This window comes from Dokdonella sp. (assembly GCF_051958935.1).
Classification (GTDB): domain Bacteria; phylum Pseudomonadota; class Gammaproteobacteria; order Xanthomonadales; family Rhodanobacteraceae; genus Dokdonella_A.
In genome coordinates this window covers 1-56,382 of the sequence record NZ_JBQCFP010000163.1, presented here as the reverse complement: position 1 = coordinate 56,382, position 56,382 = coordinate 1, and the positions used below count along the sequence as shown (strand labels likewise).

Sequence of the window (56,382 nt, the reverse complement as noted above, 5' to 3'; positions counted from 1 at the left end):
GGACACGCATGCGACGCTGGCGGCGCTCGCGCGCCTGCGCGAAGCCACCCTGGCGCTGCCCACGCGCCGCGCGGCGACGCGCGAAGACGCGCCTGGTGCGCCGTCGCGCTGGGCCGGCTTCATCGAGCAGTTCGTGAAGATCAGCCACGACGACGGCCACGTGGCGCCGACGCGCGACCCCGGCCTCGCGCGCGCGCTCGTCGTGCTCGACCTGCGGAACGCCGAGGCGGCCCTGCTCGCGCGCGATGGCGATGGTTACAAGGCCGCGCTGGCAAGCGCGCGCGCGGGCATCGCGGCGACGTTCGACGAGGCCGCCACGCCGACGCGCAGCGCGCTCGCGGAGATCGATCGCCTCGCGGCGGTGCCGCTCGCGCCGGCACTGCCCGAACTCGGCAGCGCGCTCGAGGAGCTGCGCAACCTGCGCGCGACGCGCGCGCTTGCGCATCCGCCGCTGGTGCCGATCGCGCCGGCGCCGAAGCCGGATGGAGCGGGCACATGAGGCTCTGGCGTACCGTACTGGTCTTCCTCGTCGTCGCGTTCGTCGCCGCTCTTGCCTGGCACTGGCTCGCGGCCGATCCGGGTTACGTGCAGGTGCGCCTGCGCGGCACGACGGTGGAGTCGAGCCTCGTCGTCGCGATCGCTCTGCTGCTCCTCGCCTGGGTCGGAATCATGTTGGCCTGGAGCCTCCTGCGCTGGCCGTTCCGCGCCTGGGGCCGTTCGGTCAAGCGACGCGGGCGTGAACGCCTTGCCGCCGGCCTCACCGCGTTCGCCGAAGGCGACTACGCGCAAGCCGAGCGCGACCTTGCGCGCGCGGCGCAGAACGCCGCGTTCCGCACGCCGGCGCTGCTCGTCTCGGCGCGCGCCGCCTACGAGCGCGGCGCGCCCGAGCGCGCATCGCAGGCACTCGACGAAGTCGGCCCCGGCGGCGCGCGCGCGGCCGATGCGACGCGTGCGCGCTTCCTCGTCGAGAGCGGTCGCCATGCCGATGCGCTTGCATTGCTGAAGCCGAAAGCCGCGACCGGCGAGCTCTCGTTGCGCGGCTGGCGCCTGCTCGCCGAAGCCGCGCTGGCGCAGGGCGAGGTGCAGACCGCGCTCGACGCCCTGCCCGCACTCGCGCGCAGCCAGTCGTTGACCGCCGATACGCAGGCCGCGCTCGAGACGCGCGTGCTCGCCGCTGCTTTGGCCGCCGCGCCCGACGCGGCGCGACTCAATGCGACATGGAGCGGTGCGACCCGCGCACAGCGCAAGCGCGCCGAACTCGTCGCGGCCTTCGCACGCCGCGCGGCCGCGTTGGGCCAGGTGCTCGCGGCGATGGACGAGATCGAATCGGCGCAGCGGCGCGAGTGGAGCGACCTGCTCGCGACCGTCTACGGCGAACTCGGCGCGGCCGAGGCCGGCGCACGCCTGCGCCAGGCCGAGGCATGGCTCTCGCTCGCGCCGAACAGCGCACCGTTGCTGACCGCGCTCGGCCGCCTGTACGTGCTGCAGGGCCATTACGGCAAGGCCGAAGAATCGCTCGAGCGTGCACTCGCGCTGGTGCCCTCGGCGGCCGCATGGGAAGCGCTCGGCGACTGCCGCAAGGCCGAGAACGACCTCGCCGGCGCGAACACCGCCTACGCGAACGCACTGCGCTGCGCGCGCGGCGAAGCGACCGTCGCGCTCACGCCGCTGCTCGCGCGCGGGCCGCTCGACACGCGGCCGATCGCGTTCGAGGAACGCAGCGAACACGGGGTGCCGCGGCTGCCTGCGGCGTAGGGCGGACCTGCCGACCTGCCCCATCAGCCAAGGCCCAAGGGCAGGAGCGGAGGCTCCCGTCGTTGCCACGGCGAACGCCGGACCCAGCGCCTCACGGCCGACACGAAGAGCTGGATTGCGGCTGCGCCCGAATGGCGCCGTCGTGGACTGCGTGCCGCGCTTCCCGTGCGTTCGGCGAGGTGCGCGAACCCGGCAGGAGCGCCCAGGCGTCAGCGCGCGAGCGATTCGACCGTGTCGACACGGCCGTCGACGAGATGGACCATGCGCACGTAGTGGCGGTCGCCGAAGTCGTAGATCCAGTCCTCGCGTCGCTGGTCGCGCCAGCGCTCCACGCCCGGTAGCGGGCGTCGCACGATCGTGTCGCGTTGGCTGCGCCGTGACGCGGGTTCGCCGCAGCGCGCGACGAGTTCGCCCGCGCTGAGGCCGCCTAATAGCCTGTCCGGGTCGCAGTCCTCGCCGATGCGCTCGACGCCGTAGCCGAGCGTGGCCTCCTGCGCCAGCAGGCCATCGCGGAAAACGAGCCGGCGCATGAGCTGGCGCGGGCCGAAGTTGTAGTACCACACGTCGTACTGCACTTCGCGCTGGCTCTCGAGCGGGCCGTCGCGGCCGATCACGACGACGTCGCTGTAGCGGTCGGTCCAGAACGGATCGCCGCAGCGCTCGCGCACCTGGAAATCCTGTGCGCCGTCGGTGACGAGGCGGTTGCCGCAGCGCATCGCCGCGGCGGGCACGCTGGCGAGCAGGGCGAGCAACGCGAGCGGGAGCAGGATGGAGCGAGGCATGGCGGTCTCACGTGCAGGGTCGCGGCATCGACCGCGAAGAGCCGGGCGAGTTCTCAGAACCCGTCGATGCCGGCGCGCCCGCGCAGGATCTGCGCGATCACGTCGGGTGCGTAGTCGAACGAATCGTAGTACAGGCGGTCCTCCGGCAGGCCCGCGTCGGCGAACGCGCGCCGGCCCGCATCGATCATCGCGGGCGGGCCGCTCATGTAGACGTCGAATGCGGACAGATCCGGCACGTCCTCGAGCAGGACCTCGTGCACGAGACCGCTGCGCGCGATGTCGCCCGCTCCGGCGTCGCCCAGCACCGGGACGAAGCGGAACGCCGCGACGTCGCGCGCCCAGCGCTCGGGAAGTTCGCGCAGGTACAGGTCGGCCGCGTCGCGCGCGCCCCAGTACAGCGCGATCGGCCGGCGCGTACCCAGCGCGAGGAAATGTTCGATCAGCGCCTTGATCGGTGCGAAGCCGGTGCCACCGGCCATGAAGATCATCGGGCGCTCGCTGTCCTCGCGCGGCACGAAGGTGCCGAGCGGCCCCTCGACGTCGAGTCGCGCACCGGGCTGCAGCACGTCGAACACCGTGTTGGTGAAGTCGCCGCCGGCGACGCGGCGCACGTGCAGTTCGATCACGTCGCCATCGCCCGGTGCGGCGGCGACCGGCGCGTTGGCGATCGAGAACGCGCGTCGGCGGCCACCGTCGAGCAGCACGTCGAGGTACTGGCCGGCGAGCCGGCGCAGGCGTTCGCCGGGCGCGGTTGCCAGATGCAGGCGCGCGACGTCATGGCCGAGCAGGTGCTTGCCGGTGACGCATACCTCGAGGCGCTTGCGCGGTATGTCGGCGACCGAGGCGACCTCGCGCGCCGCGATCGTCACGTCGCCCGAGGGCACGGCCTGGCACAGCAGTACCTGGTGGCGCAGTTGCTCGGCCGCGTTGAGCGCGCTCGGAGGGTTGCGCGGATAGGTGCAGGTACCGTCGATGAGGGTCGCCTTGCAGCTGCCGCAGACACCGGCGAGGCATGAGTACGGCAGTGCGAGGCCGGCACGGCGCGCGCCCTCGAGCACGGTCTCGCCGGGCAGGACCTCGAAGCGCTTGCCGCTGGCTTGCAGGGTGACGGTGTGGGACACGCGATCCGGGATCGTGGGATGGTGGCGATTGTCGCCCAATTCGGCGCGCGCCGCGAAAGGCCGTCCGAGCCTGCCTGCGGCACTCGGCCGTCGGCTATAGTCACCGCCCGACTGCGGAGCCTCGCCGTGCCCATCTGGAAGCAGACCACCGACCTCGAGCGCATCAACGCGTGGAATCGCGGTTGCATGGTCGAGCATCTCGGCATGCGCGTGACCGCGATCGGCGACGACTGGGTGCAGGGCACGATGCCGGTCGACGCGCGCACGAAGCAGCCGTTCGGCCTGCTCCATGGCGGCGCCTCGGTCGCGCTCGCCGAATCCCTCGGCAGCCTCGCCGGCAACCTGTGCATCGAATCGAGCGAGATGGCGGTCGGCCTCGACATCAACGCGAACCACGTGCGCGCCGCGACCGACGGCGAGGTGACGGGCACCGCGCGCGCGGTGCACATCGGCCGCACGACGCAGGTGTGGGAGATCCGCATCGTCGACGCGCACATGCGGCTCGTCTGCATCTCGCGCCTCACGCTCGCGGTGGTGCCGCGGCCGACGCCGAAGGCGGTCTGACGATGACGGCGTCCGCGCCGTACGACGCACTCACGCCCGATACAGTGCTCGATGCGATCGAGGCTGCCGGCTACACCACCGACGGCCGCCTGCTCGCGCTGCCGAGTTACGAGAATCGCGTCTACCAGGTCGGCATCGAGGACGGCGTGCCGCTCGTCGCGAAGTTCTACCGGCCCTTGCGCTGGAGCGATGCGGCGATCGCCGAGGAACACGCGTTCGCGCTCGAACTCGCCGCGGGGGAACTGCCGGTGGTCGCGCCGCTGGTCATCGACGGCGTGACCCTGCTCGTCCACGCGGGCTTCCGCTACGCGCTGTATCCGCGCCGAGGCGGTCGCGCGCCCGAACTCGAATCGGCCGACCACCTCGCCTGGATGGGACGCCTGCTCGCGCGCCTGCATGCGGTCGGCGCGCGTTCGCGCTTCCGCGCGCGCGGCGCGATGGACGCCGATACCTTCGTGCGCGAAGCCGCGCGCGCGGTGCTCGCTTCGGACCTGTTACCCGGGCACCTCGAGGAACGCTATCGCGCGCGTACCGCAGCGATCGCCGACCTCGTCGACGCGCGCTTCGCCGGTGTCCAGCCCGCCACGCTGCGCCTGCACGGCGACTGTCACGGCGGCAACGTGCTGTGGACCGACGGCGGCCCGCACTTCGTCGATCTCGACGACGCACGCACGGGGCCGGCCGTGCAGGACCTGTGGATGCTCGCACCGTCGCCGCGCGCGCTCGACACCCTGCTCGAAGGCTACGCGGAGTTCCGCGACTTCGATCCGCGCGAACTCGACCTCGTCGAGCCGCTGCGCCTGATGCGGCAGATCCACTGGGCCGGCTGGGTCGCCGCGCGCTGGCACGACCCGGCGTTTCCGCGCGGGTTTCCGCAGGTCGGCGAACCGCGCTGGTGGGAGCAGCACCTGAACGATCTCGCCGAGGCGATCGAACGCCTGCAGGCCGCCTGAACGACGCGCCTGCCTCGTGCGGCGGCGCACCAGACTCCGCTACTATCGCGCCGACACCCGCACGCCTGCCGATGAACCGACTCGTCGAATCCCCCGTCGCCGCCGTACCGCCGAGCGATCGCCTGCGACCGTGGCGCTATGCCTGGCGCGTTCCGCAGCTGCTGCTGCACGCGATCGTCGCGGTGCCGCTCGCGCTGCTCGCGCTCAACCCGCTCGCCGCGCGCATCCGCGTCGGACGCACGACGTTCGAAAAGACGATGATCCGCTGGTGGTCGCGCCGCCTCCTGCGCATCTTCGGCCTGCGCATCCGGAGCTTCGGTGAGCCGCTGCCGGGCGCGGTGCTGTACGTCGCCAATCACATTTCATGGCTCGACATCGAGCTCATGCACAGCCGGCGGCCGGTCAGCTTCGTCGCCAAGAGCGAAATCGCCGGCTGGCCGTTCGTCGGCTGGCTCGCCTCGCGTGCCGGCACGATCTTCCACCGCCGCGGCAACACCGATTCGCTCAACGCGGTCATGGCGCGCGTGATCGAACGCCTGCGCGCGGGCGAGCCGGTCGGCGTGTTCCCGGAAGGCGGCAGCGGCCACGGCGATCGCGTCGGCACGTTCCACGCACGCATCTTCCAGACCGCCCTCGACGCCGACGTCGCGGTGCAGCCGGTCGCGTTGCGCTACGGCCGCGACGGGCACCAGGACCCGCGCGTGCCGTTCGCCCGCAAGGAGAGTTTCTTCACGAACTTCCTGCGCGTGCTCGGCAACCCGGCGATGGATGCGGAGATCCACTTCCTCGAACCGGTGCCGGCGGCGCCCGAGGCGCGCCGGCGCATGGCCGAACTCAGCCGCGCGCGCATCGTGCAGACGCTCGGCTATGGCAACGACTGAAGCCGCGCTCGCGCCAGAGGCGTCGCCCGGCCGCACATTGCCGCGCGGAGCCGACTTCGCGCCGCCGCGCTGGCTCGCCAATCCGCACCTGCAATCGATCCTCGCCTCGAGCGCGCTGCGCCGCATCGCGCTGCGCCGCGCGCAGCAGGAGATCGAGCGCCGCAGCGAGGAACACGTGCTCGATTGCGGCGATGGCGTGCGCCTGCAGGGCTTCCTCGCGCGCCAGCGCGTGCGCGAGCGCGCGCACGGGCTCGTCGTGCTGCTGCACGGCTGGGAAGGCAGCGCGCGCTCGTCCTACGTGGTGGGCACCGGCGTGCGCCTGCTCGGTGACGGCTTCGACGTGTTCCGCCTCAATTTCCGCGACCACGGCGACACGCATCACCTCAACCGCGAGCTGTTCCACTCCAATCGCATCGACGAGGTCGTCGCCGCCGTGCGCGCCGTGCGCAGCGCGTTCGCGGCCGCGCCGGTCGCCGTCGCGGGGTTCTCGCTCGGCGGCAACTTCGCATTGCGCGTCGCATTGCGCGCGGCGGATGCGGTGCGCTACGCGCTCGCGGTGTGCCCGGTCGTCAGCCCCGCGGCGGGCCTGTTCGGCCTCGAGGAAGGGCCGTGGATCTACCAGCGCTACTTCCTGCACAAATGGCGCGAGTCGCTGCGGCGCAAGCGCGCGTTGTTCCCCGACGTCGACTGGTTCAGCGCGGAGGACTTCGCCTCCGACCTGCGTGGCCTCACGCGCGCACTCGTGCTGCGGCATACCGATTTCGAATCGCTCGAGGCCTATCTGGACGGCTACTCGATCGCCGGTGATCGCCTGCGCAGGCTCGACGTGCCGGCGACGATCCTCACCGCGGCCGACGATCCGGTCATCCCGGTCGCCGATTTCCGCGCCTTGCAGCTGCCGCCCAACGTCGAACTCGACATCGCCGCGCACGGCGGCCACTGCGGTTTCATCCTCGACGCGAGCCTGCGCAGCTTCACCGGCGACTACATCGCGCAGCGCATGCTGCGCCACCTCGCGCACGACGGCAGCGCGCAATAGCCGTCGTCGTCGGCGGCATCGCGACTGAAGTTGCTCCCACGCATCCTCGGTCCTCAATCGCGCAACCACTGCAGCATGTGCGGATACGGCTCGATGCCGCGACGGCGCGCGTCCTCGCCGATCGCGCACAGGCCGAGCGCGGCGAGGCCGGCGACGCCGACGTAGACGCCGAGCGAGAACGACTGCGCGAGGCCGGGCGCGTGGCCGCGATAGCCTCCTTCGTGGAACAACGCCTCCACCGGCATGCTGAGCCGCACGCTCGCCGCATACGACCACGCGATCGATTCGACTTCGCCGCCGTGTTCGAAATGCTGCTCGGCGGTGAGTGCATCGTCGAGCGCGCCCCGATGCGCGGCTGGCGTGAGCGCGATGTGGCCGGCCTCGTGCAGCAGGTCGGACGGCCAGGCGAGGCGCGCAGGATCGTAGACGAGTTCGCCGCGCGTGATGCGGATGCCGGGCAGGAACGTGCCGTCGTCGAGCGTCGCCGCGCGCGGCGGCAGGCCGATGCCGGCCAGGAAGGCGACGATGCGCTCGAGCGGCGCGTGCATCGTGGCGCTCAGTCCGCCGCCACCGTGCGGCCACGTGCCCAGGCCCGCAACGCGGCGACCTTTTCCGCCATCAGCACCGACAGCGGCCGCGTCGCCGCGCACTCGGCGAGCAGTTGTGCCTGGGCCGGCGCGTCCTGCCGAGCGGCCGCGGCGGCATACAGCGCGGCGACGACGATCTGCTCGATCTCCGCGCCGGAATAGCCGTCGCACGCGCCCGCGAGCGCTTCGAGGTCGAACGTCGCCGGATCGAGGCCGCGCTGCGCGAGGTGCAGGGTAAAGATTTCCATGCGCGTCGCCGCGTCGGGCAGGTCGACGAAGAACGTTTCGTCGAAGCGGCCCTTGCGCAACAGCTCGGCCGGCAGCTGCTGCACCTCGTTCGCGGTCGCGACGAGGAACACCGGCGCCTTGCGTTCGGCCATCCAGGTGAGCAGGTAGCCGAGCACGCGGCGCGACACGCCGTCGTCGTCGCCCGAGGTCGACAGCGCCTTCTCGATCTCGTCGATCCACAGCACGCACGGCGCGAGCAGCTCGGCACTCTTCAGTGCCTCGCGCAGGTTGCGCTCGGTCTCGCCGTGGTACTTGTTGTAGAGCGAACCGAAATCCAGGCGCACGAGCGGCACGCCGAAGCCGCCCGCGGTCGCCTTCGCCGCGAGGCTCTTGCCGCAACCCTGCACGCCGAGCAGCAAGACGCCCTTGGGCGGATCGAGCTTGACGCTCTGTTTTTCACCGAGGAACGCGGCGCGCCGCTGCGCGATCCATTGCTTGAGGCGCGTGAGGCCGCCGATGCGGGCGAACTGCGCGGTCTCGTATTCGAAATGCAGCAGGCCGTCGCGATCGAGCAAAGCATGCTTGGCGCGCGCGAGTTCGGGCAGGTCGGCCGGGCTGATCGCGCCATCGTCGTAGATGAGCTTGCGCGCGATGCGGCGCGCGTCCTCGAGCGCGAGGCCGACGAGGTTGCGCACGATCGCGCGTGCCGCCTCGGCATCGACCGTGACGCGACGCCCGTCGTGGTCGCGCGAGTAGCGGAACGCTTCCTCGCGCAGCATCGCCGCGAGGGTCTCCTTGTCGGGCAGGGCGAATTCGAAGCGCGTCGCGACCGCCGCGAGTTCCTCCGGCAACTCGATGCCGGCGCCGACGAGCACGAGCGTGTGCTCGACCGAATCCTGCCGCTGCACGATCTCGCGCAGCAGGCGCAGGGTCATCGGGTAGCGCAGGTAGGGCTGGAAATCCAGCAGCAGGTAGACGCCCGCGACCGGCGTGCGCTTGATCGCCTGCAGGCTGAGGCTCGCGTCGGGCGCCTCGCGCATCGCGGGGTCTTCTTCGTCGTCGAGATCGAGGTCGAGCCGCTCGAGGCCGCCGGTGATGCTCCAGCGCCAGAACGGTCGCAGCGACTGCGCAATCGCGTGGCGGAACCCGGAGATCACGCCGTTTTCGTCGGCGGAATCGACCAGCAGCAGCGGGGTGCGGGCCCTGAGCAGGGTGGTGAGGTCCTGGTTGCGGCTCACGGTCATCGCGCTACGGGGATCGAAAGCGCGAAAGCCTAGCATGGCCGGATGCGGCATAATCGGCGGTCCGGCGCGCGCCCACGCGCGCCTTCCGCATCCGCAAGACGACGCTCGCATGCTCAAAGACGCCATCGACCATCATCGCCAGGGCCGCTTCGCCGAAGCCGAACAGGGCTATCGGGCGAGGCTTGCCGAGCAACCCGACGACGTCGAGGCGCTGCACTTGCTCGGCATGCTGCGTTACCAGCTCGGCGACACGCCCGAAGGCAGCACCCTGCTCGAGCGCGCGCATGCGCTCGCGCCCGCAGATGCCGGCGTCGAGCTGACGCTAGCCTCGCTCAACTTCCGCGAAGGCGACCACGAGGCGGCGCGGCGCGGCTTCCACGCGGCACTCGCGCTCGATCCGAACCTGGCCGGCGCGCACGCGGGCCTCGGCCAGCTCGCCCTCATGCGTGGCGAGCAGGCCGTCGCCGAACAGCATTTCCGCACCCCGCTGCGCACCGGCGAGGAGCCGCATGCGCTCGCCGGCCTCGGCGGCTTGTTGCTCGAACGTGGCGACATCGAGGCGGCGCTGCGCCATCTCGGTCGTGCCGCCGACCTCGCGCCGAACGACGCGATGATCCAGTTCATGCTCGGCCAGGCTTTCGCGCGCCGTGACACCCCCGCGTTCGCCGAGCAGGCATTGCGCAACGCGCTGCGCATCAAGCCGGACCTGCACCAGGCGCGGCCGTGGCTCGGCTCGCTGCTGCTCAAGGCGGGCCGCCGCGAGGAAGCCGACGCGCAGTACCGTGAGCTGCTCGGCGTGCCCGGCTTCGAGATCGCCGCGCAGGTCGGCATGGCCGATGTCGCGCGCGCGGACGGTCGCTACGACGATGCCGTCGCTTCGTACCGCGCCGCCCTCGCCGCCGATCCGGCGCAGCCGATGCCTGCGCGTGCGCTCGCCTGGTCGCTCGCGCGGCTCGGCCGCGTCGACGAGGCGATCGAGGCATACGACGCGTGCCTCGCGATCTCGCCCGACGACGACGTGCGCGCGGCGCGCGCCGACCTGCTCAACCTCGCCGGCCGCCTGCCGGAGGCCGCGGCAGTGTGGAAGGAGATGCTCGGGCGCAATCCGGCCGACCTGCTCGCGCGCAACCGGCTCGCGCTGCTCGCCGAGTACCTCGGCGAACTCGAGGCGGCCGAAGCGCACGCGGGCATCGTGCTCGCCGCGCGCGAAGACGCCGAGATGCGCCTCGTGCGCGCCCGTGCGCGCCTGCGCGAAGGCGATCTCGACGGCGCACGCGCGATGCTCGACGCGCTCGGGCGCGACGACCTCAACATGGGCCAGACGCGCCTGCGCTGGAACTATCTCGGCCGCCTGCACGATCGTGCCGGCGACGTGGCCAAAGCGGTGCGTTGCTTCGCCGAAGCGCAGCGCGGCGCGCCGCTCGCGGTGCCTGCGCTGGCCGAGCCCAATCCGCAGCTCGACGTCGCGCTCGCCGAGGCGCAAGACGCGCCATGGGCGCATGCGCCCGTACTGCTGCTCGGCGCTCCCGGCAGCGGCGTCGAACGTATCGCCGCGCTGCTCGCCGACCAGTCCGGATTGACCGTGCTGCGCGACCGCATCGGCCCATCGGCGCGTGCGGACGACTTCAGCCAGCCGCGCTTCCAGCATTATTGCGGTGACCTCGACGCGGCCGCGCGCGAAGCACTGCGCGAGCGCTGGCTCGCGCCGCTGCGCGCCGCCGGCATCGCGCTCGACCGGCCGATCGTCGACTGGCTTCCGCGCTGGGATGCGCACCTGCTCGCGCTCGTGCACCGGGCGATGCCCGGGGCGCGCATCGTCGTCGTCGAACGCGATCCGCGCGACACCTTGCTCAACTGGCTCGCGTTCGGTTGGGCGCGCGGATTCCCGTGCAGCGACGTCGACGGTGCCGCCGACTGGCTCGTGCGTGCACGCCGCCACCTGCGGCACGGCGCCGACGTCGCCGCGCCCCGCCGCCTCGTCGTCGCGGCGGATGCCCTGCTCGACGATCCGGCCGGCGCCGGTGACGCGCTCGCGCGCTTCCTCGGCCTCGATGCGCTCGAGCCGGGGCCGCAGTTCGCCGCCATGACACGCAGCCTCGGCGGCCTGCCCGTGCGTTTCCCGGCGGGGCACTGGCAGCGTTATCGCGACGCGCTGGCGGGGCCGTTCGCCAAGCTCGTCGGCTAAACGCGTCGCGCGTCGCGCCTGTCGCGCGGCGCCGGTGTGCGCGATACTGCCGGCGGAGGTGCCGACCGTGCGTATCCGCAGCGACGATTTCCGCGACATGCAACCGATTCCGGACGAGTGCGCGTTCGGGCGCCCCGGTCCGGACGACGAGCCCTGCATCCTGTCGGCGAACCGCAGTCCGCACCTCGCCTGGGACCAGGTGCCCGAAGGCACGCGCTCGTTCGTCATCACCTGCATCGACAGCGACGTGCCGACGCGCGGCGACGACGTCAACCAGGCTGGCCGGCGCGTGCCGGCGTCGCTGCCGCGGACCGACTTCGTGCACTGGCTCATCGCCGACATCGGTGCCGACTGCCGCGAACTCGCGCATGCGAGCTGCGGCGACGGCGTCGTCGCACGCGGCAAGCGCACGCCGCCCGGCCCCGCCGGCTCGTGCCAGGGCATCAACGATTACACCGGCTGGTTCGCCGGCGATGCCGCGATGGCGGGTGACTATCTCGGTTACGACGGGCCGTGCCCGCCGTGGAACGACGAGCGCGTGCATCACTATCATTTCCGCATCCATGCGCTCGATGTCGCCCGTCTCGGCCTGCGGGCCGGGTATTCGCTCGCGCAACTGCGCGAAGCCATGGCGGGCCACGTGCTCGCCGAGGCGGAGCTGACCGGCACCTACACACTCGCGATCGCGCTGCGCCGCTGAGTCCGCGCGCGTCGCGAGGCAGGCGAAGCCCGCCGTCATCGGTCGCCGCGCATGCGCCCTCTCCACGGCACTCGGTGGGACTCGCGGCCCAACCATCTTGCAGTGGCCTGCGTGGCACGCGGTGGGACTCGCGACCCGACCATCTCGCAGTGACCTGCGTGGTCGCGTCGCTGCGTCCCACGCTCCGGCGCCGATCGCAGCACGCCCCTGCGCGCTGCTAGCATGTGCGGTTTCCGCGCAGGGCACGACGACATCAACACGACTCCGGCATCCACGGGCGCCGACGAACGCCGCGCCGCCGCGCTCGCGCTGGTGGGGCAGGGGCGCATCGCCGAAGCCGAGCGTTCGTTCGGCGAGCTGCTGCGCGACCAGCCCGATGACGCCGATGCGCTCAACTTCCTCGCGATCTGCGCGCACGGGCGTGGCCAGGCCGATGCCGCGCTCGAGCTGCTCGGCCGCGCGCACGCCGCGCATCCCGAGGACACGACCACCCTCACCAACCTCGGCGTGCTGCAGCGCGAACGCGGTCGCCTCGAGGAAGCGCAGGCCGCGCTCGCGGAGGCCGTGCGCATCGCGCCGCGTTCGTACATCGCACGATTGCGACTGGGCGAAGTGCTCGAGGCGCGCGGCCGCCTCGGCCAGGCGCTGCCGGCCTACTTCGGCGCGATCAACCATGCGCAGGAGGTCGGCCTCTGGCTCAGCGACGCGACCACCGATGCACCGCTGCGACCGCTCGTGAAGCATGCGATGCGCGCGCTCGCGGGAGGGCGGCGCATGCTGTTCGCGGCGCTGCTCGCCCCGCTGCGCGAACGCCACGGCGACGCTGCGCTCGCGCGCGTCGGTCGTGGCCTCGCGATGTACCTCGGCGAGCTCGAGCCGGACTATCCCGATCCGCGCCAGCGCCCGAAATTCTTCTACGTGCCCGGGTTGCCGCCGACGCCGGTGTTCGCGCGCGAACTGTTCCCTTGGTACGACGCGCTCGAGGCGCAGACCGAGGTGATCCGCGAGGAGATGCGTGCGGTGTCCAGCGGCGACGCCGGCTTCGAGCCGTTCCTCGGCCATTTCGACGACGAGTCGCCGCTCGCCGTGCATCTGCGCAACGAGCAGGGCAAGCCCGTCTGGGACGCCTTCTTCTTCTTCCGCCACGGCGTGCGCAACGACGCCAACGCCGCGCGCTGTCCGCGCACCGCCGCGATACTCGAAACGCTGCCGTTGTGCCGCATCCGCGAGCACTCGCCGGAGGTCTGCTTCTCCGTACTCACCGCCGGCTCGCACATCCTGCCGCACCGCGGCGTCACCAACACGCGCGTCGTCACGCACCTGCCACTGGTCGTGCCCGACGGCGATCTCGCGCTCGCCGTGGCCGGGCAGTTGCTGCGGTGGGAGGAGGGTCGCTGCTTCAGCTTCGACGACTCGTTCGAGCACGAGGCGTGGAATCGCAGCGACGCGACGCGGGTCGTGATGCTGCTCGACGCATGGAACCCGCATCTGGACGAGATCGAACGCGAGGCGATCACCGCGCTGATCAGCGGCATCGGCGACTTCAACCGCGCGGCCGGACTCTAGCGGCCGGGCGCCCGCCGCCCGCGCATCGACGCGTGGCGCCGATGCGTACGCGAGCAGCGCCGCTCAGGTCGCGAACACGAGCAGTGCGAGCCCGAGCGCGATGCGGTAGATCGCGAACGGCGTGAAGCGGTGCATGCGGATGTAGCCGAGCAGCCAGCGAACGGCGATGAACGCGGTGATCGCGGAAACGACGAAGGCCAGCGCGAGCGCGCCCCAGTCCTCGTGCACTTCGGCGCCCTTGAGCGTCTTCAGGAGCTCGTAGCCGGTCGCGGCGAACATCGTCGGGATGCCGACGAGGAACGCGAACTCGGTCGCCGCGGCCCGGTTGCTCGTGCCGGCGAGCATCGCCACGAAGATCGTCGCGGCCGAGCGCGACGTGCCCGGAAACACGCCCGCGACGACCTGGGCGAGGCCGACGAGGATCGCCACCGTCCAGGTGAGCGTGCTGCGCTCCGGCCGACGCGCCGCCAGCCATTCCGCAGCGAGCATCCAGACGCCGCCGAGCACGAGTGCCCAGGCGACCGGCGCGATGGTCTCGGGCAGCCTGAAGCCGAACCGTGTCGCGGCGAAGCCGAGCACCGCGGTGATGAGGAACGCCGCGGCGAGCTTGAGCGCGTAGTCGCGTTGCACGGGGTCGCCGATGCCGCAGGCAAGGCGCCAGAGGCGCTCGCGGTAGATGAGCACGACCGCGAGGATGGCGCCGGCCTGGATCGCCACGTTGAACAGGTCCGAGCGCGCGCCCAGCCAGTGTTCGGCGACGAGCAGATGGCCGGTGCTCGAGACCGGCAGGAATTCGGTGATGCCTTCGATGAGGCCGAGCAGGAAGGTACTCGCGAGATCGCTCACGGGGCGGCGGACCGGAAGGAGGGATTCGTCGATTGTACGTGGCGGACAGCCGCACCACGTCGGTGCTAGCTAGTCGGAACCAAGCACCATGTTGGTGCGAACGAGCTCCCTGAAAGCGGTGAGCTATGGGGAAAAGCACGACACGACGCGGTTTTCATGCTTTGGCATGCGGGTTGCTGTAACAGGCCGTCCTTCCCTTAGCCGAGGCTCCGCATGCCCGCCCAGAACGTACTCAAGATGATCAAGGATCACGAGGTCGAATTCGTCGACCTGCGCTTCGCCGACATGCTCGGCAAGCAGCACCACGTGACCTTCCCAGCGCATTCGGTCGACGAGTCGCTGTTCGAGGACGGCAAGATGTTCGATGGCTCCTCGATCGCCGGCTGGAAGGGCATCAACGAGTCGGACATGGTGTTGCTGCCCGACGCCGATGCCGCGTTCATCGACCCGTTCATGGCCGACAAGACACTGGTGCTGCAGTGCGACGTGCTCGAGCCGAGCACGATGCAGGCGTATTCGCGCGACCCGCGCTCGGTCGCCAAGCGCGCCGAGGCGTTCCTCAAGTCGACCGGCATCGCCGATACCGCGTTCTTCGGCCCCGAACCCGAGTTCTTCATCTTCGATGGCGTGCGCTGGCAGAACGACATGCACAAGACCTTCTTCGAGATCGAGTCGGAGGAAGGCCACTGGTCGTCGTCGGCGAAGCTCGAAGGCGCCAATAGCGGCTACCGCCCGGGCATCAAGGGCGGCTACTTCCCGGTGCCGCCGGCCGACTCGTTCCAGGACCTGCGCAGCGAGATGTGCAAGGTGCTCGAGCAGGTCGGCATGACCGTCGAGGTGCACCACCACGAGGTGGCCACTGCCGGCCAGTGCGAGATCGGCACGCGCTTCAATACGCTCGTGCGCAAGGCCGACGAACTCATGGCGATGAAGTACGTCATCAAGAACGTCGCGCACCAGAACGGCAAGACCGTCACGTTCATGCCCAAGCCGATCGTCGGCGACAACGGTTCGGGCATGCACGTGCACCAGTCGCTGGCGAAGGGCGGCCAGAACCTGTTCGCGGGCGACCTCTACGGCGGCCTGTCGCAGACCGCGCTGTACTACATCGGTGGCATCTTCAAGCACGCGCGCGCGATCAACGCGTTCGCCAATGCGACCACCAACAGCTACAAGCGCCTCGTGCCCCATTTCGAGGCACCCGTGATGCTCGCGTACTCGGCGCGCAACCGCTCGGCGAGCTGTCGCATCCCGTTCGTGCACAGCCCGAAGGCGCGTCGCATCGAGGTACGCTTCCCCGACCCGATGCAGTCGGGATATCTCACGTTCACCGCGCTGATGATGGCCGGCCTCGACGGCATCCTCAACAAGATCGACCCGGGCGCGCCGGCCGACAAGGACCTGTACGACCTGCCGCCGGAAGAGGAAAAGAACATCCCGACCGTGTGCCATTCGCTCGACATGGCACTCGAGGCGCTCGACAAGGATCGCGGCTTCCTCAAGGCGGGCGGCGTGTTCAGCGACGACCTCATCGACGCGTACATCGAGCTCAAGATGCAGGAGGTCACGCGGTTCCGCGCGGCGACGCATCCGCTCGAGTACCAGATGTACTACGCGATCTGAACTCCGCGCCACCGGGCGCACGGTACGCGGTCTCTCGCGCGCCACTTCGGGCCCTTTCGGGCGCAGGCGCCGAGGGGGATCGGTGGGCAGGGAGCAGAGGAGCAGCAGCGGCAGGCACCTCACTGTCGGCCCGGCGAACGCCGGGCCGAGCGTCCACGCACCGCAACAGGAGCTGCATACCGGCTTTCGGCGGAATGCCGGCACTGTGCACTTTCACGTGATCCTCGAGTCGAGGATCAGCCGCTCCGCACGCAAAAAAAGAGGGCGGCGCAAGCGCCGCCCTCCATCGATGCTTCCCTGCTGCGTCGATTCCTTACAGCGTGCGATCGAACTCGCTGATCTGGCGCTGCGCCTCGTCCTTGGCGATGCCGTAGCGCTCCTGGATGCGGCCGGCGAGGTACTCGCTGTTGCCTTCGGCGACCTGCAGGTCGTCGTCGGTCAGCTTGCCCCACTTCGCCTTGAGCTTGCCGGCGAGCTGCTTCCACTGGCCCTTGATCTTGTCCTCGTTCATTGCGTTCTCCTCGTGGATCGCGTCGATCAGTTGTGCGACTTCAGGCCGCTCGAGTCGACGTTCTTGACGCCCTTCACGCTCTTCGCCGCGGCGACCGCCTTCTGCACGGCGACGTCATTGGCGAGCACACCGGTCAGGGTGACGGTGCCGTCGACCGTCTTGACGTCGATGTCCATGCTCTTCACGCCGTCGGTCGTCGCCAGTTCCGACTTCACCTTGGTGGTGATCCAGGTGTCGGTGATCGGCTGGTCGGACTTGGTGGCCGTTTCGTTGTTCGGCGTCGCTGCCGGTTCGGCCGCGGCGGCGATGCTGGCGCCGCCGAAGGTCAGCAGCGTGGCGAGCGCAAGGGTCGACATACGGAAAGTCTGGGTATTCATGGGTACCTCCTTTCGGTAACACGCCGCATGGCGCGACGATCCCGGCGGGTCGTGCGCCCAACGTAGGTCGGGTGGCCTAACCCACGAGTGAATAACGAAATTTTCAGTGTGGCGACGATTCAGGCTGGCGCCGTGGATGCATTGCACTACAATGGTGCAATGAGCCCTGTCGACCTCGTGACGGCGCCGACTGCTGTACCCGGCTGGACCTTGTCCGAACAGTCGGCGACGCCGATGGCGATCGTCGCCCGCAGCCATGCACTGCTGGCGGCCAATCCCGCGCTGCGCGATTGGTTCGGTGGTGTCGCCGCGCGTGGTTGGCGGGGCGAGGCGCTCGCGCTTCTCGATGCACGTCCGCCGCTGCTGAGCGAGGCGGTCGAACGGGCATTCGCAGAACAGCGCCGCGTGTGGTTGCGCGAGGCGCGGGTGCGAACCGCCATCGGCGACCGCGGTGCCGATCTCGCGCTGACACCGCTCGATGCGGCCACGCTGCTTTTCGAGGTGCTGCCGGTCGCGGTCGAACCCGCCGCGGCGACCCGCCTGTCCGGATCGCTGCGCGGCTTCGCCCATGAAGTGCGCGGACCGCTGGCCGGAATGCGCGGCGCGGCGCAGCTGCTGCAGCGCCGGGTCGCCGGAGACGACGAGCGCGAACTCGCCGGACTCATCGTCGCCGAGGTCGATCGCCTCGCCAACCTTTCCGAGCGCCTGCTGCACGCAGGTGCGAAGCCGCGTCTCGCGCGCGTGAACGTGCACGAGGTGGTCGAGCGCGCCGCTGCGTTGGCGGTGGCGTCCGCGGCGGCGCCGCTGCGCCTGCGCCGCGACTACGACCCGAGCCTGCCAGTGGCGCAGCTCGATGCCGATCGCCTGGTGCAGGCGCTGCTCAATCTCGTGCGCAACGCGCTCGAAGCCGGCGCGAACGAACTCGTGTTCCGTACGCGCGTCGAGCACGCCGCACGCATCGGCGATCGTGTCGTGCGCCTCGCTGCGCGCATCGATGTCGGCGACGATGGCCGCGGCGTGCCCGCCGAACTCGCCGACACCTTGTACGAGCCGCTGGTGTCGGGCCGGGCCGGTGGCAGCGGGCTCGGCCTGGCGCTGGCGCGCGAGATCGCGCGGGAACACGGTGGCGACCTCGCGCACACGAGCCGGCCCGGCGCCACCGTATTCAGCCTGTGGCTGCCGGTGAACGAATGAAACGGAACGACGCATGAGCGCCGCGCCCCTCGCCTGGATCGTCGACGACGACCGCGCGGTACGGCTCGTGCTCGCGGCCGCGCTGCGCGAGGCCGGCTTCGACGCGCGCGAGTTCGACGGCGCCGAGACCGCACTCGCCGCACTGGCCGAGGTGAGCCCGGACCTCCTGTTCACCGACGTGCGCATGGCTGGCGCGAGCGGCCTCAAGCTGCTCGAGCGCGTCGTCGCGCAGTGGCCACGCCTGCCGGTGATCGTGATGAGCGCATTCACCGATGTCGCGACGACGGCGTCGGCCTATCGCCTCGGCGCGTTCGACTACCTGCCCAAGCCGTTCGATCTCGACCAGGCCGTCGCGTCCGCGCGGCGCGCGCTCGCGCAGCACCCCGTGGGCGCGCCGCTGCCGCCCGTCGCCGCCTACGCCGAGCACGAACTCATCGGCCGCAGCGCGGCGATGCGCGAGTTGTTCCGCGCGATCGGGCGCGTCGCCGCGAGCGGGCTCGGCGCACTCGTCACGGGCGAGACCGGCACCGGCAAGGAGCTCGTCGCACGCGCCCTGCATCGCGAGAGTGCGCGCGCAGGCCAGCCGTTCGTCGCGCTCAATACCGCCGCGATACCGAGCGAACTGCTCGAATCGGAACTCTTCGGCCACGAAGCGGGTGCGTTCACGGGCGCCGCGCGGCGCCATGCCGGCCGCTTCGAGCAGGCCGAGCGCGGCACCCTGTTCCTCGACGAGATCGGCGACATGCCGCTCGCGTTGCAGACGCGCCTGCTGCGCGTGCTCGCGGCCGGCGAGTTCTATCGTGTCGGCGGCCGCGAGCTGATCCGTGCCGACGTGCGCGTGATCGCCGCGACCCACCAGGATCTCGACGCCAAGGTCGCGCGCGGCGAGTTCCGCGCCGACCTGTTGCACCGGCTCGACGTGGTGCGCCTCGAGGTGCCGGCGCTGCGGGCGCGGGCCGACGACGTGCCGCTGCTCGCCGAGCACTTCCTCGCACGCGCCGCGGCGCTCGCGGGCGGCGAACCCAAGCACTTCACGCCGGCCGCCCTCGGCGCCCTGCGCGGCTACGCCTGGCCGGGCAACGTGCGCCAGCTCGAGAACCTCTGCCGCCGGCTCGCCGTGCTCGCCCCGGGGCGCGAGGTCGGCGTCGGCGACCTGCCGCCGTCGATCGTGCATGCGGCCGCGCAAGCCGAGCCGGCGGGCTGGGAGGCTGCGCTGCGGCGCTGGGCCGAGCAGCGCCTCGGCGCGGGCGCGACCGACCTCTATCGCGAAGCGGACGAGGTACTCGAGCGCGTCCTGCTCGATGCGGCACTCGCCGCGCATGGCGGCCACCGCCAGAACGCCGCGCGTGCGCTCGGGCTCGGCCGCAACACGGTGACCCGCAAACTCGGCAGCTCGCGCCGCCGTCGCTCCTGACCTGGGAATACGCATGTCCGACATCCTGCACGTCCGTTCCGCCATCGCCTCCGACCTTCGTTTCATCGCCGACAGCAATGCGGCGATGGCGCTCGAAACCGAGCACAAGCAGCTCGACCGCGCCGTACTCGAGCGCGGCATCGCCACCGTGCTCGGCGAGCCGCGGCGTGGCTTCTACCTCGTGTGCGAACGGGCCGGCGAGGCCCTCGGCTGCCTGCTCGTGACCTACGAATGGAGCGACTGGCGCAACGGCGAATGGTGGTGGCTGCAGAGCGTCTACGTCGTGCCCGGGGCGCGCCGCTGCGGGGTATTCCGGGCGCTTCACGACGCGGTGCGCGCGCGCCTCGCCCAAGCCCCCGAAGCGATCGGCCTGCGCCTGTACGTCGAACGTGACAATGCCCGCGCCCAGGCCACCTACGTCGCGCTCGGCATGCAAGAAACCGCCTATCGACTGTACGAGGCCGCCGGCGGCGCCCTGCGGTAGCCGGGCGGGATGCATTACCATCGTCGCCTCCAAGGCGCCGCAGCGATCGACCACGCGATGGAAGCGAAGAACTACAAGTCATTCTGGGACAACAAGGCCAGCACCCGCACCGGCGCGTTCATCGCGGTGGACGGCAGCGCGAACGAGGACGTCGCGCGCCTGACGGGTGCCTATACCGCGCGCCAGGTCGCCGCTGCGCTTGCACTGGAGCCCGGCGATCGCGTGCTCGAACTCGGCTGCGGCGTCGGCCGCATCGGCCGCGAACTCGCGCCGAAGGTCGCGCACTGGGAAGGCGCGGACATCTCCGCGAACATGCTCGGCGTCGCGCGCGAACGGCTTGCGGGCCTGGCCAATGTCGGCTTCACCGAACTGCGCCGCAGCAGCCTCGAGTCGCTCGCCACGGACAGCTTCGACAAGGCCTATTGCGTGGCGGTCTTCATCCACATGGACAAGGAAGACTTCCTGCTCTACCTCGAGGAGCTCGCGCGCGTGCTGAAGCCGGGCGGCCTGCTGTTCTTCGACACTTGGAACCTCGCCCATCCGGTCGGCTGGCGCCGCTTCGCGCTGGAAGTGGGCCAGTACCGGAACGCCGACCCGGGGCAGCGCAAGGACGTCGCGCGCAACCAGTTTTCGACGCCGGAAGAGGTGCGCATCTGCCTCGAGCACTGCGGCTTCGAGGTACTGCAGACGTACACCGATTCGCCGTGGGTGCAGAGCGTGGCGATGAAGCGCGGCGGCAGTCGCGACGCCGCGGCCGAACGCGCCCGCCTCGCCCGTGACGCCGTGAACATCGCGTACACGCCACTGTGGACGGAGCTGTTCGACGCGATGATCCGCGTCACCGGCGAGGGCCTGCATCCGCAGGCGATGATCGACGCGCTCGGCGACGACTCGCGCGGCGAGGAGATCGCGATGTTCCGGGTCTGGTACCGCGAGCTGTGGCGCCACAACGAAGCCCACTGGGGGCCGTTGCCGGCGGCGCTCGCCTGAGGCGCGCGCGGCGCCGCCGCGTCATACAATCGGGCGCGGGAGCCGCGACGGGGCTTCGCCGACGGACGAAGGAGACAACTTGAAGCGGGCAGGCATCATCGGCGGCGTGCGTATCCCGTTCTGCCGCAACAATACGGCCTATGCGGAGGTCGGCAACTTCGGCATGGCGGTGAAGACGCTCGGTGCGCTGGTCGAGCGATTCGGCCTGCACGGCGTCGAACTCGGCGAAGTCGCGTACGGCTCGGTCATCAAGCATGCCTCCGACTGGAACCTCGCGCGCGAGGCCACGCTGTCCTCCGGCCTCGCGCCGACCACGCCCGGCCTCACCACCGCGCGTGCCTGCGGCACGTCGCTCGACAATGCGATCCTGATCGCGCAGAAGATCGCGTCCGGTCAGATCGAGGCGGGCATCGCCGGCGGCGCCGACACCACCAGCGACGTGCCGATCGTCTACTCGCGTGCGCTCCAGCAGCGCCTGCTCGCGGTGAATCGCGCGAAAACCCCGGCGGACAAGGCAAAGGTCGCCTTCAGGGGGTTCTCGTTCGGTGACCTCAAGCCGTCGTTCCCCGGCGTCGCCGAGCCGCGCACGGGCAAGTCGATGGGCGAGCACTGCGAGCTCATGGCGCGCGAATGGAACATCGGGCGCGAGGAACAGGATCGCCTCACGCTCGCGAGCCACCGGAAGCTCGCGGCCGCCTACGAGCGCGGGTTCTTCAAGGATCTCGTCGTGCCGTTCCGCGGCGTCGAGCGCGACAACATCCTGCGTCCGGATACATCGCTCGAGAAACTCGCCGCACTCAAGCCCGCGTTCGACAAGACCTCCGGCCGCGGCACGCTGACCGCGGGCAATTCGACGGCACTGTCCGACGGCAGCGCCGCGGTGCTGATCGCGAGCGACGAATGGGCCGCGGCGCGTGGCCTGTCGGTACAGGCCTATCTCACCCATGCGCAGGTCGCCGCGGTCGATTTCGTGCACGGCGAAGGCCTGCTCATGGCGCCGACGGTCGCCGTACCTCGCATGCTCGCGGCCGCCGGCCTCGGATTGCAGGACTTCGACTTCTACGAAATCCACGAGGCGTTCGCGGCGCAGGTGCTGTGCACGTTGCGCGCCTGGGAATCGGCCGACTACTGCCGCAACCGCCTCGGTCTCGACCAGCCGCTCGGTTCGATCGATCCGGCCAGGCTCAATGTGAACGGCTCGAGCCTCGCCGCGGGCCATCCGTTCGCCGCAACCGGTGCGCGCATCGTCGCGACGCTTGCGAAGCTGCTCGAGGAGAAGGGGCGCGGCCGTGGCCTCATCTCGATCTGCACGGCCGGCGGCATGGGCGTCACGGCGATCCTGGAACGGCCTTAGACTGGCGGGCGGCCAGGCGTCCGCGGACGCCGGGCCCCTCACCGCAAGCGAGGTACTCGATGGAAAACAGCACCTACGCGCTGGTCCTCACCGGTGACGTCCTGCCCGGGCATGCGGAGGAAACCGTATGGCCCGCGCTCGCCACCTATTTCCGCATGGACCTCGACAAGCTGCGCACGCAGCTCGTCGCGCGCGCGCCGCTGGCGATCAAGCAGGGCGACGACCTCGGCAAGCTGCAGACCCTGCAGGCCGGCATCGCCGCACTTGGCGCCGAAGCCGAGGTGTGTGCGCCGGACGAGCGCGCGAACCTGTTCGTCGTGCTTGCCAATACCCCGCGTGGCCCGATGCCGCGCGTGTTCGTCGACGACCGCATCGAGCGCGGCCTGTGGCCGATGCGGCTGTCGGTCGCCGAAGTCGGCTCCTCGGCCTGGCGTCCGTATTCGGACTTCAGCACGCCGCCGCCCGCGGCGCCCGCCGAACCGCCGGCGCAGGCGTTCGATGAGAATGCCTTCACGTCGCGCGACACCACGCGTGCCTACAAGCCGACCTCCAAGGCCGACTACGGGCACAACCTCGCCGCGGTCGCGACCCCGACCGCGGTGACGCCGCAGCCGTTGCCCGCCGGCGATACCGTCCATGCCGGCTTCTGGCGGCGCGTCGCGGCCGCCCTCATCGATGGCCTCCTGATCGGCATCGTCCTCGGCGCGGTGCAGGTCGGTGTCGGAGTCGGTGCGGTCGGCAGCCTCGCCACGATGAACGATGCCGGCGCGGGCATGGCGGCCGCGATCGGTTCGATGCTGCTGTTCTTCGTCATCGCTTTCGTCGGCCAGTGGCTGTACTTCGCGCTGTTCGAGGCCGGTGCGATGCAGGCGACGCCGGGCAAGCGCGCACTCGGGCTCAAGGTCGTCGACGACGTCGGCGCACGCATCGGCTTCGGACGGGCGACGGGGCGCTACTTCGGCAAGATCGTGTCAGGCGCGATCTTCTACGTCGGTTTCCTCATGGCGGGCTTCACCGAGCGCAAGCAGGGCCTGCACGATCTCATGGCTTCCACCTACGTCGTCTTTCGCGAGGTGCAGCCGGGTGAGCCGATGCCGGCGGCGCGCCCGCCGATGCCGTGGTGGGGCTGGCTCGTCAACATCGTCATGCTCGGCTTGCCGATCGCGGCGATCGCCTTCGCGCTGGCGATGTTCCCGGGCGTGCTCGCATCGCTGCACGGCTGACCGGTTCCTCGCCGCCGCAAATGCGAAGGGCCGCGTGAGCGGCCCTTCGGGAATACACGCGGTCGCGGCGTTCAGCCGCGGAACGAGAACAGCACCGGCCTCCAGCCGCCCGAGCTCTGGTAGCTCTGGCCGCGGCGCTTGCGCATGCGGTCGATGAGTTCGAGGCGGCGGGCCTCGGCCCATTCGACGCGCTGGGTCTTGAGCGAAGACGGGTCGACGCCGTGCGCGGCCGCTTCCTGCTTGCGGTAGGCGACGAAGTCCTCGTAGGCCTCGACTTCGTGCTGCAGTTCCTTCACGCACAACTCGATCATGATCGCGTCGTCGAGGAAGCCGAGCACCGGCACGCTGTCGGGGATGATGTCCTGCGGATTGGCGAAGTAGGTCAGGCACGCGAGCACGTGCTGCCTGTCCTCTTCAGGCAGGGCGAAGCCTTCGTCGTTGACCATCGCGATCATGCTGTCGAGCTTCTGCAGGCGATCGGCGATGAAGTGGGGCAGCTTGATCGCATGGCCGTCGGCGAGCAGGCGGGAAGCCGCTTCGGTGATCTGCTGCGCGGACAGGTTCTTCGACTCCTGTTGCGAGCGCTGCATGGCGTCGATGAAGTGCTGGAGGTCGGCATCGCCGAGCTCGATGGTGATGGCCAGCGACATGGATCAACTCCGACGAAAAAGCGGACGGGAAGACTAGCTACCCCGGCCGGGGGCGTCAATCGCCGTGCTTGCGGGATCGCGGCGGGCGCGCTGCCCGCGCTGCCTCAAAGGATGCCGACCAGGCCCGCGCCGAACGCGGTCACGATGCGCGTGTAGATCGTCTTCAGCGGCAGGTCGACCTCGGGGAAGTCGCCGACGTCGACGTGGCAGGCGTAGAACCCGGGCGTGCCGGGTCGCGACGGGGCGCAACCGGGCGCGAGTTCGAAGCTGCTCGCATAGCGGAACGGCCACAGGTCGAACAGCGGCAGCGAGGTCGAGAGGTCACCGATCGCGTTGTTGATGCGCCCGAGCAGGCCGCCGCGGCGACGCTTGGCGATCGTCCACGCGTTGCCTGGCGCCGCATTGCGTTCGATCGCGGCGCCGACGCGCGCGGCGACCTGGGTGTCGTAGATGATGAAACCCGACTCGGTGTTGTAGTCGTCCGAACGCGGATCGAAGTTGTGCGAGCCGATCAGGCTGATGCGGTCGTCGATGACGATCGATTTCGCGTGCAGGCCCAGGCGCACGCCGCCGCGCACGAGCGGCGTGCGCCCGTAGCGATGGTAACGCCCGGTGTTGCCGCCACCGGCGAGCCGGTCGTAGTCCGCGATGAACTCGGGTGCGTCCTCGGGGAATGGCTTGAACTCGTGGATCTCGAAGCCGTAGCGCTTGAGGTAGCGCTTCTTGTACTTGTAGGAGAGCGCGTAGACGTAGAAGGCGTCGGTCGCTGCGAGCGAGTTGGTCGACACGAACACCTGGACGGGCGGCTTGCGCCGCTGCAGTTGCTGGAACACCTCGCGCGCGCGGCGGCTCAGCACCAGATATGGCGTCTCGAACACGATGCGCCGCTCGGCGCCGGCGAGCAGGCTGCTGATGCGCGTGGTGAGCTCGAGCAGCGCCGCGTCGTTCGGCCGTGCCGCCTTGTCGGGCGCGTCCGAGAAGTAGTCGACCCGGCCGACGCGCAGCGCCTGGGCGGCGAATCCGGCGCGCACGTAGCCCTCGTCGCCTGCGCGTGCGCGCAACGATTCGATGCGTTCGCGGTCGACGCTGCCGAGCGGCTGCAGCGGCGTACGCGTGGCACCGTCGGCGACGATGCGGCGGTTGACGTCGTTGAGGCGGGTCAGCGGCACCGCGCGCGGGTGCGCCCAGAAGCGGTCGAACGACGCCTGCATCTCGGCGCCCGCGGCGGGCCCGAGCACGAGCACGTCTCGGTCGCGGTAGTCGAACTCCTGGTCCCAGTCGAAGTAGCGGTTTTCGTAGTTCCGTCCGCCGGCGATGCCGATCTCGCCGTCGACGAGCAGCAGCTTGTTGTGCATGCGCTGGTTGAAGCGCGAGAAGCAGCAGAGCAGGCCTGCGGCGAACTCGAGCGGCTGCGTGACCGCTTCGGAGAAGGTCGGGTTGTACAGGCGGAACTCGAGGTTCGCGTGCGTGCGGGCGATGCGCGCGAGCCATTCGACGTCGTCGAGCGAGAACAACTGGTCGGCCAGCACGCGCACGCGCACGCCGCGTCGCGCGGCGGCGGCGAGTTCGTCGAGCACGAGCCAGCCGGCGTCGTCGTCGGCCCAGATGAAAGTCTGGATGTCGATGCTGCGCCGCGCGGCGCGGATCAGGTGGATGCGCAGCAGCAGCGAGTCCTCGCCGCGTTCGATCACGTTGACATAGTGCACCGGCTCGCCGGTCGCGCTGTCGGCACGCGCCCGTGCGGCGAGTTCGTGGTACGGCGAGGCGATCGCACAATAGTCCTCGCGCGTGCAGTCGGTCGCCTGCGGACGCGTCGCCGCGACGAGCGCGTCGGCCCGGCGCGCGAGCGGGCGGTTGAGGCCGCAACCGCCGAGCAGCAACAGGATCGCCAGCACCGCCCACGTGGCGGGGCGGGCGCGGCGACGCGACCGCCCGTTCATCCGGGTGCGGGTGCCGGCGCAGCGTCGCGCGGGGGCGGTAGCGCGTACACGGTGAAATCGAGTTCGACCTTGTCGGCGAGGGTGCCGCGATGCGAGCCCATGCCGAACATCGAGCGGCGGATGGCGCCGGCGACGCGGATCGGGCAATCGTAGGCGGGCCGATCGCATGCGGCCGGCTTTAGGTCGAACTGGACCGGCTGGCGCACGCCGCGCACCGTCAGCTGCCCGGGCAGCTCGCCGCCGGCGCGCAGGCGTGCGCGCGGGAACGCGTCGGAGGTGAATTCGATCTGCGGGTGGGCGGCCGCGTCGAAGAACTCGGGCGACTTCACCCATTCCTCGTAGGAAGCGCTGGCCATGCGCACGCTCGCGGCGTCGATGCGCGCGTCGACGCGCAACTCGTTGCGGAACGGATCGAGGCGAACGGTACCGTCGACCTTGCCGAAGTGTCCGCGAATGCCGAGCAGCCACATCACCTTGACGCGGAAACCCACGTCCGAGCGGCTCGCATCGAGCCGGATGATGTCGCCGGTCGGCGGGGACTCGCCCGCGAATGCCGCATGGCCGCCGATGAGGCCGCAGGCGAACAGCAAGGCGCGCACGCGAAAGCCCATGGCGGGCTCGTCAGGGCCACCAGAAGTGCCGCACGCGCGCGCTGCCGGGTTCGATCGTGCCCGCGGGCAGCGTGAGCCAGGCGACTGCGCCCGGCGGCATGCCGCGACCGGAATCCGAAGCGCCTTCGGTGAGCAGTGCGACGAGCGTCTCCAGGCCCGGGTTGTGGCCGACCAGCAGCACCGTGTCGGCGTCCGCATGATCGTCGAGCACGCGGATCAAGGTAGCCGGTGTCGCCTCGTGGATGCGCGGCTCGACGCGCAGGTCCGCGTAGCCGAGGGCGGCGAGCACGCGTTCGCAGGTCGCGCGCGTGCGCACCGTGGGCGAGCACAGCACGCGCACGGGTGTGGCGGCGTGCTGCTTGAGCCAGGCCCCGGCCGCATCGGCCTCGGCTTCGCCGCGCAGGCTGAGCGGGCGGCTCACGTCATCCTGGCCCGCAGCTGCGGCCTCGGCGTGCGCATGTCGCAACAGGATGATTTCGCGCATCGTCATCGACGAGTCCCTCGCTGGTCCGATGCGCGATCATGCCGCATTCGAGCCCGCGGCGGTCAAGCAGGAAAAGGACGGACGCCGGCTTTGGGGCGATTCCGGTCGTCCGTCCGACCCCGTCAGCCTTCGTCGTCCGGCGTGACGTTGGAGTCGCGGCGCCCGATACCGCGGCGCGGCAGCAATCGGGCCGCATCGACCGTATCGGCGCCGCCGCTGGCACGATCGAAGCGCGCCATCGCCTTCGCTTCGAAATCGGCCTTGCCGACGCTGCCGGTGCCCGTCGTGTCGTAGCGCGCGATGAAGCGCTCGGAGCGCTTGTGCGCGCGTCGCGCGGCCTGTGGCGAAGCGGCGATCTCGTCCGCATCGACGCGGCCATCGCCATTGGCGTCGAGCCGGTCGAAGCGGGCATCGATCCAGGCCCGGTACTCGGCGCGGCTGACCACGCCGTCGTGATCGGCATCGACCTGGTCGAGGAAGCGTTGCTGGAACTGCGCGCGCCGCGCGGCGCGCGAAGCGGCGCCGTCGGCCGGCACGTCGGCGGCGCAGGCGCTGCCGGCTGCCAGCGCGAGAACGAGCAGCAAGGGGGTGGAGGTTCGCATGGGAGGGTGCTCTTCACTGCGGCCACGGCGGCCGCACCCACCCACAACGCATGGCGCAGCATCTCGCCGACCGGCGCGTTGCAAAGAAAGCGCAAAGCCGCGTCAAGGCATGGCGCAGACGCAGCCTCCCGCCATGGCAGACGTCAGGTGTGCTTCTTCAGCCAGCGCAGCAGCTTCGCCCAGTCTTCCTGGTGGGAGCGCACGTTCTCGGAGTGGTAGTCGAAGATGCTCTTGCCGAGCGCATTGGCGAGTACGTAGCCCTGCGTGTCGCGCAGCTCGGCGACCAGCGGGAACGGGAAGCCCCTGATTTCCTCGACCGCGAGCTGCGAGGCGTTGGTCCACGGCTTGAGCCGGTTCGCGACGAGCCCGACCGCGACCTTGCCCTTCTTCACGCGCGGCAGCGCGGCGACTTCGGCGAGGAACGGCTGGGTTGCCTCGAGGTCGATCGCCGACGGCAGCACCGGCACGAGCAGCACGTCGGCGTTCTCGAGCCAGTCGCCGACCTCGCCGGGACGGATACCGGCCGCACTGTCGATGACGACGCGCTGCGCATCCTCGGGAACCTGCCGTTCCCAGTCGCGGCGCAGGCCGGAGATGCCGAGCACCGCGTTCGGATGCACCGAGCGCTTCTCGCTCCAGCGCAGCGACGAGCCCTGGCGGTCGGCGTCGACCAGGACGGTGTTCTTGCCGTCCACCGCGTAGTACGCGGCCAAGTTGGTCGCCAGCGTGCTCTTGCCCGCGCCACCCTTCGAACTCGCCACCAGGACCTTCAGCATGAACGCCTCCGCCGGTACGCAAAGTGCGGGGAAGGGTACACCGCGGTCCGGCATGGGCCAAACATCGCCCCGCCGCGTCGGGCGCGGGCTGCTGGCACCGTGCCCGACGTTCGCCTGCCTAGTAGCCGGCGGCCTGGCCGTCCTTGCGACCCTCGGAGGCGCCGACGTAGACGTGGTTCTTCGCGTCCCGGCCGATCGCCTGATAGCCGCCGTACGGCCCGTTCGCGAAGCGAACGCTGTGCCCCTTCTGCATGAGGCCGCGCACGGTTTCGTACGGGAAACCGGATTCCAGGTCGACGAAGCCGCCGTCCTGCATCGGCGCGGCCTGGCCCTCCGGCGAGGTCGAACCCTCGTGCTGGATGCGCGGCGCGTCGCCGGCCTCCTGCAGGTTCATGTGGAAATCGACGAGGTTCTGCACGATCTCGACGTGCCCCTGCGGCTGCATGTCGCCGCCCATCACGCCGAAGCTGAGCCAAGGCGCGCCATCCTTGGTGATGAACGCGGGAATGATCGTGTGGAACGGGCGCTTGCCGGGCGCATACGTGTTCGCGTGGCCTTCCTCGAGCACGAACAGCTCGCCGCGATCCTGCAGGATGAACCCGAGCCCCGGCGGCGACATGCCCGAGCCCATGCCGCGGTAGTTCGACTGGATCAGCGAGACCATGTTGCCCCAGCGGTCCGCCGTGGTCATGTAGATCGTGTCGCCGTCGAGCTTGTGCGTGCCGGGCTCCGCCGCCTTCATCGCGCGGTCGGGCGAAATCAGCTTGCGCCGCTCCGCCGCGTATTCCTTCGACACGAGCCAGTCGATCGGTGCCTTGGCGAAATCGGGGTCGGCGTAGAACTTCGCGCGGTCCTCGAACGCGAGCTTCTTAGCCTCGACGAACAGGTGCACGTGCTCGGTGCTGCCGAACGGAATCTTCGAGAAGTCGTAGCCCTCGAGGATGTTGAGCATCTGCAGCGCGGCGAGGCCCTGGCCGTTCGGCGGCAGCTCCCACACGTCGTAGCCGCGGTAATTGGTCGAGATGGGTTCGACCCACTCGCCCTTGTGCGCGGCGAGGTCGTCGTAAGCCAGGAAGCCGCCCTGCGCCTTCATGTAGTCGGCGATCGCGTGCGCGATCGCGCCTTTGTAGAACGCGTCGCGACCGCCCTTGGCGATCGCTTCGAGCGTGTGGGCGAGGTTCGGGTTCTTCCAGATCTCCCCTTTCGCGGGTGCCTTGCCGCCCAGCGTGAACTGTTCGGTGAACCCCGGGAATTTCGCCAGGCGCGGCACCGATAGGTTCCAGTAGTAGGCGATGAGCTCCGTCACCGGGAATCCCTCGCGCGCGTAGGCGATCGCCGGGGCGAGCACATCCTTCATTGGCAGCTTGCCGAAGCGGTCGTGCAGCGCGAACCAGGCATCGACGCAGCCGGGCACGTTGACGGGAAGCGGGCCGAGCGGCGGGATCGCCTTGTAGTCGTGATCCTGGAACCACTTCAGCGTGAGCCCCTTCGGCGAGCGCCCCGAGCCGTTGTAGCCGTACAGTTTCCTCGTCTTCGCATCCCAGACGATCGCGAACAGGTCGCCGCCGACGCCGTTCGACACCGGCTCCATGAGCCCGAGTGCCGCGTTCGCGGCGATCGCCGCGTCGATCGCGGTACCGCCCTGCTTGAGCACGTCCAGGCCGACCTGCGTCGCGAGCGGATGCGAGGTCGCGACCATGCCGTGCACGGCAATGACTTCCGAACGCGTCGCGAACGGCGCGCCGGTGATGCGGTCGCCGGCATGGGCGACGCCGGTCGCGACGAACAGGGTCGCCAGGAAGATCGCGCGCATGGGTCGCCTCCGATGAAAGCCACGAGCATACGCCACGACCGCGCAGCGAAGAACAGAGTGTGAAGCGGTGCTCCCTGCGCATTTGGAAAATGTGGCGTAAGGGCCGGGGGCGTTATGATGTCCCGCATCCCAGGCCAGGATTTGGACATGAATATCCGGCTGTTTTGCGTCCTTCTCGCAGCGACCGCCGGTTCGGCGCAAGCCGCATCGATGTCGTGGCGCGTTCCCGTGCATGCGGAACTCGAGGTCGCACCGGGCGTGGTGCAGACGGTGCCGTTGCTGCCCATGGGGACGACGCTCGAGTATTCGGATGGCGTGATGGGCCAGGCGAGCGGCTTCATTGTCGCGGGAGGCGCGCAGATGGACCCTGCGGCGTCACCCTGGCCTGGGCCCCTGAGTCCGTTCGTGACGAAACGCGCGGAGTCGGACGGCCGCGTGGTGTGGCGCTGGCAGCCGACCGACGATGCCGCTGTGGAAGGCACGATACGGCAGGTGCGATTGCTCGGAGCGCAGAGGGACATCGTCGTGATCGGCCACACGCGATCCGGCGGGGTCGACCGCATGCTGCTCGCTGCGATCGACCATGCCACCGGAGAGACCCTCTGGCGCGTCGACGGCGAACCGGGGACGGTCGGCTACGGCGTCGCACCCGAGACGGACGAGTTCGGCGACATCGTCGTCACCTGGTACGGCGCGCATCGCCAGTACATCGCCAAGTACACCGTGGCGGGGACGTTGTCCTGGAGCGCTTCGCTCCCGGATGCGGACGCGACCTGGGACGACTTCAGGATCGCGACATCCGACGGGTTCACCTACGTCGCCGGACGCTACTCGCAGGCTGCTCCCCTCGTGGAATACGGGGTGCAGATCGGGCTGTCCGCGCAGGGCAGCGGCTTCGCGTTCGTCGACCGCTTCCCTTCCACAGACAATGTCGCGGTCGCCGGCCTGGATGCCGTCGACGAGTTTACGGGGAGCGTCCTGTTCGATGCGGGCGGCATCTTGCGCTGGCTCGATCCGTCGGGCCAGACGCGCTGGTCGCAACAGTCCGGGGTCGCGATGCCCCGGATCGTGCAGGTGCTCGACAACCTCGGCGCGGCGGATGAACTTTATGTCGCCGGCAACGTCGATACCGGCCAGGCGCAAGTGGCGCAGATCGACAGCCTTTCGACGGTGACCGGCGACAGCGAGTGGCACATGGCGTTCGAAGCCGTCGCGCCGCGCACGGCTGCGTACGCGCAAGTGCTGCGCTCCGGTTATCCCAACCCCGGAGTGCTCTTCGGCTGGGTCTCGGAAGGGGGCGCGGCGCCGCGTCAGATGCACGTGACGGCGCTCAGGGACTACACGCACGAGGTGCTGTGGCAGGCCGATTTCGGCAGCGCTGACCTCGAGAACGAGAACAATCCGATCGACCTGCGGATGGCGCCGCGCAAGAACGTGTTCGTCCTGGCGCTGACCAACGATGCGTCGGAGGACTCCACCGCGACGTTGTACAAACTCGATAGCCCGTCCGCCGACGACATTTTCGCCAACGGCCTCGAGTGAGCGCTGCAGGCGCAAGGCCCGCGGTCGCAGGGGCTAGCCCGCGGCCGCGAGGACGAGGTGCCAGAGCGGCAACGTCGCCATCGACAGCACGATGCCGAAGCCGACGAGTGCGGCCGCGAGTTCGGGCGCAAGTCCCGCGAGCGAGAGCAGCGCGCCCGCGGTGATCATCGGCGGCATCGCGGTCTCGTAGACGGCCGCGGCCCGCATCTCGCCGTCGAGGCCGAGCACTGCGCAGAGGCCGAACGCGAGCAGCGGCATCAGCACCAGTTTCGCGACGAGGCCGTACCCGAACGCACCGAGATGATGGCGCGGCACGCGCAGGCGCAATTGCATGCCGCTCGCGAGCGCGACGAGCGGCAGCAGGCTGTCGGCGAGCAGCCGCAGCGGCTTCGCGGCGACGTCCGGATATTCCGCGGGCATCAGCACGAGCGCGACGACGAGCGCGATGAACGGCGGGAACAGGACGATGCGGCGCGCGATCGCCCCCCATGTCGGTCGCTCGCCGCCGTACAGGCCGAGCACGACGAGGCCGAACGTCGAGAGGATCAGGAAGCTGCCGAACTGGTCGTAGACGACCGCGTAACGCAGTGCGCCGCTGCCGGCTAGCGCGGGGATCAGCGCGAAGCCGAGGAACGAGGTGTTGCCGAGCGCGACGAGCAGCAGCAGCGCGGCCGTCGCGGCGCGGTCGAAATGCAGCATGCGTGCGATCAGCAGCGTCAGCGCCGCGCTCGCGCCGAGGATCAGCCAAGGCAGCGCGATCAGGCCGAGCAGTTCGCGCTCGAATGCGAGCCGCGGCGCATACAGCAGCACCGCCGCGGGCAGGCACACGTAGAGGACGACGAGGTTGAGCGCGGCCGGCGCGTCAGCCGGCACGATGCGTCTCCAGGCGAGCAGGCGCCCGACCGCGAGCATCGCGAGGATGAACGCGAACGCGGGCAGGATCGACACGTCGCCCGCCCGCGTCGCCGCGTCGCCGCTACTCGCCGAATGCCTCGCGCATGAACTCCGGCAGCGCCAGCGCGGCCTTGTGCATGTCTACGTTGTAGTAGCGCGTGGCGAACTGCTTGGTCGCGGCGCCGCGCTCGCGGAAGCCGCTGAGGTCGGCGCCCTTGCGCGCCATCGTGCAGCTCCACCAGCCGGTCGGGTAGAGCGGCTGCGGGAACAGCAGCGTCTTCACTGCCTGGAAGTCGGCGACGCGCATCGCCGAACGCATCGACTTGATGAGGTCGAGGTGCACGAGCGGCGATTCGCTCTGCTGCACGAGGATGCCGCTCGGGCGCAGCGCGCGATGGCAGCTCGCGTAGAAATCGGCATTGAACAGGCCCTCGGCCGGACCGACCGGATCGGTCGAGTCGACGATGACGACATCGATCGATTCCGGCTCCTGTTCGGCCATGTACTTGATTCCGTCGATGAACAGCAGCTCGGCGCGCGGGTCCGCATTCGACTCGCACAGCTCGGGGAAGTACTGTTCGGCGAGGCGCGTCACGCGCTCGTCGATTTCGACCTGCACGGCATGCTCGACTTCCTCGTGGCGCAGCACTTCGCGCAGCGTGCCGCAGTCGCCGCCGCCGATGATGACGACGCGCTTGGCGCGCGCGTGGGTGAACAGCGCCGGGTGCGACATCATCTCGTGGTAGAGGAAGTTGTCGCGCGTGGACACCATCGTGCAGCCGTCGATGACCATGAGCTTGCCCCAGTCGGTCGTGTCGTAGATCTCGATCGACTGGTACGGCGTCTGCTCCGCGTGCAGGCGTTCCTTGATGCGCAGGCCGAACGACGAACCGGAGCGCGCGTGCTGCTCGGTGAACCAGTTCTGGGCGGTGGCGTTCTGCTGGGGCGCGGACATGGTGCTTCCTGCGGATTGGGAAAGGACGGGACCCGGCGGCGCCGGGGGCGCGATTGTAGCCGGTCCCGCCGGCGCCGACATACGCCGATTGCGACGGCTCGTTACACTATGCCGCTGGCGTGAGCGGATGGAGCACCGAGGTGAGCAAGCAGCATTGGACCGTCGAGGAGGCACGCCACACCTGGGCGGTGCCACACTGGAGCGAAGGCTACTTCGACGTCGGCGACGGCGGCGACCTGCTGGTGCGCCCGCGCCGCGGCGACGGCCCGGCCCTGTCGCTGCCCGCAATCGTCGACGACGCCTGCGCGCAGGGCGCGCGCCTGCCGCTGCTCGTGCGCTTCGCCGACATCCTGCAGGACCGCCGCGCGCGCCTGCAGCGCGCATTCGCCAAGGCGTTGGCCGACTGGGACTACGCCGGCGGTAACACGCTGATCTACCCGATCAAGGTGAACCAGCATAACAACGTAGCCGGCGAGCTCGCCGGCAACGCGGCTCCCGGCTTCGGCCTGGAGGCGGGCTCCAAACCCGAGCTCATGGCCGTGCTCGCCCTCGCCAAGCGCGGCAGCACGGTCATCTGCAACGGTTACAAGGACCGCGAGTACATCCGCCTCGCGCTGATCGGGCGCAAGCTCGGCCTCGACATCTTCATCGTGATCGAGAAGCCGTCGGAGCTGCGCTACGTGGTCGAGGAGGCGCGCGAACTCGGCGTCGAGCCGCTGCTCGGCGTGCGCATGCGCCTCAAGAGCCTGGGCGCCGGCAAATGGCAGAACTCCGGCGGCGACAAGGCGAAGTTCGGCCTGACGCCGCGCCAGCTCCTGACCCTGCTCGAGGAACTCGCCGCAGCGAAGCTGTCGCACACGCTCAAGCTGCTGCACTTCCACATGGGTTCGCAGATGTCGAACGTGCGCGACATCGCCAACGGCATGCGCGAGGCGGTGCGCTACTTCGTCGAACTCTCGCGCATGGGCCTGCCGATCACCCACATGGACGTCGGCGGCGGCCTCGGTGTCGACTACGAGGGCACGCGTTCGCGCTCGGACTGCTCGATCAACTACGGCCTCGACGAATACGCCTCGGCAATCGTCGGCGCGCTGGCCGAGGCGTGCCAGGCGAACGCGCTCGCGCCGCCGCACGTGCTGACCGAGTCCGGCCGCGCGCTGACCGCGCATCACGCGGTGCTCGTCGTCAATGTCAGCGAGATCGAGGAAGCGCCGCGGGGCGCGATCCCGCCGCCGCGCGCGGACGAGCCGAGCGTGCTGCGCCGCCTGCGCGAGGTGGCCAGCGAGATCGACCAGACGCCGCCGACCGAGCTCTACCACGAGGCGCAATACCAGCTCGGCGAAGGCTATTCGCTGTACGGCCTCGGCCAGCTTTCGCTCGAGCAGCGTGCACAGCTCGACGACCTCTACTACGCGATCGTCAACGCGGTGCGCGAGCGCCTCAAGCCCGACGAGCGCGCGCACCGGCAGGTGCTCGACGAGCTCAACGGCATGCTCGTCGACAAGTATTTCGTGAATTTCTCGGTGTTCGAATCGGCGCCGGACGTGTGGGCGATCGACCAGGTGTTCCCGATCGTGCCGATCGCGCGCCTCGACGAAGCCCCCGACCGGCGCGGCGTGATCGCCGACCTCACCTGCGACTCCGACGGTCGCATCGACCACTACGTCGAAGCGGACGGCGTCGACGTGAGCCTGCCGCTGCACGCGCCGCGCGCGGACGAGTCATACCGGCTCGGCCTTTTCATGGTCGGCGCGTACCAGGAAACGCTTGGCGACATCCACAACCTGTTCGGCGACACCGATGCGGTCAACGTGAAGCTCGACGGAGACGGCTACGCCTTCAGCCACCGCCGCCGCGGTGACACCACCGACCTCATGCTCGACTACGTCGGCTACGACCTCGCCGCGCTGCGTGCCGCGTATCGCGACAAGATCGCCGCGTCCGGCGTCGGCACGGACGAAGCGGCGCGCCTCGAGGCCGCGCTCGAACATGGCCTCACGGGTTACACGTACCTCGCGGAGTGACCGGTCTGCGAGGCTGCGCAAGGCCGAGGGTCGAAGCCTGAAACGCGATGGACACGAAGAAGAGACGGAGTCAAGGAGATGAGAGAAGAGACAAGAGAAGATTGAAACAGGAGCACACGGAGCACATGGAGGAAAAATGCTCTCGGGTTGAAGCCGCGCGGAGCCCAACCATTCGTTGCCGACCCCGGCGCCGCTCTTTCTCTCGCCTGCTTTGCTTCGTGTCGTCCGTGTCCCTCGTGGTTCAATCTTTCAGCTCCTGATTCGCTTGCTTCCTCCGTGTGCTCCGTGTGCTCGGTGTTTGGTTTTTCCTGTGCCGGCGTGCTCAGTTCCAGTCTTCCTGCTTTGCTTCTTTCACGCTTCGATGGAGTCGCATTCCATGAACGAAATCAGGGCCGGGTTCGTCGGCCTCGGTGCAATGGGCCTGCCGATGGCGGGGCATCTCGCGCGTGCGGGGTTGCTCGCTGCGGTGTGGAACCGGTCGCACGACAAGGCGCGCGTGGCGGCGCAGGGGTACGGCGCGGCGGCGCCGCAGGAGATCGCCGAGCTCGCACGCGCGTGCAACGTGATCGCGCTGTGCGTGCCGGCCGACGCCGACGTGCTCGAGCTCGCGCGTACGATCGCCGCGCATGCGCGGGCCGGCACGGTCGTGGTCGATCACTCGACCGTGTCGTCGGTGACCGCGAAGGAAGCGCACGCGATCCTCGCCGCGCGCGATTGCGCGTTCCTCGACGCGCCGGTGTCCGGCGGCGTCGAAGGCGCGAAGAACGGCAAGCTGTCGGTGATGGTCGGCGGCGATGCGGCCGCGCTCGAGCGCGTGCAGCCCGTGCTCGCCTGCTATGCGGCGAAGATCAGCCACATGGGTGGGGTCGGCGCGGGACAGAACACGAAGGCGGTGAACCAGGTGCTCGTGGCCGGCATCGCACAGGCGGTATGCGAAGGCCTCGCGCTGTCCGAGCGTCTCGGCCTCGATCCGGAACGGTTGCTGCCGACGCTCGGCGCGGGCGCGGCCGGCAACTGGTTCCTCGACAAGCGCGGCGCGACGATGCTGAAGGACGAGTTCAAGGTCGGCTTCAAGCTCGCGCTGTTGCACAAGGATCTCAAGATCGTGCGCCAGCTCGCGCTGGATGCGGGCACCGACCGCTCGGTCATCGAGAAGTCGCTCGCCGACTACGCGGTATTGCTCGCGCAGGGGCACGGCGACGAGGACATCTCGGCGCTGATCCGCCTCAAGCGACCGCGTTGAGCGTGGCGGCGCGTGCTGCGCCGCCGGCCGGGCGCGTCAGCCGTCGAAGCCGTTCGCGAAAATGATGTCGGTCGGAGCGGGGAGCGCGAACTTGTACAGCTTGGCGGTGCTCGCGTAATTGATCATGTAGAGCGCGCCGTCGACGAAGATTGGGCTGCCCCATTTGAGCGAGCCGATCGCCGGTGACGTCCAAAGCACCGCACCGGTCTTCGGATTGCGCGCGAGCACGCAAGTGCCGCCCGAGCACGAGCCCGCGTGATACAGGACGTCGTTGGCGATGATGGCCGAGGTCGAATTCGAATTCTGCTGCCAGGTGGGTTGCAGGTGCGGCACGTTCGACGCGGTGAGCGTGAGCTTGAGGCCCGAGATGCCGCTGCCGTTGCCGACATAGACCCAGGCCGCGCCGTCACCGTGCGTGTCGACCCAGACGACCGATTGCGTCTTCATCCAGAACTCGCTGATCGGCACGTCGATGAGCTCGATCTCGCCACCGACGCCGCCTGGTGCGCCCGTGCCGCTCATGTCGTCGAGATCGATCAGGTGCAGCTTGGAATCCTTGCCGGTCTGCACGCCGATGTGCGCGACGGTGCTGCCCGCGGGCGCCGGCAGGATCGACAGCGACGCCGAGCCGAGGTCGATGTCCTGGCTGTCGAGCTGCGCATAGTTCGTCGGCGTATGGCTGTCGAGCGGCATGCCGCCGCCGGCGCCGGTGCCGTCCGGGTTGAGCGCCAGCACCGTGTCGCCCCAGTTGGTGCCGCCCGTGCTCGCGTTGAACTCGCCATTCGACGTCGTGATGTAGACGCGTCCGGTGCCGGCGTCGTACACCGCGCCGGGGCGGCCCCAGATGCCGCTCTGCGGGCTGTCGCATCCGCCTGACGGGATCAGCGTCGTCGTCATGCTGCACATCGAGTTGAACACGCGTGACGCCCCGGTCGCGAGATCGATCGTGACGAGATGGCCCTGATAGTCACCGCCGTCACCGACATAACCATTGGTAACCGCGTAGAGGCGCGCGACGCCGTCCACCACGGCGGTCGCGAGAGCGGAAGCCCCTTTTTCGACACCGGGCTTCAGCGTCACCGTCACGGGCCAACCCCCCGTCGTGCTCTCGCTACCGTCGCCGATCGCGTACTTGTGCACCTTGCCGTCGGCGCCGTAGCTGTAGACGTACTGGCGATCCGGATCGATTGCCGGCGAACTCTCGATCGGCGTGTGTCCGCCCGGTGTCGTCATCGTCCAGACCACGCTGCCGTCGGCAGTGTCGATCGCGCTGATGCGGCCGCTCTGTGCGGTCACGAACAGCAGGTTGCGGATACCGCCGGGGGTAGCGATGCCCTGCGCGTACACGGGCGCCGCATTCACGCGCCCAGTCAGCGAGACGGCGTATTTCTGCTCGAGGTCAGCGACATTCGCGGCCGATACCGTCGTTTCGGCCGTGTTGTTCGCGCTGTGCGCGGGTTCGAAGCCCCACTGCGGCCAGTCGGTCGCGGCCGCGGCGGCTGCGAAGAATCCGCCGGACGCGAAGAGGGTTGTGCGGAGCAGGGCGTGCGAGCGCGTCATGGCGTACTCCGTTGCGAATGGCGCGGCTGCGCGCCGGGGGAACCCGCATCCTACGCCAGATGCGCGCACGAGACGACGCGCGGCGCGCCGAACCTGTGCGGGCCATCACGTCGACGCCTCAGAGCACCGCGCCGTCGAAACCGTTGCGGAAGATCACGTCGCCGGCCGGCAGCGCGAACTTCCACAGCTTGGCGCTGTTGTCGGTGACGTAGATCGCGCCGTCGACGACGATCGGGCTTTGCCAGTGCACGTTGCCGATGTGTGGCGAGCTCCACAGGACGTCGCCGCTGTGCGGGTCGTGCGCGGTGACGCAGATGCCGCCGTCGGCACACGGGCCGGCGTGGTAGAGCACGCCGTTGGCGACGACCGGCGAAGTCGATGCGTTGGACGAACCCGCGCGGTTCCAACGCACCGTCAAGGCAGGATGGTTGCTGCCATCGAGGCCGAGCTGCAGCCCCGACAGGCCGCTGCCATTGCCGGCGAACACCCACGTCGAGTGGTCGGCCGGATCGACCCACACGGCCGGTTGCTCGCGCATGCGGTCGCCGGGGAAGCCATTGCCGCCCTGTGGCACGTCGATGAGCTGGATCTCGCCGCCGACATGCGCGGGGCCACCCTGGCCGCTCATGTCGTCGAGATCGATGAGGCGCAGCTTGCCGTCCTTGCCGGCCTGCATGCCGAGGTGCGCCACCGTGCTGCCGGCGGGAACGGGCAGGATCGCCATCGATACCGAACCGAGATCGGTGTCGCCGTTCTGCAGGCTCTGGAAGTTCGACGGCGTGTAACTGTCGAGCGGCATGCCGTTGCCTGCGCCGGTGCCGTCGACCGCGAGCGCGAGCACGCTGTCGCCCCAGTCGAAGCCACCCGTATTCGCGTTGAACGTGCCGTTGCCGGTCGCGATGTAGACGCGGTTGGTCGCGGCGGACCAGGTCGCGCCGCCGCGACCCCAGATGCCGCTCTGGCGCCCCGCGCAGTCGTCGGTGCCCGGCGTGCCGTTCAGCACGAAGTGGATCGTCTTGTCGCTGCACATCACGTTGAACACGTGCTGCGTGCCGCTCGCGAGGTCGATCGAGACCAGATGGCCCTGGTAGTCGCCACCGTCGCCGATGTAACCGTCGGTGACGACGATGAGGTGCGGCGCGTCGCCGGAGCCGGCGATCGTGAGGCCGGACGCTCCTTTCTCGACGCTCGTCTTCAGCGTGATCGTCTGCGGCCACCCGCCGCTCGTCACTTCGCTGCCGCTGCCGATCGCGTACTTGTGCACCTTGCCGTCGACGCCGTAGCTGTAGACGTACTGCAGGTTCGGGTCGATCGCGGGCGATGCCGTCGTCGGCTGCGGGCCGCTCGTCGACTGGTGCCACACTTCGCTGCCGTCGGCCGCGTCGATCGCCATCAGGCGACCGCTCTTGCTGAGCAGGAACAGGAGGTTCTTCACGCCGTTCGCGGTCGCGACACCGGGCTGGTACACGGGGGCGCTGTCGACCGACGAGGCGAGTGTCGCGCCGCCGGGATATACCGAGGCGAGCTGGGCGAGATTGGCGGCACCTAGCGCGGTTTCGGCGGTGTTGAAACCGCTGTGTGCGGCGTCATGGCCGAACTGCGGCCAGCTCGCGGCGTGCGCATCGCCGAGGCCGATGACGACGGCCGCAGCGAGGACCGAACGAAGCAGGGAAGCACGGGACATCGGCAGGACTCGCCATCGGCGCGGCGGACCGCCGCATCGCGGCATCGTACGCGGGCGCGCTCCGCGGGAAGATGACGCAGGCCACGGATATGGCTTCACGTTCGCGAACGCGGCGGCGTGGTACAAGGCGTTTCCGGTCAAACGCGGAGCTCGCCTCATGCTGCATCGGATCACCCCTTGCCTCATCGCCGTCGTTGCGAGCACGTCGTTGCATGCGGCGATCAGTCCTGCCGACCTCGAACTCGTGCGCTGGCCGGATGCGTCGACGACGTTCTCCGAACCGGTCGCCGTCCGCGCGCCGAACGACGGCAGCGGACGTACCTTCGTGGTCGAGCGTTGCGACACCCCCGACAGTTCGAACACGACCGGCCACGTGCGGATCGTGCGCAATGGCAGCGTGCTGCCGACGGCTTTCCTCTCCGTCCCGGTCAGCTGCGTCAGCGAACAGGGCCTGCTCGGCCTCGCGTTCGACCCCGCGTTCGCGAACAACGGCACGTTCTACGTAACCTACACCGCGACCGGCAGCAGCATCGGCGACAGCAAGGACCAGGTGCTCGCGCGCTACACCGTGTCGTCGAACCCGGACGTCGCCAACCCGACCGGCACGGTGATCCTGCGCGTGCCCGACATCGCAGGCAATCACAACGGCGGCGATCTGCACTTCGACCACCAGGGCTACCTCAACTGGTCGATGGGCGATGGCGGCGTGCAGAACGACCCGAACGGCTTCGCGCAATGCACGGGGCGCAAGAAGGCCGACAACAATCCGGCGAGCTGCCATTCGACGTCGGGCCAAGGGCCGACCTACTACCTGCTCGGCAAGATCATCCGTCTCGACGTGCACGCGACGACTGCGTCGGCGCCGGCGAATTTCTGCGGAGCGACCGCGGGACAGCCGGCGCCGTATGCGATACCGCCGGGCAATCCTTTCCGCGACGTCGCGCAGTTTCCGCAGGAGTGCGCCGAGATCTTCAACTGGGGTTTCCGCAACCCGTACCGCTTCAGCTTCGACCGACAGACGGGCGACCTCTTGATCGGCGACGTCGGACAAGGTTCGTGGGAAGAGGTCGATTTCCAGCCCGCGGGCAGCGCGGGGCAGAATTTCCAGTGGAATGCCTGCGAGGGGCGGCACATCTTCAATCCCAACGGCACGGCGGGCGGCTCTCCATGCACGGGGCCAGCCGGCAGCGTACCGCCCAAGCTCGACTACGGCCACGGCACGGCGCCGTTCGGCTGTGCCGTCTCGGGCGGCTACATCTATCGCGGACCGATCGCGCCGCTGCGCGGCCAATACGTGTTCAGCGACTACTGCACGGGCGACGTCTACATCGTCGCCGATACCGCCGCGCCCGTCTGGACCTGGGAGACGCTGGGCGGCACGCCTGGGATGAATACCTACGGCTTCGGCGAGGATGCGCAGGGCAACCTCTACGTCACGGCTTCCGGCGGCCAGGTGTACCGTTTCCACTCGCCGAGCAACGACGACGCCATCTTCGCCGACGGGTTCGACTGATGCGTACGCCGCCAATGCATTGGCCACTTCGCGCGGGCCTCGGCCTGCTCGCCCTGTTCGGCACATATGCTGCATTCGCGCAGAGCGTGCCGCCCGATCTCGCCCTCGAAGTCGTGACCGACGAGGTCGATGCGCCGATCGGCGTGCGCGCGCCGAACGACGGCAGCGGGCGCCTGTTCGTGATGAGCCAGGCGGGCACGATCCGCATCGTCAAGGACGGGGTACTCCTGCCGACGCCGTTCCTCAGCGTGCCCGTCACGTACCCGGGGTCTGGCGGTACGAGCGGCCTGCTCGGCCTCGCGTTCCATCCGAACTATGGCCGCGACGGGCTGCCCCACAATGACGAATTCTATGTCGTCTCGATGCGTCCGCCGGGCTGCACGCCGGTGGGGACGTGCCTCGGCAGCGGCCCGGACGAAGTGCTCGAGCGCTACACGGTGTCGGCGAACGCCGATGTCGCAAACCCCAGCGGCACCGTCGTCATGCGGCTAGCCGACAATTCGCCGCCGTCGTTCCACAACGGCGGCGACATCCATTTCGGCCCGGACGGCTACCTCTACATGTCCTCTGGCGACGGCGGACAGGAAAGCGGCACGCACTGGCTGGCCGAATGCCTGTGGAAGAAACCGAACGACACGACCTCGGCGAGCTGTGGCACGAGCGCGGCCACGCCGCAGTACTTCCTGCGCGGCAAGATGCTGCGCATCGACGTCGACACGCGCGGTGCGATCGCCGGTCCCGAAATGTGCGGCACCGCGACCGGCGTTGCCGCCGAGTACGCGATCCCGCCGGACAATCCGTACGTGGGCAGCAGCCAGACCTGCGACGAGACCTGGCTCTACGGTTTCCGCAATCCGTGGCGCTGGAGCTTCGATCGCGCCACCGGCGACGCGTGGATCGGCGACGTCGGCCAGAACCAGTACGAGGAAATCGACTTGCGCGCCGCGGGCTCGGCCGATCCGCCGTACTACGGCTGGCACTGCATGGAAGGCACGGCCGTGTTCAACTCGAGCCAGGCGTGCACGGCGCCGCTCGCGCCGAACGTGCTGCCGCTGCTCGAGTACACGCATGCGGGCGGCCGCTGTGCGGTCACGGGCGGATACCGCTATCGCGGGCCGATCGTGCCGCTGCGCGGCATGTACGTGTACGCCGACTCGTGCTCGAGCGAGATCTTCTTCGCCAAGCCCGACGCGCTCGGCCAATGGGGCTCGACGATCTGGCGCGACGATGCGAACGGGTACGGCACCTATTCGGGCTTCGGCGAGGACGAGGCCGGCAACCTCTACGTCGCGAACACCGCGGCCGACGTCGTCTACCGCTTCGTATCGTCGCAGACCACGGTTACCCACACGGTGACGCCGGAGGCGGGAGCGGGTGGCGCGTTGTCGCCGGCGACGCCGCAGGTCGTCGAAGACGGCGCCACCGTCGCGTTCGACGTGCAGGCGGACCCCGGCTATTCGATCGATGCCGTCACCGGTTGCGGCGGCTCGCTCGCGGGTACGCTCTACGCGACCGCGCCGATCGTCGCCGACTGCGCGGTCGAGGCGACGTTCGCGGTGAGCGCATCGGACATCGTGTTCCGCGACGGCTTCGATGCGGCGCCGGCGGCGCCGCACCCGATCACTGCGCGGGCTGTTCCTTCAGCGCGATCGCGTTGACTCCGTTCTCGGCGAGCGAGCGCTTGGCGGCCTCGAGTTCGCTCGCGCTCGGATACGGGCCGAGGCGCACGCGATGCCAGGTCTTGCCGTTGATCGTGACCGGCTGCACCTGCGCGACGAAGCCCGCGAGCGCGAGCTTCGCCTTCGCTTCGTCGGCGGCTTTCGGGTCCGGGTACGAACCGGTCTGCAGCACGTAGCGACCCGCGGCGACCGCGGGCGCCGACGTGCCGGTCGCCGGCGGCGTCGCATTCGCGTTCGTACGCGCCTGCTGTTCGGCCTTCGCCTTCGCCGACAGCTCGGCATCGGGAATCACCACCTCGGCTTCCGGCAGCACCTGGTAGAAGTCGTAGTTCTTCTTCGGCTTCGCCTCCGCGACCGGTGGCTCGCTTTCCTTCGGCGCGGTCGCCTGGGGATTGGGTTGCGGCAGGTCCTTGCGGCGCAGCAGGGGCGCCCAGTCCTTGACGAGGACCAGCGCCATCAAGCCGATGCCGAGCAGCATGCCGACCATTACCCACAACCAGGCCGGTTTCTGCGCGCCGTTGCCGCCGCGCGTCGCCTGGCGTCCCTTCTTCGCTGCCATCACATGCTCTCCGGGGCGGAAACGCCCAGCAATTCCAAGCCGTTCGCGAGGACCTGGCGCACGGCGTTCGCGAGTGCGAGGCGTGCATCGCGCACGTCCGCATCGTCGACGATGAACTGGCTGGTGTTGTACCAGCCGTGGAACGCGGCGGCGAGCTCGCGCAGGTAGGTCGCGACGAGGTGCGGTTCGAGGTTGGCACCCGCGTTCTCGACGACCTCCGCGTAGCGCGACAGTTCGACCAGCACGAGCTGCTCGGCTTCGCCGTCGAGGCGCGGGAGATGGGCGAGGCCGTTCGCACGGTTCCATTCGAGACCTCGCTCGGCCAGCTGGCGCATCACGCTGGCGACGCGCGCATGCGCGTACTGTACGTAGTACACCGGGTTGTCATTGGTCTGCGCGCGCGCGAGGTCGATGTCGAACACGAGCTGCGAATCGGACTTGCGCGCGATCAGGAACCAGCGCGTCGCGTCGCGGCCGACCTCGTCGATGAGGTCGCGCAAGGTCACGTAGCTGCCGGCGCGCTTGGAGAGCTTCACTTCCTCGCCGCCGCGCATGACCGTCACCATCTGGTGCAGCACGTATTCGGGCCAGCCCTGCGGAATGCCGCAGTCGAGCGCCTGCAGACCGGCCTTCACGCGCGCGAGCGAGCCGTGGTGGTCCGAGCCGAGTTCGGTGATCGCGCGCTCGTAGCCGCGCGTCCACTTGCTGTAGTGGTAAGCGACGTCGGGCACGAAATACGTGTACGTGCCATCGGACTTGCGCATGACGCGGTCCTTGTCGTCGCCGAAATCGGTCGTGCGCAGCCACAGCGCGCCGCCTTCCTCGTAGGTATGGCCGTGCGCGACGAGTTCTCGCACCGTCTCCTCGACCTTGCCGTCGCGGTACAGCGAACTCTCGAGGAAGTACACGTCGAACCCGACCCCGAACGCGGCGAGGTCGGCATTCTGCTCGCGGCGCAGGTAGGCGACGGCGAACTGGCGGATCGCGTCGAGGTCGTTCGGGTCCTTCGCGCCGACGACCGTGTGGCCCTCGACCTCGACCTTGTCGCCACGCAGGTAGGCCGCGGCGACGTCCTTGATGTAGTCGCCGCGATAGCCGTCCTCGGGCCAGCCGGCGTCGTCCGGGCCCTTGCCCCGGGCACGCGCCTGCACCGAGATGGCGAGGTTGCTGATCTGAGCGCCGGCGTCGTTGTAGTAGAACTCGCGCACGACCTTCCAGCCGTTCGAATCGAGCACGCGCGCGATGCAGTCGCCGATCGCTGCGGCGCGGCCGTGGCCGACGTGCAGCGGGCCGGTCGGGTTGGCCGAAACGAATTCGACGCCGGCCGTGCGACCGTTGCCAGCGCGGCCGCGGCCGTAACCGTCGCCCTGCGCGAGCACCGCGCGCACCTCGGCCTGGTAGGCGGCTGGGCTCAGGAAGAAGTTGATGAAGCCGGGGCCGGCGATCTCGACCTTCGCGATCGCCTCGTGTGCGGGCAGCGCGGCGACGAGCGCAGTGGCGAGATCGCGGGGCTTCCTGCCGGCGGCCTTCGCCAGCAACAGGGCGATATTGGTCGCGAAGTCACCGTGGTCGCGGTTCTTCGTGCGTTCGACGACGAACGCGGGCGGATCGCCCGCTGGCAGTCCGGCGCCGGCCTCGAGGGCGGCGATCGCGGCAAGGACGAGATCGCGGAGCTGTTGTTTCACGGGTCTGGCCGACATGGAAAAGCCGCGTATTGTAGCGGTCCGGCCCGCATCCGGCGCATGGCGCGGCGCGGGTCGTGGTTGCGCGCCGGCGCAGGCTGCAGTCCGTCCTGATGGCCGGTCGCAGGTCGCGCTCGGGATGCGTACGGGTGCCGTCGGGGCGGGGGCGGCAGCGACCTGGCCGGTTCAGACCGTGAGGTCGGCGAGCGTGGCGCGGTACGCGTCGATGACCTGGTTGCCGGTCTGCGGTAGGCCCTGCACGGCGATGCGCGCGCGCACCCCCATGCACAGCGCCTTGAGCTTGGGTGCATTCGCTTCCTTGCCGGGACCGAACGCGGCCATGCCGGCGTCGGACTGGAACCGATGCAGTTCGAAGAAAAAACGGTCCTGGCCGTCCGTCAGGAAGCCGAGCACGGGCAGCGCGCTTTCACCCGCGGCGAGCGATCGCCCGCTCAGCATCTCGCGTTCGCGGCAGAGGTTCTCGGCGGTGCTCGCGAAACGCGTGAACGGTTCGGCGACATTGGCGGTGTCGAGGTCGGCGGCGACGAGCGCGAGGCGAAGTGCGGCGACGATCAATGGATCGGCGCGCCAACCCGGGTGGCGCCGATCGAGCACCTGGTCCAGGCGCGAGGCGAGCGCGCCGCCGCTCTGCACGAGATCGGCGGCGTTGTACTGGTAGCCGCCCGGGGCGGGGCGGGCGTCGAATGTGCTGCCGGCGATCATGAGTTCGAGCGCGGCGTACAGGTCCGCGTCGAGTTCGCGCGAGAAACCACAGGCGTCGAGGATGCGCTGCGTCTCGTCGATGCTGGCGCGCTCGTTCGCGCCGACGCCGTCGACGAGTTGTGGCGCTTCGCGCTGGCGCAGGTCGTGGCAGGCGCCGAACAGCATCAGCGCGCACCAGTCGCGCAGCGCGAGCGCCTGCAGGCCGAGCGTGTCGCGCAGCCGGTCGATGCGGCTGCCGCAAATCTCCAGCACGTGCCCTTCGTTGTGGTAGGCATGGAAATCGCTGCCGAGGTTGCCGTGACGCAAGGCGAGGCGCGCATGACCGAGGCGGACCGCGTCCTCGGTACGGTCGAGCAGCGCGGTGTCGCGGGGCGCCGCCAATGCCGCCCATTCGGCCCGTCGGCGCGCCAGCAAGGCCTCGATCGGCGCCATCGCCGCGCCGGCATGGGCACGCGCCGCGGCGGCGTCCGCAATGCGACGTTCCGTGTCATCGGCTGGATAGCGATTCGGGAACGCGAGAATCACGGCGGGCGATCGGGTGCGGTGACGTTGGCGCGAGTATAAAGGGGGAAATCGGCGGCGTTCACAGCCAACCGCGCTGGGCCAGCGAGGTCGGTGTGCCATGGCCGACGACGAAATGGTCGAGCAGCCGCACGTCGACGAGCTCGAGCGCCTCGCGCAGCCGCTGCGTGATCGCACGATCCGCTGCACTCGGTTCGGCCACGCCCGAAGGGTGGTTGTGGGCAAGGATCACGGCGGCGGCATTGTGCACAAGACAGCGCCGCACCACTTCGCGCGGATGCACGCTGGCGCCGTCGATCGAGCCGCGGAACAGCTCCTCGAACACGATCACGCGATGGCGGTTGTCGAGAAACAGACAGGCGAATACCTCGTACGGGTAGCCGGCCAGGCGTGCCTTGAGGTAACGCGCGCTCGCGGAAGGGTCCGTCAGCGTTTCGCCGCGGCGCAGTTCGGCGTCCAGATAGCGCCGGCCTGTCTCCAGGGCCGCCGCGAGCCGGCACCAGGCGACCGTGCCGATACCCGCTTGCGGCCGCGGCGCGTCGAGCAAGGCTTTGAGGCCGCCCGCGTCGGCGAGCACGCGGCGGGCGAGGTCGACCGCGCTCTGCCCGCGCCGCCCCGAGCCGAGGAATACGGCGAGCAGTTCCGCATCGGACAACACCCCGGCGCCGTGCGCGAGCAGTTTTTCGCGCGGGCGCTCGCCGTCCGCCCAGTCGCGGATGCTCATGCGCGCTCCCCGCTTGCTGGCGGGCGGCGGGCGCATGCGGCCGCTCGCGGCTGCGCGGTGGCGATGGACGGGCCTCGATCCATGCCGTGATGTTCGTCGCGCAAGGCGGCGCCGTGCAGCGGCGCGGAGCCGGATTTTCAGTAAGCTAGCGGTCCCCTGTCCTGTCGGTGGTTTCCTACATGACGTCCCGGTACGACGACGGCGGGCGAATGCCCGCGCCGGCAGTCTGCACTCCCTGCGCAGGCGCAGGCCGATGACGCGGCGCGATACCCACGTCCCCGAACGCTTCGCACCATCGCGCGCGGATCTCGCCGGCGTGCACGTGCTGCTGGGCGTGTCCGGCGGCATCGCCGCCTACAAGGGCGCCGAGATCGTGCGGCGCTTCGGTGATGCGGGCGCCGAGGTGCGCGTCGTGCTGACCGAGAACGCGGCGCGTTTCGTCACGCCGCTCACGTTCCAGGCGCTGTCCGGAAATCCGGTGAGGACGAGCTTGTGGGACGAATCGGCCGAGGCCGCGATGGGGCACATCGAACTCGCGCGCTGGGCCGACGAGGTCGTCGTCGCGCCGGCATCGGCCGACTTCCTGGCGCGCCTCGCGCATGGCTTGGCCGACGACCTGCTGGCGACGCTGTGCCTCGCCACCGCCGCACCCCTGTCCGTGGCGCCGGCGATGAACCAGCAGATGTGGGCGAACGCTGCGACGCAGGCGAATCTCGCCGTGTTGCGCGAGCGCGGCGTGCGCGTCCTCGGGCCCGGCTCGGGCAGCCAGGCGTGCGGTGAATTCGGTGCCGGGCGCCTGCTGGAAGCGAACGAGATCGTGGCGCGGCTGATCGAGCGACGCCAGCCACGCGAACTCGCCGGCGTGCGCTTCCTCGTCAGCGCCGGCCCGACCTACGAGGACATCGACCCGGTACGCTTCATCGGCAACCGCAGGGCCGGCCGCATGGGATGCGCGGGCGCCGCGGCGGCCGCCGAGGCGGGGGCGGAGGTCACGCTCGTGGCGGGGCCGGTCCACCTGCCGACGCCGCGCGGAGTGCGCCGCATCGACGTGCGCAGCGCGCGCCAGATGCGCGAGGCCGTGCTGGCGCAAGCCGCGGCGAGCGACGTGTTCGTCTCCGCCGCAGCGGTCGGTGATTTCCGGCCGCGCGACGTCGCGCCGCACAAGCTCAAGAAGGCATCGGGCGACAGCGGGCTCGAACTCAGCCTCGTCCAGAATCCCGACATCCTCGCCGAAGTGGCCGCGCTCGAGCCGCGCCCGTTCGTGGTCGGCTTCGCCGCCGAAACCGAACGCGTCGAGGAATACGCGCGCGCGAAACTCGAGCGCACGCGCCTGGACCTCATTGCCGCCAACGAAGTCGGCGCCGAACTCGGCTTCGAGCGTGCGGACAATGCGCTGCTGCTGCTGTGGCCCGGCGGGAGCGAGGCGCTCGAACGTAGTGACAAGGCCGACCTCGCGCGCGCGCTCGTCGCGCGCATCGCCCGCCTCCGCGCGCCGGTCGGCGCGGGGCACGCATGAGTGCGGCGGACGCAGGCGGCCTGCGTGCGATCGAGCTCAAGGTGCTCGATGTGCGCCTCGGTCGCGAGTTCCCGTTGCCGTCGCCCGCGACGGCGGCATCGGCCGGCGTCGACCTGCGCGCGATGGTGGACGCGCCGCTCGTGCTGGAGCCGGGCGCGAGCGCGCTGATCCCGAGCGGCATCGCGATCCACATCGGCGACCCGGGCCTGTGCGCGCTGGTCCTGCCGCGCTCCGGCCTCGGCCATAAGCACGGCATCGTGCTCGGCAACCTCGTCGGGCTCATCGATGCCGACTACCAGGGCCCGTTGCTGATCTCCTGCTGGAACCGTTCCGACGCGACCTTTACCATCGCGCCGGGGGAACGCATCGCGCAACTGGTAATCGTGCCGATCGTGCGTGCGGCATTCCAGATCGTCGAGGAGTTCGCGCCGAGCGCGCGCGGCGAGGGCGGGTTCGGCAGTTCGGGCAGGCATTGACCGCGCACGCAGCGCGACGTCGATCGACCACGAGGAAAGCATGGCCGCACGAGGCAAGACATCCCCGAAGGAACAGCTCGCGCACCTGGCGCGGCGCCTGGCGCCGTCGCTGCGCACGCTCGGTCCGTTCGCGCTCGGAACGTTCCTGCTCGTCTTCGGCGCCTTCATGGGCTGGCAGACGTGGCTGCTCTGGCTCGCCCAGCGCGGTGCCGAAGCGGCCGACAGCGCGCGCGCGGGCGCGGTAACCGCGATCGCCACCGTCGTGCGCGAGAGCCAGCGCAAAGTGCAGCAGGCGATAGACGATGCGAGCGTGCAGCAGCCGCTCCAGCTCGGACCCGAGGGACGCGCGGCGGCGGCGGCAGCGTTGCGCGCGCTCCTGCCGGAAGCGACCGACGCCGAGTTCTTCAGCCCCGATCTCGATGAAGTGCTGTCGGGCGACCTCAAGGCGATCGGCTACGCCAAGGCCGCTGCGCTCATGCAGGCGAAGATCAATCCGAAGCAGCCGCTCGCGGAAATGCGGACGGAGAAGGAAACCGGTCAGCAATTGATGATCGCGACACCGGCGCGCGTCGCCGGGACGGTCGTCTCGTTCGCGGTGGTCGAGCTGCCCTTCAGGCCGATACTCGGCGTGTTCCAGCGGACCTCGATCAGCGGTGCCCGCCTGGACTTGCGCCAGGGCGACGGCCAGGGCGACCTCGTCATCGCGAGCGTCGGTGAGCGCAGCGGCACGTCGATCGGCGACGTCGGCGAGCCGATACCTGGAACGCGCCTGCGCATCGGCAAGGCGGAACCGGCATATTTCATCATGTTCACCAGCAACCTTGCGGTTTCGCTGCTGCTCAGCCTCGCCTGTCTCGGCGGCGGCCTGATCGCGTTGTGGATCCGCAGCGTCGGGCGCGAGCGTGCGGTCGCGGTGCTGCAACGCAAGCCGAAGGACATCGAACCGGAAATGACCCTCGCCCAGGCGCTCAAGGTCAAGCCGGAGCCCGTCCCCGCGGCGGCGAAACCGGCCGCCGCCGCGGTCGCGCCGGCCCGCAGCGACAAGAAGGAGGACGTGGTCGCGGTCGATCCGAGCATCTTCCGGGCCTACGACATCCGCGGCGTCGTCGGGGACACGCTGACGACCGGCGTAGCACGCATGATCGGCCGGGCGATCGGCAGCGAAGCGCGCGATCGCGGCCTCACCGAGATCGTCGTCGGCCGTGACGGGCGCCTGTCCGGGCCCGATCTCGTGTTCGCGCTGATCAACGGCCTGCGCTCGACCGGCATCGACGTCATCGACATCGGCGCCGCGCCAACGCCGACGACCTACTTCGCCTGCTACCACCTGCGCACGGGTTCGGGCATTTCCGTGACCGGCAGCCACAACCCGCCCGATTACAACGGCTTCAAGATCGTGCTCGGCGGCGAAACCCTGTCGGAAGACGCGATCCAGGAGCTGTACCGGCGCATCGAGGCGGAGCGCTTCGTCGACGGCATGGGTGGCCTGCAGACCATCGACATCGCCGACGACTACATCCGGCGCATCACCGACGACATCCAGGTCGAGCGCAAGCTCAAGATCGTGGTCGATTGCGGCAACGGCATCCCGGGTGCGATCGCGCCCGCCGTGCTCGAGGGCATCGGCTGCGAGGTGATTCCGCTGTACTGCGATGTCGATGGCACCTTCCCGAACCATCATCCCGACCCGTCGGACCTGCACAACCTGCAGGACCTCATCGTGTCGGTGAAGAACGTCGGCGCGGACCTCGGTCTCGCCTTCGACGGCGACGGCGATCGCCTCGGCGTGGTCACCGCCAGCGGCGAGGTGATCTTCCCCGACCGCCTGCTGATGCTGTACGCGAGCGACATCCTGCTGCGCAACCCGGGCGCGACGATCATCTACGACGTCAAGTGCACCGGGCACCTGCAGCCGCTGATCCTGCAGCAGGGCGGCAGTCCGCTGATGTGGCGTACCGGCCATTCGCTGATCAAGGCGAAGATGCGCGAAACGAACGCGGCACTCGCCGGCGAGATGAGCGGCCACTTCTTCTTCGGCGAACGCTGGTACGGCTTCGACGATGGCATTTACGCCGCGGCGCGGCTGATGGAGATCCTCGCCGCCGACGTCGAAGGCCGCACGCCCGAAGAGGTCTTCGCGACATTGCCCAAGGGCGTGTCGACGCCGGAGTTGAAGATCCCGATGCGCGAAGGCGAGCACTACCGTTTCATCGAGGCGTTCCGCGCGCGCGCGAAGTTCGATGGCGCGCGTCTCACCACCATCGACGGCATGCGCGCGGACTGGCCGGACGGCTGGGGCCTGGTGCGGGCGTCCAATACGACCCCGGTGCTCGTGCTGCGCTTCGACGCGGACAGCGCGCCCGCACTGCGGCGCATCCAGGACGTGTTCCGCAGCCAGCTGCTCGCGCTCGATTCGTCGTTGCCGCTGCCGTTCTAACGAGGACGACCGGTCGGGTCCGCTTTCAGCGGAACCACTCTTCGACGCCGTCGGCGTCGTCCGACGGATCGACGTCGCGGTCGGCATCACCGTCGCCGTCGCGCAATTCGATCGATTCGATTTCGCCCTCGTCCGCGGGGACCGTGGACATGGCGGGCACCATCCATTGCTCGCCGCAGGCACTGCATTCGCGTCGATCCGCGAGCTGGCCGTCGTCGAAGCACATGCGTTCGATCATCGCGCTTTCGCTGGAATCGCAGGACGGGCAGCGGTTCATGCGCAGTCCCCGGCTGAAGGAAGGGTCGACTACTGCCTGGCTTCGGCGATGCGCGCCTTCAGCTCGCGGTAGTGGGCTATTTCTTCGTCGAAATGGCTGCTGGCCTCGTCCCGGTCGGCTTCCTGTTTGGCCACGGCGGCTTTCTGCAGATCGACCTTCTTGCGCATCGCGCTCAATCGCCGCGCCTGTTCGGCGGGCAGTTCCTTGCCGGTGCGCTCGGCCTCGGCGGCACGATCGAGCAGTTCGGCGAGCGATTGTTCCTGGTTGCGCAGGCTCACTTGCGACGACTTGATCTGCTGGTTGAGCATGTCCAGCTGCTGCTGCTGCGCATGCTTGAGGTCTTCTTCCCGCGGATAACTGCTGAGCAGCTGCTCGTCGTCGCGCGCGCGTTGCTCGGCGAGCTTGCGCTCGGCCGACGCCTTGCTGGCGGCCGCCTTCGCCGCGACGAGCTCGTCGCTGGTCTTGGCGCGCTCCACGTGCTTGATGACGATGCCCTGCGGGTTGACGATGTCGTACCCGAATCTGGTCGCCTCCGCGGGGACGGAATCACCGTAGTGCAGGTTGCCCTGCTCGTCTCGCCACTTGTAGCGATTGTGATCTTTCGTTTTGGTCGCAGCAGCCGATGCGATGCCGGTCGCGCCGACGCAGGCGGCGAGCGCGAAGACGAGCAGGCGGGACGAGGGGACGTGCATGAGGGATCCTCCGGGCGCGAGTATAGCCAGCTGCGTGGAGCGGCGCGGCGTTCAGCCCGAGACGCCGTAGCGCTCCCGATATGCGGTCAGGCGGGACCGATGATCGGCGAGGTCCGGCCGGTCCGCCGCGTAGGCAAGCAGGTCGCCCAGCCGCGCGATCGCGACGGTCGCGATGCCGTGCTCGGCGGCCAGTTCCTGCGTCGCCGAGAGGTCGCCCTGTCCGCGTTCCTCGCGGTCGAGCGCGATCAGCACACCCGCGGGCTCGGCGCCGGCCGACCGGATGAGGGCGAGCGATTCGCGGATCGCCGTGCCGGCAGTGATCACGTCGTCGACGATGAGCACGCGCCCGCGCAGCGGCGCTCCGACGAGCAGGCCACCTTCGCCGTGATCCTTCGCCTCCTTGCGGTTGTAGGCGAATGGCACGTCGCGCCCGTGGTGCTCGGCGAGTGCGGCGGCCGTGAGCGCGGCGAGCACGATGCCCTTGTACGCCGGCCCGAACAGCATGTCGAACGCAAGGCCCGACGCCACCGCACTCTCGGCGTAGGCGCGCCCGAGCGTGGCGAGCGCGGCGCCGGAATCGAACAGCCCTGCATTGAAGAAATACGGGCTGATCCGGCCCGATTTGAGCGTGAACTCGCCGAAGCGCAGTGCATGGCGCGCGAGGGCGAGGTCGAGGAATTCGCGTTGGGTGGGGTGCATGAGGGCTGATTGCTGAGGGCCGAGGGACGAGGGCTGCGAGTGTACGGCGTCGCCGGCCGTCATCGGCCCCGCGTGCGATTGGTATTGCCACTCGCGGCACGCTCGCGGCACGCTAGGCCCTCAGCCCTCAGCCCTCAGCCCTCATGCGCATCATCTCCTTCAATGCGAACGGCATCCGTTCGGCCGCGAACAAGGGCTTCTTCGAATGGCTGCGTGCGCAGCAGGCCGACGTCGTCTGCGTGCAGGAAACCAAGGCGCAGGAGAACCAGCTCGCCGACGCGATGTTCCGCCCCGACGGCCACCACTGCTTCTACCGCGATGCGACGACGAAGAAGGGCTACAGTGGGGTCGCGATCTATTCCAGGCGCGAGCCGGACGAGGTCCGCACGTCGCTCGGCTGGGCCCCGTTCGACGACGAGGGCCGCTACATCGAGGCGCGCTACGGCAATCTCAGCGTCGTTTCGTTCTACATCCCGTCCGGGTCGTCGGGGGAGGAACGCCAGGCGGTGAAGTTCGAGGTGATGAAGTGGCTCAAGCCCGTGCTCGACCAGTGGCTCGCGAGCGGGCGCGACTACGTGCTGTGCGGCGACTGGAACATCGTGCGGGCGAAGAATGACATCCGCAACTGGACATCCAACCAGAAGAATTCCGGCTGCCTGCCGAGCGAGCGCGCCTGGCTCAACGGCATGATCGCCGACGCTTGCGGCGACGGTACGCCCGCGCCCGCGCACGGTTGGCTCGACAGCTTCCGAGTGCTGAAACCCGATGCGGTCGAATACACGTGGTGGAGCAACCGCGGCGCCGCGCGCGCGAACGACGTCGGTTGGCGCATCGACTACCAGATCGTGACGCCCTCATTGCGCGAGCGCCTCGCGGCGTGCTCGATCGCGCGCGAGCCGCGTTTCTCGGACCACGCGCCGTACGTGGTCGACTACCGTGACTGAGGCGGCGGCGCCTCCAGGACGCCCGTCCGTATGGCGATCGTTCGCGCAGCCGGCGGCGTGGACGATGTTCCTGTTCGGCTTCTCCTCCGGCCTGCCGTTCCTGCTCGTCGGCGGCACGCTGGCGTACTGGTTGAAGGAACACGGCGTCGTGCTGAGCGAGATCACCGTGATCGCGAGCGCGGGCATGCTGTACGTGTTCAAGTTCACCTGGGCGCCGCTGCTCGACCACTGGCGCGCGCCGCTCGGCCTCGTCCGCCTCGGGCGCCGGCGCGGCTGGCTGCTGCTGGCCCAGCTCGGCGTGATCGCAGGACTGGTCGCAATGGCCCTGCTGACCCCGGCGGAGCTGCCGTGGTTCGTGGCGGCGACGCTCGCGGTCGCGTTCTTCGGTGCGACCCAGGACATCGCAGTCGACGCCTGGCGCATCGAGATCGCGCCGCCGAGCCAGCAGGGCGCGCTCGTCGCGACCTACTCGCTCGGCTACCGCATCGCCTTGATGGCGGCCGGCGCGTTCGCGTTGTTCCTCGCCGACCACGTGCGCTGGGATCTCGTCTATCTCGCCCTGGCAGGGATCATGCTGGTGCCGATCGCCGCCAACCTCGCCGCAAGCGAACCGGAGGTGGCGCAGCGGCACGCGGCCGGCTGGAAGGACGCGATGCGCCTCGCCGTGGCCGATCCGTTCGCCGACTTCTTCCGCCGCTACGGCGCCGTGCTCGCGCTGGCGACGCTCGCGTTCCTGCTGCTGTTCAAGATCCCGGAGCAGGCAACGATCGGCGGCATCATGGGGCCGTTCTACCTCGACATGGGCTTCAGCAAGACGCAGATCGCGGCCATCACCAAGGTCTACGGCATCTGGATCGGCATCGCCGGCGCATTCGCCGGCGGCGCGATGGTCGTGCGCTGGGGTCCGTGGCGACCACTCTGCGCGATGGTCGTGCTGTGCGGCAGTTGCAACCTGCTCTACCTGTTGCTGATCGCGTTCCGGGGCAACCCGTGGATGCTCACGCTGGTGATCTCGGCCGAGAATTTCACGCTCGGCATGCTCGGTCCGCCGACGGTCGCATTCCTCTCGGCGCTGGTCAATCGCGAGCACACCGCGACGCAGTACGCGCTGCTCAGTTCATTGGTGAACCTGCCGGGCAAGGTGCTCGGCGTGTTCGCCGGCGGCATCGCGATGCAGGTCGGCTACGGCGCCTACTTCGTGATCACGGTGCTGGCGCTCGTGCCGGCGACGCTGCTGCTCGCCTACCTCTGGCCGCACTACCGCGACGTCGGCCGCGAGGACGCGGCCTAACAGGCTGTTGAAAAACAGCCTGCGGACGCGATCCAGGGATGGATCGCTCGCGAGTCGACGACGCACGTCGTTGAATCGCGGAAGCGAGTTCGGACATGCGCAGGACTCGCTGAGTTGAAAAAGCGCTGGATAGCGCCTTTTTCAACATCCTGCTAGCGCGTGCCGGCTCCCGCCGTCGGCGGTCCGCCGAAAACCGCACCGAGCAGGCGTGGCCCGCGCGCGCCGGTCACGCTCGGCAGGTTGCCGGGT

Annotated in this window: 51 protein-coding genes (1 of these 51 only partly in view); 26 read left to right on the top strand and 25 right to left on the bottom strand. The window is 69.6% G+C overall.

Annotated features, from left to right (window positions below):
- On the top strand, window positions 1–499 hold the end of the coding sequence (locus tag ACTHK2_RS15615) for a uroporphyrinogen-III C-methyltransferase (protein WP_440246644.1). 602 nt of this gene lie to the left of the window's left edge; the window shows 499 of its 1,101 coding nt (coding positions 603–1,101); the start codon falls outside the window, past its left edge; it ends in the stop codon at window positions 497–499.
- Window positions 496–1,755, top strand: coding sequence for a heme biosynthesis HemY N-terminal domain-containing protein (locus tag ACTHK2_RS15610; RefSeq protein WP_440246643.1), 1,260 nt, complete (start codon window positions 496–498; stop codon window positions 1,753–1,755). Before ACTHK2_RS15615 ends, ACTHK2_RS15610 begins: the two co-directional genes overlap by 4 nt.
- 209 nt (window positions 1,756–1,964) lie before the next feature.
- Here the strand turns inward: ACTHK2_RS15610 and ACTHK2_RS15605 are convergent, their stop codons facing one another.
- Together ACTHK2_RS15605 and ACTHK2_RS15600 are read right to left on the bottom strand one after the other, a co-directional pair.
- Complete coding sequence (locus ACTHK2_RS15605) at window positions 1,965–2,537, bottom strand: DUF2845 domain-containing protein (protein WP_440246642.1); 573 nt, start codon at window positions 2,535–2,537, stop codon at window positions 1,965–1,967.
- Window positions 2,538–2,590: 53 nt separating this feature from the next.
- Entirely contained in the window at window positions 2,591–3,658 is a 1,068-nt protein-coding gene (locus tag ACTHK2_RS15600) for a 2Fe-2S iron-sulfur cluster-binding protein (RefSeq protein WP_440246641.1), read from the bottom strand.
- A 126-nt stretch (window positions 3,659–3,784) separates the two neighbouring features.
- Between ACTHK2_RS15600 and ACTHK2_RS15595 the strand changes: the two genes are divergently transcribed.
- From ACTHK2_RS15595 to ACTHK2_RS15580, 4 genes are all read left to right on the top strand, one after another.
- Entirely contained in the window at window positions 3,785–4,222 is a 438-nt protein-coding gene (locus ACTHK2_RS15595) for a hotdog fold thioesterase (RefSeq protein WP_440246640.1), read from the top strand.
- A 2-nt stretch (window positions 4,223–4,224) separates the two neighbouring features.
- Window positions 4,225–5,175 (top strand): serine/threonine protein kinase, encoded by a 951-nt coding sequence (locus ACTHK2_RS15590; RefSeq protein WP_440246638.1) that lies wholly within the window; start codon window positions 4,225–4,227, stop codon window positions 5,173–5,175.
- Window positions 5,176–5,246: 71 nt separating this feature from the next.
- The gene (locus ACTHK2_RS15585) at window positions 5,247–6,056 is read left to right on the top strand and encodes a lysophospholipid acyltransferase family protein (protein ID WP_440246637.1); all 810 of its coding nucleotides are present in this window, start codon (window positions 5,247–5,249) and stop codon (window positions 6,054–6,056) included.
- The gene (locus tag ACTHK2_RS15580; RefSeq protein WP_440246636.1) at window positions 6,043–7,095 is read left to right on the top strand and encodes a YheT family hydrolase; all 1,053 of its coding nucleotides are present in this window, start codon (window positions 6,043–6,045) and stop codon (window positions 7,093–7,095) included. The genes ACTHK2_RS15585 and ACTHK2_RS15580 overlap by 14 nt, the downstream gene beginning before the upstream one ends.
- A 53-nt stretch (window positions 7,096–7,148) precedes the next feature.
- Here the strand turns inward: ACTHK2_RS15580 and ACTHK2_RS15575 are convergent, their stop codons facing one another.
- Window positions 7,149–7,643 (bottom strand): hypothetical protein, encoded by a 495-nt coding sequence (locus ACTHK2_RS15575; protein WP_440246635.1) that lies wholly within the window; start codon window positions 7,641–7,643, stop codon window positions 7,149–7,151.
- Window positions 7,644–7,651: 8 nt separating this feature from the next.
- Window positions 7,652–9,148: an AAA family ATPase gene (locus tag ACTHK2_RS15570; RefSeq protein ID WP_440246634.1), complete on the bottom strand. Its 1,497-nt coding sequence runs from the start codon at window positions 9,146–9,148 to the stop codon at window positions 7,652–7,654.
- 115 nt (window positions 9,149–9,263) lie between these two features.
- Here ACTHK2_RS15570 and ACTHK2_RS15565 point away from each other — a divergent pair, with 115 nt between their 5' ends.
- The 3 genes from ACTHK2_RS15565 to ACTHK2_RS15555 all read left to right on the top strand — a co-directional run bounded on the left by ACTHK2_RS15565 (window position 9,264) and on the right by ACTHK2_RS15555 (window position 13,605).
- On the top strand, window positions 9,264–11,339 hold the full coding sequence (locus ACTHK2_RS15565) for a tetratricopeptide repeat protein (RefSeq protein WP_440246633.1): 2,076 nt from the start codon (window positions 9,264–9,266) through the stop codon (window positions 11,337–11,339).
- A 67-nt stretch (window positions 11,340–11,406) separates the two neighbouring features.
- Entirely contained in the window at window positions 11,407–12,039 is a 633-nt protein-coding gene (locus ACTHK2_RS15560) for a YbhB/YbcL family Raf kinase inhibitor-like protein (RefSeq protein WP_440246632.1), read from the top strand.
- Between the two features lie 222 nt (window positions 12,040–12,261).
- Window positions 12,262–13,605, top strand: coding sequence for an aspartyl/asparaginyl beta-hydroxylase domain-containing protein (locus ACTHK2_RS15555; RefSeq protein ID WP_440246631.1), 1,344 nt, complete (start codon window positions 12,262–12,264; stop codon window positions 13,603–13,605).
- A 63-nt stretch (window positions 13,606–13,668) separates the two neighbouring features.
- On the opposite strand, the gene ACTHK2_RS15550 is transcribed toward ACTHK2_RS15555, so the two are convergent.
- Window positions 13,669–14,451: an undecaprenyl-diphosphate phosphatase gene (locus tag ACTHK2_RS15550; RefSeq protein ID WP_440246630.1), complete on the bottom strand. Its 783-nt coding sequence runs from the start codon at window positions 14,449–14,451 to the stop codon at window positions 13,669–13,671.
- 213 nt (window positions 14,452–14,664) lie between these two features.
- Between ACTHK2_RS15550 and glnA the strand changes: the two genes are divergently transcribed.
- Complete coding sequence (gene glnA, locus ACTHK2_RS15545) at window positions 14,665–16,074, top strand: type I glutamate--ammonia ligase (protein WP_440246629.1); 1,410 nt, start codon at window positions 14,665–14,667, stop codon at window positions 16,072–16,074.
- Between the two features lie 313 nt (window positions 16,075–16,387).
- On the opposite strand, the gene ACTHK2_RS15540 is transcribed toward glnA, so the two are convergent.
- Together ACTHK2_RS15540 and ACTHK2_RS15535 are read right to left on the bottom strand one after the other, a co-directional pair.
- Window positions 16,388–16,585 carry a CsbD family protein gene (locus tag ACTHK2_RS15540; RefSeq protein WP_440246628.1) on the bottom strand — a complete coding sequence of 66 codons (198 nt, stop codon included), beginning with the start codon at window positions 16,583–16,585 and terminating at the stop codon, window positions 16,388–16,390.
- A gap of 26 nt (window positions 16,586–16,611) precedes the next feature.
- On the bottom strand, window positions 16,612–16,962 hold the full coding sequence (locus ACTHK2_RS15535; protein ID WP_440246627.1) for a BON domain-containing protein: 351 nt from the start codon (window positions 16,960–16,962) through the stop codon (window positions 16,612–16,614).
- A 159-nt stretch (window positions 16,963–17,121) separates the two neighbouring features.
- Between ACTHK2_RS15535 and ACTHK2_RS15530 the strand changes: the two genes are divergently transcribed.
- The 6 genes from ACTHK2_RS15530 (at window position 17,122) to ACTHK2_RS15505 (ending at window position 23,621) form a co-directional block, all read left to right on the top strand.
- Window positions 17,122–18,156 (top strand): two-component system sensor histidine kinase NtrB, encoded by a 1,035-nt coding sequence (locus ACTHK2_RS15530; RefSeq protein ID WP_440246626.1) that lies wholly within the window; start codon window positions 17,122–17,124, stop codon window positions 18,154–18,156.
- Window positions 18,157–18,169: 13 nt separating this feature from the next.
- Entirely contained in the window at window positions 18,170–19,570 is a 1,401-nt protein-coding gene (gene ntrC / locus ACTHK2_RS15525) for a nitrogen regulation protein NR(I) (protein ID WP_440246625.1), read from the top strand.
- A gap of 13 nt (window positions 19,571–19,583) precedes the next feature.
- A complete protein-coding gene (locus ACTHK2_RS15520) occupies window positions 19,584–20,054 on the top strand; it encodes a GNAT family N-acetyltransferase (RefSeq protein ID WP_440246624.1) in 471 nt (156 codons plus the stop codon).
- Between the two features lie 9 nt (window positions 20,055–20,063).
- Window positions 20,064–21,044 (top strand): class I SAM-dependent methyltransferase, encoded by a 981-nt coding sequence (locus ACTHK2_RS15515; RefSeq protein WP_440246623.1) that lies wholly within the window; start codon window positions 20,064–20,066, stop codon window positions 21,042–21,044.
- 79 nt (window positions 21,045–21,123) lie between these two features.
- A complete protein-coding gene (locus tag ACTHK2_RS15510; protein WP_440246622.1) occupies window positions 21,124–22,398 on the top strand; it encodes an acetyl-CoA C-acetyltransferase in 1,275 nt (424 codons plus the stop codon).
- 59 nt (window positions 22,399–22,457) lie between these two features.
- A complete protein-coding gene (locus tag ACTHK2_RS15505; protein ID WP_440246621.1) occupies window positions 22,458–23,621 on the top strand; it encodes an RDD family protein in 1,164 nt (387 codons plus the stop codon).
- A gap of 71 nt (window positions 23,622–23,692) precedes the next feature.
- On the opposite strand, the gene ACTHK2_RS15500 is transcribed toward ACTHK2_RS15505, so the two are convergent.
- The 7 genes from ACTHK2_RS15500 to ggt form a co-directional block, all read right to left on the bottom strand.
- Window positions 23,693–24,271 (bottom strand): YkvA family protein, encoded by a 579-nt coding sequence (locus tag ACTHK2_RS15500; RefSeq protein WP_440246620.1) that lies wholly within the window; start codon window positions 24,269–24,271, stop codon window positions 23,693–23,695.
- A gap of 104 nt (window positions 24,272–24,375) precedes the next feature.
- Window positions 24,376–26,166, bottom strand: a complete 1,791-nt coding sequence (locus ACTHK2_RS15495; protein WP_440246619.1) for a phospholipase D-like domain-containing protein — start codon at window positions 26,164–26,166, stop codon at window positions 24,376–24,378.
- 41 nt (window positions 26,167–26,207) lie between these two features.
- Window positions 26,208–26,822: a YceI family protein gene (locus ACTHK2_RS15490; protein ID WP_440246618.1), complete on the bottom strand. Its 615-nt coding sequence runs from the start codon at window positions 26,820–26,822 to the stop codon at window positions 26,208–26,210.
- A 10-nt stretch (window positions 26,823–26,832) separates the two neighbouring features.
- A complete protein-coding gene (locus tag ACTHK2_RS15485; protein WP_440246646.1) occupies window positions 26,833–27,306 on the bottom strand; it encodes a SixA phosphatase family protein in 474 nt (157 codons plus the stop codon).
- A gap of 122 nt (window positions 27,307–27,428) precedes the next feature.
- Window positions 27,429–27,908, bottom strand: coding sequence for a hypothetical protein (locus ACTHK2_RS15480; protein ID WP_440246617.1), 480 nt, complete (start codon window positions 27,906–27,908; stop codon window positions 27,429–27,431).
- 143 nt (window positions 27,909–28,051) lie between these two features.
- Window positions 28,052–28,684, bottom strand: a complete 633-nt coding sequence (locus ACTHK2_RS15475; RefSeq protein WP_440246616.1) for a nucleotide-binding protein — start codon at window positions 28,682–28,684, stop codon at window positions 28,052–28,054.
- 118 nt (window positions 28,685–28,802) lie between these two features.
- Window positions 28,803–30,497, bottom strand: coding sequence for a gamma-glutamyltransferase (gene ggt, locus ACTHK2_RS15470; RefSeq protein ID WP_440246615.1), 1,695 nt, complete (start codon window positions 30,495–30,497; stop codon window positions 28,803–28,805).
- Between the two features lie 114 nt (window positions 30,498–30,611).
- Here ggt and ACTHK2_RS15465 point away from each other — a divergent pair, with 114 nt between their 5' ends.
- Window positions 30,612–32,039 (top strand): hypothetical protein, encoded by a 1,428-nt coding sequence (locus ACTHK2_RS15465; RefSeq protein ID WP_440246614.1) that lies wholly within the window; start codon window positions 30,612–30,614, stop codon window positions 32,037–32,039.
- Window positions 32,040–32,072: 33 nt separating this feature from the next.
- On the opposite strand, the gene ACTHK2_RS15460 is transcribed toward ACTHK2_RS15465, so the two are convergent.
- Both ACTHK2_RS15460 and speE read right to left on the bottom strand, forming a co-directional pair.
- A complete protein-coding gene (locus tag ACTHK2_RS15460; RefSeq protein WP_440246613.1) occupies window positions 32,073–32,987 on the bottom strand; it encodes an AEC family transporter in 915 nt (304 codons plus the stop codon).
- 28 nt (window positions 32,988–33,015) lie between these two features.
- Window positions 33,016–33,888, bottom strand: coding sequence for a polyamine aminopropyltransferase (gene speE / locus ACTHK2_RS15455; RefSeq protein WP_440246612.1), 873 nt, complete (start codon window positions 33,886–33,888; stop codon window positions 33,016–33,018).
- A 140-nt stretch (window positions 33,889–34,028) separates the two neighbouring features.
- Between speE and speA the strand changes: the two genes are divergently transcribed.
- Both speA and ACTHK2_RS15445 read left to right on the top strand, forming a co-directional pair.
- Window positions 34,029–35,912 (top strand): biosynthetic arginine decarboxylase, encoded by a 1,884-nt coding sequence (gene speA / locus ACTHK2_RS15450; RefSeq protein WP_440246611.1) that lies wholly within the window; start codon window positions 34,029–34,031, stop codon window positions 35,910–35,912.
- A 376-nt stretch (window positions 35,913–36,288) separates the two neighbouring features.
- On the top strand, window positions 36,289–37,155 hold the full coding sequence (locus ACTHK2_RS15445; RefSeq protein WP_440246610.1) for an NAD(P)-dependent oxidoreductase: 867 nt from the start codon (window positions 36,289–36,291) through the stop codon (window positions 37,153–37,155).
- 36 nt (window positions 37,156–37,191) lie between these two features.
- Here the strand turns inward: ACTHK2_RS15445 and ACTHK2_RS15440 are convergent, their stop codons facing one another.
- Entirely contained in the window at window positions 37,192–38,715 is a 1,524-nt protein-coding gene (locus ACTHK2_RS15440) for an outer membrane protein assembly factor BamB family protein (RefSeq protein WP_440246609.1), read from the bottom strand.
- Between the two features lie 118 nt (window positions 38,716–38,833).
- The gene (locus ACTHK2_RS15435; RefSeq protein WP_440246608.1) at window positions 38,834–40,399 is read right to left on the bottom strand and encodes an outer membrane protein assembly factor BamB family protein; all 1,566 of its coding nucleotides are present in this window, start codon (window positions 40,397–40,399) and stop codon (window positions 38,834–38,836) included.
- Window positions 40,400–40,556: 157 nt separating this feature from the next.
- Between ACTHK2_RS15435 and ACTHK2_RS15430 the strand changes: the two genes are divergently transcribed.
- The gene (locus ACTHK2_RS15430; RefSeq protein WP_440246607.1) at window positions 40,557–41,912 is read left to right on the top strand and encodes a PQQ-dependent sugar dehydrogenase; all 1,356 of its coding nucleotides are present in this window, start codon (window positions 40,557–40,559) and stop codon (window positions 41,910–41,912) included.
- The gene (locus tag ACTHK2_RS15425) at window positions 41,912–43,570 is read left to right on the top strand and encodes a PQQ-dependent sugar dehydrogenase (protein ID WP_440246606.1); all 1,659 of its coding nucleotides are present in this window, start codon (window positions 41,912–41,914) and stop codon (window positions 43,568–43,570) included. The genes ACTHK2_RS15430 and ACTHK2_RS15425 overlap by 1 nt, the downstream gene beginning before the upstream one ends.
- On the opposite strand, the gene ACTHK2_RS15420 is transcribed toward ACTHK2_RS15425, so the two are convergent.
- The 4 genes from ACTHK2_RS15420 to radC all read right to left on the bottom strand — a co-directional run bounded on the left by ACTHK2_RS15420 (window position 43,533) and on the right by radC (window position 47,801).
- Window positions 43,533–44,150 (bottom strand): SPOR domain-containing protein, encoded by a 618-nt coding sequence (locus tag ACTHK2_RS15420; protein WP_440246605.1) that lies wholly within the window; start codon window positions 44,148–44,150, stop codon window positions 43,533–43,535. The genes ACTHK2_RS15425 and ACTHK2_RS15420 overlap by 38 nt on opposite strands.
- On the bottom strand, window positions 44,150–45,835 hold the full coding sequence (argS, locus tag ACTHK2_RS15415) for an arginine--tRNA ligase (protein WP_440246604.1): 1,686 nt from the start codon (window positions 45,833–45,835) through the stop codon (window positions 44,150–44,152). The genes ACTHK2_RS15420 and argS overlap by 1 nt, the downstream gene beginning before the upstream one ends.
- Window positions 45,836–46,018: 183 nt before the next feature.
- On the bottom strand, window positions 46,019–47,080 hold the full coding sequence (locus tag ACTHK2_RS15410; protein ID WP_440246603.1) for a hypothetical protein: 1,062 nt from the start codon (window positions 47,078–47,080) through the stop codon (window positions 46,019–46,021).
- A gap of 58 nt (window positions 47,081–47,138) precedes the next feature.
- Entirely contained in the window at window positions 47,139–47,801 is a 663-nt protein-coding gene (radC, locus tag ACTHK2_RS15405) for a RadC family protein (protein ID WP_440246602.1), read from the bottom strand.
- 253 nt (window positions 47,802–48,054) lie between these two features.
- Here radC and coaBC point away from each other — a divergent pair, with 253 nt between their 5' ends.
- Genes coaBC through ACTHK2_RS15390 form a run of 3 tightly spaced genes read left to right on the top strand, consistent with a single transcriptional unit; the run spans window position 48,055 to window position 52,230 of the window.
- Window positions 48,055–49,317: a bifunctional phosphopantothenoylcysteine decarboxylase/phosphopantothenate--cysteine ligase CoaBC gene (gene coaBC, locus ACTHK2_RS15400; RefSeq protein WP_440246601.1), complete on the top strand. Its 1,263-nt coding sequence runs from the start codon at window positions 48,055–48,057 to the stop codon at window positions 49,315–49,317.
- Window positions 49,314–49,793: a dUTP diphosphatase gene (gene dut / locus ACTHK2_RS15395; RefSeq protein WP_440246600.1), complete on the top strand. Its 480-nt coding sequence runs from the start codon at window positions 49,314–49,316 to the stop codon at window positions 49,791–49,793. Before coaBC ends, dut begins: the two co-directional genes overlap by 4 nt.
- Window positions 49,794–49,833: 40 nt before the next feature.
- Window positions 49,834–52,230 (top strand): phosphomannomutase/phosphoglucomutase, encoded by a 2,397-nt coding sequence (locus ACTHK2_RS15390; RefSeq protein ID WP_440246599.1) that lies wholly within the window; start codon window positions 49,834–49,836, stop codon window positions 52,228–52,230.
- Window positions 52,231–52,255: 25 nt separating this feature from the next.
- Here the strand turns inward: ACTHK2_RS15390 and ACTHK2_RS15385 are convergent, their stop codons facing one another.
- The 3 genes from ACTHK2_RS15385 to pyrE form a co-directional block, all read right to left on the bottom strand.
- The gene (locus ACTHK2_RS15385; protein WP_440246598.1) at window positions 52,256–52,468 is read right to left on the bottom strand and encodes a hypothetical protein; all 213 of its coding nucleotides are present in this window, start codon (window positions 52,466–52,468) and stop codon (window positions 52,256–52,258) included.
- A gap of 68 nt (window positions 52,469–52,536) precedes the next feature.
- A complete protein-coding gene (locus ACTHK2_RS15380; RefSeq protein ID WP_440246597.1) occupies window positions 52,537–53,199 on the bottom strand; it encodes a DUF4124 domain-containing protein in 663 nt (220 codons plus the stop codon).
- A gap of 51 nt (window positions 53,200–53,250) precedes the next feature.
- The gene (gene pyrE / locus ACTHK2_RS15375; RefSeq protein WP_440246596.1) at window positions 53,251–53,898 is read right to left on the bottom strand and encodes an orotate phosphoribosyltransferase; all 648 of its coding nucleotides are present in this window, start codon (window positions 53,896–53,898) and stop codon (window positions 53,251–53,253) included.
- Between the two features lie 143 nt (window positions 53,899–54,041).
- Between pyrE and ACTHK2_RS15370 the strand changes: the two genes are divergently transcribed.
- Window positions 54,042–54,842, top strand: coding sequence for an exodeoxyribonuclease III (locus tag ACTHK2_RS15370; protein WP_440246595.1), 801 nt, complete (start codon window positions 54,042–54,044; stop codon window positions 54,840–54,842).
- Entirely contained in the window at window positions 54,835–56,133 is a 1,299-nt protein-coding gene (locus ACTHK2_RS15365) for an AmpG family muropeptide MFS transporter (protein ID WP_440246594.1), read from the top strand. Before ACTHK2_RS15370 ends, ACTHK2_RS15365 begins: the two co-directional genes overlap by 8 nt.
- Window positions 56,134–56,382: the final 249 nt, after the last annotated feature.

Bases quoted from the DNA above. Each gene is read 5' to 3' on its own strand.
- ACTHK2_RS15610 (WP_440246643.1), top strand. From the start codon at position 496: ATGAGGCTCTGGCGTACCGTACTGGTCTTCCTCGTCGTCGCGTTCGTC.
- ACTHK2_RS15605 (WP_440246642.1), bottom strand. From the start codon at position 2,537: ATGCCTCGCTCCATCCTGCTCCCGCTCGCGTTGCTCGCCCTGCTCGCC.
- ACTHK2_RS15590 (WP_440246638.1), top strand. From the start codon at position 4,225: ATGACGGCGTCCGCGCCGTACGACGCACTCACGCCCGATACAGTGCTC.
- ACTHK2_RS15585 (WP_440246637.1), top strand. From the start codon at position 5,247: ATGAACCGACTCGTCGAATCCCCCGTCGCCGCCGTACCGCCGAGCGAT.
- ACTHK2_RS15580 (WP_440246636.1), top strand. From the start codon at position 6,043: ATGGCAACGACTGAAGCCGCGCTCGCGCCAGAGGCGTCGCCCGGCCGC.
- ACTHK2_RS15575 (WP_440246635.1), bottom strand. From the start codon at position 7,643: ATGCACGCGCCGCTCGAGCGCATCGTCGCCTTCCTGGCCGGCATCGGC.
- ACTHK2_RS15565 (WP_440246633.1), top strand. From the start codon at position 9,264: ATGCTCAAAGACGCCATCGACCATCATCGCCAGGGCCGCTTCGCCGAA.
- ACTHK2_RS15555 (WP_440246631.1), top strand. From the start codon at position 12,262: ATGTGCGGTTTCCGCGCAGGGCACGACGACATCAACACGACTCCGGCA.
- glnA (WP_440246629.1), top strand. From the start codon at position 14,665: ATGCCCGCCCAGAACGTACTCAAGATGATCAAGGATCACGAGGTCGAA.
- ACTHK2_RS15540 (WP_440246628.1), bottom strand. From the start codon at position 16,585: ATGAACGAGGACAAGATCAAGGGCCAGTGGAAGCAGCTCGCCGGCAAG.
- ACTHK2_RS15535 (WP_440246627.1), bottom strand. From the start codon at position 16,962: ATGAATACCCAGACTTTCCGTATGTCGACCCTTGCGCTCGCCACGCTG.
- ACTHK2_RS15530 (WP_440246626.1), top strand. From the start codon at position 17,122: ATGAGCCCTGTCGACCTCGTGACGGCGCCGACTGCTGTACCCGGCTGG.
- ntrC (WP_440246625.1), top strand. From the start codon at position 18,170: ATGAGCGCCGCGCCCCTCGCCTGGATCGTCGACGACGACCGCGCGGTA.
- ACTHK2_RS15520 (WP_440246624.1), top strand. From the start codon at position 19,584: ATGTCCGACATCCTGCACGTCCGTTCCGCCATCGCCTCCGACCTTCGT.
- ACTHK2_RS15515 (WP_440246623.1), top strand. From the start codon at position 20,064: ATGCATTACCATCGTCGCCTCCAAGGCGCCGCAGCGATCGACCACGCG.
- ACTHK2_RS15505 (WP_440246621.1), top strand. From the start codon at position 22,458: ATGGAAAACAGCACCTACGCGCTGGTCCTCACCGGTGACGTCCTGCCC.
- ACTHK2_RS15500 (WP_440246620.1), bottom strand. From the start codon at position 24,271: ATGTCGCTGGCCATCACCATCGAGCTCGGCGATGCCGACCTCCAGCAC.
- ACTHK2_RS15490 (WP_440246618.1), bottom strand. From the start codon at position 26,822: ATGGGCTTTCGCGTGCGCGCCTTGCTGTTCGCCTGCGGCCTCATCGGC.
- ACTHK2_RS15485 (WP_440246646.1), bottom strand. From the start codon at position 27,306: ATGCGCGAAATCATCCTGTTGCGACATGCGCACGCCGAGGCCGCAGCT.
- ACTHK2_RS15480 (WP_440246617.1), bottom strand. From the start codon at position 27,908: ATGCGAACCTCCACCCCCTTGCTGCTCGTTCTCGCGCTGGCAGCCGGC.
- ACTHK2_RS15475 (WP_440246616.1), bottom strand. From the start codon at position 28,684: ATGCTGAAGGTCCTGGTGGCGAGTTCGAAGGGTGGCGCGGGCAAGAGC.
- ggt (WP_440246615.1), bottom strand. From the start codon at position 30,497: ATGCGCGCGATCTTCCTGGCGACCCTGTTCGTCGCGACCGGCGTCGCC.
- ACTHK2_RS15465 (WP_440246614.1), top strand. From the start codon at position 30,612: ATGATGTCCCGCATCCCAGGCCAGGATTTGGACATGAATATCCGGCTG.
- speE (WP_440246612.1), bottom strand. From the start codon at position 33,888: ATGTCCGCGCCCCAGCAGAACGCCACCGCCCAGAACTGGTTCACCGAG.
- ACTHK2_RS15445 (WP_440246610.1), top strand. From the start codon at position 36,289: ATGAACGAAATCAGGGCCGGGTTCGTCGGCCTCGGTGCAATGGGCCTG.
- ACTHK2_RS15440 (WP_440246609.1), bottom strand. From the start codon at position 38,715: ATGACGCGCTCGCACGCCCTGCTCCGCACAACCCTCTTCGCGTCCGGC.
- ACTHK2_RS15435 (WP_440246608.1), bottom strand. From the start codon at position 40,399: ATGTCCCGTGCTTCCCTGCTTCGTTCGGTCCTCGCTGCGGCCGTCGTC.
- ACTHK2_RS15430 (WP_440246607.1), top strand. From the start codon at position 40,557: ATGCTGCATCGGATCACCCCTTGCCTCATCGCCGTCGTTGCGAGCACG.
- ACTHK2_RS15425 (WP_440246606.1), top strand. From the start codon at position 41,912: ATGCGTACGCCGCCAATGCATTGGCCACTTCGCGCGGGCCTCGGCCTG.
- ACTHK2_RS15420 (WP_440246605.1), bottom strand. From the start codon at position 44,150: ATGGCAGCGAAGAAGGGACGCCAGGCGACGCGCGGCGGCAACGGCGCG.
- radC (WP_440246602.1), bottom strand. From the start codon at position 47,801: ATGAGCATCCGCGACTGGGCGGACGGCGAGCGCCCGCGCGAAAAACTG.
- coaBC (WP_440246601.1), top strand. From the start codon at position 48,055: ATGACGCGGCGCGATACCCACGTCCCCGAACGCTTCGCACCATCGCGC.
- dut (WP_440246600.1), top strand. From the start codon at position 49,314: ATGAGTGCGGCGGACGCAGGCGGCCTGCGTGCGATCGAGCTCAAGGTG.
- ACTHK2_RS15390 (WP_440246599.1), top strand. From the start codon at position 49,834: ATGGCCGCACGAGGCAAGACATCCCCGAAGGAACAGCTCGCGCACCTG.
- ACTHK2_RS15385 (WP_440246598.1), bottom strand. From the start codon at position 52,468: ATGATCGAACGCATGTGCTTCGACGACGGCCAGCTCGCGGATCGACGC.
- ACTHK2_RS15380 (WP_440246597.1), bottom strand. From the start codon at position 53,199: ATGCACGTCCCCTCGTCCCGCCTGCTCGTCTTCGCGCTCGCCGCCTGC.
- pyrE (WP_440246596.1), bottom strand. From the start codon at position 53,898: ATGCACCCCACCCAACGCGAATTCCTCGACCTCGCCCTCGCGCGCCAT.
- ACTHK2_RS15370 (WP_440246595.1), top strand. From the start codon at position 54,042: ATGCGCATCATCTCCTTCAATGCGAACGGCATCCGTTCGGCCGCGAAC.